General features: G+C 68.9%; 51 protein-coding genes and 4 pseudogenes. 23 read left to right on the top strand and 32 right to left on the bottom strand.

The genetic code is table 11. The features are described from left to right. Positions 1-122 precede the first annotated feature (122 nt). The 6 genes and pseudogenes from IG98_RS0127275 to IG98_RS53540 form a co-directional block, all read right to left on the bottom strand. Positions 123-1,136 carry an alpha/beta hydrolase gene (locus IG98_RS0127275; protein WP_051752997.1) on the bottom strand — a complete coding sequence of 338 codons (1,014 nt, stop codon included), beginning with the start codon at positions 1,134-1,136 and terminating at the stop codon, positions 123-125. Then, positions 1,133-1,840, bottom strand: coding sequence for a ferritin-like protein (locus IG98_RS45350; RefSeq protein WP_245651737.1), 708 nt, complete (start codon positions 1,838-1,840; stop codon positions 1,133-1,135). The genes IG98_RS0127275 and IG98_RS45350 overlap by 4 nt, the downstream gene beginning before the upstream one ends. Positions 1,841-1,877: 37 nt before the next feature. After that, a pseudogene (locus tag IG98_RS54910) lies at positions 1,878-2,009 on the bottom strand (hypothetical protein); the annotation flags it as partial. Between the two features lie 106 nt (positions 2,010-2,115). Then, on the bottom strand, positions 2,116-2,526 hold the full coding sequence (locus IG98_RS0127285; protein ID WP_030918110.1) for a cupin domain-containing protein: 411 nt from the start codon (positions 2,524-2,526) through the stop codon (positions 2,116-2,118). 9 nt (positions 2,527-2,535) lie between these two features. Beyond that, positions 2,536-3,288: an SDR family oxidoreductase gene (locus tag IG98_RS0127290; RefSeq protein ID WP_030918113.1), complete on the bottom strand. Its 753-nt coding sequence runs from the start codon at positions 3,286-3,288 to the stop codon at positions 2,536-2,538. Positions 3,289-3,356: 68 nt separating this feature from the next. Then, positions 3,357-3,575, bottom strand: a complete 219-nt coding sequence (locus tag IG98_RS53540; RefSeq protein ID WP_030918115.1) for a response regulator transcription factor — start codon at positions 3,573-3,575, stop codon at positions 3,357-3,359. A 394-nt stretch (positions 3,576-3,969) separates the two neighbouring features. On the opposite strand from IG98_RS53540, the gene IG98_RS52015 reads away from it, so the two are divergent. Next, a complete protein-coding gene (locus IG98_RS52015; RefSeq protein WP_169750188.1) occupies positions 3,970-4,185 on the top strand; it encodes a hypothetical protein in 216 nt (71 codons plus the stop codon). Positions 4,186-4,340: 155 nt separating this feature from the next. Here the strand turns inward: IG98_RS52015 and IG98_RS48120 are convergent, their stop codons facing one another. The 9 genes from IG98_RS48120 to IG98_RS0127350 all read right to left on the bottom strand — a co-directional run bounded on the left by IG98_RS48120 (position 4,341) and on the right by IG98_RS0127350 (position 12,226). Next, on the bottom strand, positions 4,341-5,024 hold the full coding sequence (locus IG98_RS48120; protein ID WP_063766299.1) for a sigma-70 family RNA polymerase sigma factor family protein: 684 nt from the start codon (positions 5,022-5,024) through the stop codon (positions 4,341-4,343). Positions 5,025-5,070: 46 nt separating this feature from the next. Then, positions 5,071-5,985 carry an RNA polymerase sigma-70 factor gene (locus tag IG98_RS0127315; protein ID WP_030918124.1) on the bottom strand — a complete coding sequence of 305 codons (915 nt, stop codon included), beginning with the start codon at positions 5,983-5,985 and terminating at the stop codon, positions 5,071-5,073. Between the two features lie 41 nt (positions 5,986-6,026). Next, entirely contained in the window at positions 6,027-6,743 is a 717-nt protein-coding gene (locus tag IG98_RS0127320; protein ID WP_037971438.1) for an alpha/beta fold hydrolase, read from the bottom strand. Positions 6,744-6,763: 20 nt separating this feature from the next. Then, positions 6,764-6,943: a CDGSH iron-sulfur domain-containing protein gene (locus IG98_RS52020; RefSeq protein ID WP_051752999.1), complete on the bottom strand. Its 180-nt coding sequence runs from the start codon at positions 6,941-6,943 to the stop codon at positions 6,764-6,766. Beyond that, the gene (locus tag IG98_RS49090; protein WP_084195684.1) at positions 6,901-8,094 is read right to left on the bottom strand and encodes a ferritin-like domain-containing protein; all 1,194 of its coding nucleotides are present in this window, start codon (positions 8,092-8,094) and stop codon (positions 6,901-6,903) included. The genes IG98_RS52020 and IG98_RS49090 overlap by 43 nt, the downstream gene beginning before the upstream one ends. Continuing rightward, the gene (locus tag IG98_RS0127335) at positions 8,087-8,317 is read right to left on the bottom strand and encodes a hypothetical protein (RefSeq protein ID WP_030918130.1); all 231 of its coding nucleotides are present in this window, start codon (positions 8,315-8,317) and stop codon (positions 8,087-8,089) included. The genes IG98_RS49090 and IG98_RS0127335 overlap by 8 nt, the downstream gene beginning before the upstream one ends. A 162-nt stretch (positions 8,318-8,479) precedes the next feature. Then, positions 8,480-10,210 (bottom strand): L-aspartate oxidase, encoded by a 1,731-nt coding sequence (locus tag IG98_RS0127340; protein WP_030918133.1) that lies wholly within the window; start codon positions 10,208-10,210, stop codon positions 8,480-8,482. 9 nt (positions 10,211-10,219) lie between these two features. Beyond that, the gene (locus tag IG98_RS0127345) at positions 10,220-11,404 is read right to left on the bottom strand and encodes a low temperature requirement protein A (protein WP_051753001.1); all 1,185 of its coding nucleotides are present in this window, start codon (positions 11,402-11,404) and stop codon (positions 10,220-10,222) included. Between the two features lie 93 nt (positions 11,405-11,497). After that, positions 11,498-12,226: a sigma-70 family RNA polymerase sigma factor gene (locus IG98_RS0127350; protein ID WP_051753004.1), complete on the bottom strand. Its 729-nt coding sequence runs from the start codon at positions 12,224-12,226 to the stop codon at positions 11,498-11,500. A 256-nt stretch (positions 12,227-12,482) separates the two neighbouring features. Between IG98_RS0127350 and IG98_RS0127355 the strand changes: the two genes are divergently transcribed. The 3 genes from IG98_RS0127355 (at position 12,483) to IG98_RS50875 (ending at position 20,407) form a co-directional block, all read left to right on the top strand. Continuing rightward, positions 12,483-15,254, top strand: coding sequence for an ATP-binding protein (locus tag IG98_RS0127355; RefSeq protein WP_030918141.1), 2,772 nt, complete (start codon positions 12,483-12,485; stop codon positions 15,252-15,254). Between the two features lie 147 nt (positions 15,255-15,401). Then, complete coding sequence (locus IG98_RS0127360) at positions 15,402-16,499, top strand: hypothetical protein (RefSeq protein ID WP_157594542.1); 1,098 nt, start codon at positions 15,402-15,404, stop codon at positions 16,497-16,499. 86 nt (positions 16,500-16,585) lie between these two features. Continuing rightward, the gene (locus IG98_RS50875; RefSeq protein WP_157594543.1) at positions 16,586-20,407 is read left to right on the top strand and encodes an RICIN domain-containing protein; all 3,822 of its coding nucleotides are present in this window, start codon (positions 16,586-16,588) and stop codon (positions 20,405-20,407) included. A gap of 174 nt (positions 20,408-20,581) precedes the next feature. Here the strand turns inward: IG98_RS50875 and IG98_RS0127370 are convergent, their stop codons facing one another. Then, a complete protein-coding gene (locus IG98_RS0127370; protein WP_030918150.1) occupies positions 20,582-21,055 on the bottom strand; it encodes a MarR family winged helix-turn-helix transcriptional regulator in 474 nt (157 codons plus the stop codon). A gap of 94 nt (positions 21,056-21,149) precedes the next feature. Here IG98_RS0127370 and IG98_RS0127375 point away from each other — a divergent pair, with 94 nt between their 5' ends. From IG98_RS0127375 to IG98_RS50880, 9 genes and pseudogenes are all read left to right on the top strand, one after another. Beyond that, positions 21,150-22,118: an NmrA/HSCARG family protein gene (locus IG98_RS0127375; RefSeq protein WP_030918154.1), complete on the top strand. Its 969-nt coding sequence runs from the start codon at positions 21,150-21,152 to the stop codon at positions 22,116-22,118. 54 nt (positions 22,119-22,172) lie between these two features. Then, complete coding sequence (locus IG98_RS54375) at positions 22,173-22,304, top strand: hypothetical protein (protein ID WP_281178534.1); 132 nt, start codon at positions 22,173-22,175, stop codon at positions 22,302-22,304. Between the two features lie 1,147 nt (positions 22,305-23,451). Then, positions 23,452-23,847, top strand: a complete 396-nt coding sequence (locus tag IG98_RS45360; protein WP_281178536.1) for a transposase family protein — start codon at positions 23,452-23,454, stop codon at positions 23,845-23,847. A gap of 89 nt (positions 23,848-23,936) precedes the next feature. Continuing rightward, positions 23,937-24,779: pseudogene (locus IG98_RS0127390) on the top strand (IS5 family transposase). A 271-nt stretch (positions 24,780-25,050) separates the two neighbouring features. Then, positions 25,051-27,858: a class IV lanthionine synthetase LanL gene (gene lanL / locus IG98_RS0127395; protein ID WP_157594544.1), complete on the top strand. Its 2,808-nt coding sequence runs from the start codon at positions 25,051-25,053 to the stop codon at positions 27,856-27,858. Next, positions 27,855-29,729 carry a S9 family peptidase gene (locus tag IG98_RS0127400; protein WP_030918171.1) on the top strand — a complete coding sequence of 625 codons (1,875 nt, stop codon included), beginning with the start codon at positions 27,855-27,857 and terminating at the stop codon, positions 29,727-29,729. Before lanL ends, IG98_RS0127400 begins: the two co-directional genes overlap by 4 nt. Positions 29,730-29,855: 126 nt before the next feature. Beyond that, positions 29,856-29,972, top strand: coding sequence for an ALQxL family class IV lanthipeptide (locus tag IG98_RS52650; RefSeq protein ID WP_211264112.1), 117 nt, complete (start codon positions 29,856-29,858; stop codon positions 29,970-29,972). 161 nt (positions 29,973-30,133) lie between these two features. Further along, positions 30,134-31,225: a radical SAM protein gene (locus IG98_RS0127410; protein ID WP_084195687.1), complete on the top strand. Its 1,092-nt coding sequence runs from the start codon at positions 30,134-30,136 to the stop codon at positions 31,223-31,225. 167 nt (positions 31,226-31,392) lie between these two features. Further along, positions 31,393-31,623 (top strand): hypothetical protein, encoded by a 231-nt coding sequence (locus tag IG98_RS50880; protein WP_157594545.1) that lies wholly within the window; start codon positions 31,393-31,395, stop codon positions 31,621-31,623. 56 nt (positions 31,624-31,679) lie between these two features. On the opposite strand, the gene IG98_RS0127420 is transcribed toward IG98_RS50880, so the two are convergent. Next, positions 31,680-32,726 (bottom strand): transposase domain-containing protein, encoded by a 1,047-nt coding sequence (locus IG98_RS0127420; protein ID WP_084195688.1) that lies wholly within the window; start codon positions 32,724-32,726, stop codon positions 31,680-31,682. 87 nt (positions 32,727-32,813) lie between these two features. On the opposite strand from IG98_RS0127420, the gene IG98_RS0127425 reads away from it, so the two are divergent. From IG98_RS0127425 to IG98_RS0127440, 4 genes are all read left to right on the top strand, one after another. Next, entirely contained in the window at positions 32,814-33,908 is a 1,095-nt protein-coding gene (locus IG98_RS0127425; protein ID WP_030918183.1) for a sensor histidine kinase, read from the top strand. After that, on the top strand, positions 33,905-34,558 hold the full coding sequence (locus IG98_RS0127430) for a response regulator (RefSeq protein ID WP_030918186.1): 654 nt from the start codon (positions 33,905-33,907) through the stop codon (positions 34,556-34,558). The genes IG98_RS0127425 and IG98_RS0127430 overlap by 4 nt, the downstream gene beginning before the upstream one ends. A 120-nt stretch (positions 34,559-34,678) precedes the next feature. Next, on the top strand, positions 34,679-35,068 hold the full coding sequence (locus IG98_RS0127435; protein ID WP_030918190.1) for a hypothetical protein: 390 nt from the start codon (positions 34,679-34,681) through the stop codon (positions 35,066-35,068). Further along, entirely contained in the window at positions 35,049-36,392 is a 1,344-nt protein-coding gene (locus IG98_RS0127440) for a DJ-1/PfpI family protein (RefSeq protein ID WP_157594546.1), read from the top strand. The genes IG98_RS0127435 and IG98_RS0127440 overlap by 20 nt, the downstream gene beginning before the upstream one ends. 36 nt (positions 36,393-36,428) lie before the next feature. On the opposite strand, the gene IG98_RS54380 is transcribed toward IG98_RS0127440, so the two are convergent. The 4 genes from IG98_RS54380 to IG98_RS0127460 form a co-directional block, all read right to left on the bottom strand. Continuing rightward, positions 36,429-36,563: a hypothetical protein gene (locus IG98_RS54380; protein WP_281178535.1), complete on the bottom strand. Its 135-nt coding sequence runs from the start codon at positions 36,561-36,563 to the stop codon at positions 36,429-36,431. A gap of 121 nt (positions 36,564-36,684) precedes the next feature. Further along, the gene (locus IG98_RS0127450; RefSeq protein ID WP_037971440.1) at positions 36,685-39,033 is read right to left on the bottom strand and encodes a polysaccharide lyase 8 family protein; all 2,349 of its coding nucleotides are present in this window, start codon (positions 39,031-39,033) and stop codon (positions 36,685-36,687) included. Positions 39,034-39,341: 308 nt separating this feature from the next. After that, positions 39,342-39,821 (bottom strand): DUF2231 domain-containing protein, encoded by a 480-nt coding sequence (locus IG98_RS0127455; protein WP_030918200.1) that lies wholly within the window; start codon positions 39,819-39,821, stop codon positions 39,342-39,344. A gap of 123 nt (positions 39,822-39,944) precedes the next feature. Then, a complete protein-coding gene (locus tag IG98_RS0127460; RefSeq protein ID WP_211264113.1) occupies positions 39,945-40,904 on the bottom strand; it encodes a rubrerythrin family protein in 960 nt (319 codons plus the stop codon). 605 nt (positions 40,905-41,509) lie between these two features. On the opposite strand from IG98_RS0127460, the gene IG98_RS52025 reads away from it, so the two are divergent. Beyond that, on the top strand, positions 41,510-42,043 hold the full coding sequence (locus IG98_RS52025) for a DUF305 domain-containing protein (protein ID WP_169750191.1): 534 nt from the start codon (positions 41,510-41,512) through the stop codon (positions 42,041-42,043). On the opposite strand, the gene IG98_RS0127470 is transcribed toward IG98_RS52025, so the two are convergent. The 8 genes and pseudogenes from IG98_RS0127470 to IG98_RS47390 all read right to left on the bottom strand — a co-directional run bounded on the left by IG98_RS0127470 (position 41,989) and on the right by IG98_RS47390 (position 47,609). Beyond that, on the bottom strand, positions 41,989-42,387 hold the full coding sequence (locus tag IG98_RS0127470; RefSeq protein ID WP_030918210.1) for an IS110 family transposase: 399 nt from the start codon (positions 42,385-42,387) through the stop codon (positions 41,989-41,991). The two genes, IG98_RS52025 and IG98_RS0127470, sit on opposite strands and share 55 nt — an antisense overlap. Positions 42,388-42,513: 126 nt before the next feature. Continuing rightward, on the bottom strand, positions 42,514-42,744 hold the full coding sequence (locus IG98_RS53545; protein ID WP_051753017.1) for a hypothetical protein: 231 nt from the start codon (positions 42,742-42,744) through the stop codon (positions 42,514-42,516). Further along, positions 42,744-43,010: a hypothetical protein gene (locus IG98_RS53550; RefSeq protein ID WP_051753019.1), complete on the bottom strand. Its 267-nt coding sequence runs from the start codon at positions 43,008-43,010 to the stop codon at positions 42,744-42,746. Before IG98_RS53550 ends, IG98_RS53545 begins: the two co-directional genes overlap by 1 nt. 58 nt (positions 43,011-43,068) lie before the next feature. Further along, positions 43,069-43,293, bottom strand: a pseudogene (locus tag IG98_RS54915) (transposase); the annotation flags it as partial. 405 nt (positions 43,294-43,698) lie between these two features. After that, positions 43,699-44,382 carry a hypothetical protein gene (locus IG98_RS0127485; RefSeq protein WP_030918214.1) on the bottom strand — a complete coding sequence of 228 codons (684 nt, stop codon included), beginning with the start codon at positions 44,380-44,382 and terminating at the stop codon, positions 43,699-43,701. Positions 44,383-44,918: 536 nt separating this feature from the next. Beyond that, on the bottom strand, positions 44,919-45,674 hold the full coding sequence (locus IG98_RS0127490) for an SDR family NAD(P)-dependent oxidoreductase (RefSeq protein ID WP_030918217.1): 756 nt from the start codon (positions 45,672-45,674) through the stop codon (positions 44,919-44,921). A 105-nt stretch (positions 45,675-45,779) separates the two neighbouring features. Continuing rightward, entirely contained in the window at positions 45,780-46,412 is a 633-nt protein-coding gene (locus tag IG98_RS0127495) for a TetR/AcrR family transcriptional regulator (protein WP_030918220.1), read from the bottom strand. 414 nt (positions 46,413-46,826) lie between these two features. Then, entirely contained in the window at positions 46,827-47,609 is a 783-nt protein-coding gene (locus IG98_RS47390; protein WP_157594547.1) for a neutral zinc metallopeptidase, read from the bottom strand. Between the two features lie 305 nt (positions 47,610-47,914). Here IG98_RS47390 and IG98_RS0127505 point away from each other — a divergent pair, with 305 nt between their 5' ends. Continuing rightward, positions 47,915-48,391 (top strand): hypothetical protein, encoded by a 477-nt coding sequence (locus IG98_RS0127505; RefSeq protein WP_157594548.1) that lies wholly within the window; start codon positions 47,915-47,917, stop codon positions 48,389-48,391. A gap of 126 nt (positions 48,392-48,517) precedes the next feature. Then, positions 48,518-49,018: a hypothetical protein gene (locus tag IG98_RS0127510; protein ID WP_051753021.1), complete on the top strand. Its 501-nt coding sequence runs from the start codon at positions 48,518-48,520 to the stop codon at positions 49,016-49,018. Between the two features lie 154 nt (positions 49,019-49,172). Here the strand turns inward: IG98_RS0127510 and IG98_RS0127515 are convergent. Continuing rightward, positions 49,173-49,685 (bottom strand): annotated as a pseudogene (locus IG98_RS0127515) (helix-turn-helix domain-containing protein); the annotation flags it as partial. A 260-nt stretch (positions 49,686-49,945) separates the two neighbouring features. On the opposite strand from IG98_RS0127515, the gene IG98_RS53560 reads away from it, so the two are divergent. Both IG98_RS53560 and IG98_RS0127530 read left to right on the top strand, forming a co-directional pair. Then, positions 49,946-51,328, top strand: a complete 1,383-nt coding sequence (locus IG98_RS53560; protein WP_245651740.1) for a sensor histidine kinase — start codon at positions 49,946-49,948, stop codon at positions 51,326-51,328. Beyond that, positions 51,325-52,032 carry a response regulator gene (locus tag IG98_RS0127530; protein ID WP_030918238.1) on the top strand — a complete coding sequence of 236 codons (708 nt, stop codon included), beginning with the start codon at positions 51,325-51,327 and terminating at the stop codon, positions 52,030-52,032. Before IG98_RS53560 ends, IG98_RS0127530 begins: the two co-directional genes overlap by 4 nt. Here the strand turns inward: IG98_RS0127530 and IG98_RS47395 are convergent. Both IG98_RS47395 and IG98_RS0127540 read right to left on the bottom strand, forming a co-directional pair. Further along, positions 51,980-52,792, bottom strand: coding sequence for a CPBP family intramembrane glutamic endopeptidase (locus IG98_RS47395; protein WP_030918240.1), 813 nt, complete (start codon positions 52,790-52,792; stop codon positions 51,980-51,982). The genes IG98_RS0127530 and IG98_RS47395 overlap by 53 nt on opposite strands. Before the next feature lie 210 nt (positions 52,793-53,002). Further along, entirely contained in the window at positions 53,003-53,956 is a 954-nt protein-coding gene (locus IG98_RS0127540; RefSeq protein ID WP_030918243.1) for a LysR family transcriptional regulator, read from the bottom strand. 700 nt (positions 53,957-54,656) lie between these two features. On the opposite strand from IG98_RS0127540, the gene IG98_RS0127545 reads away from it, so the two are divergent. Continuing rightward, positions 54,657-57,251, top strand: a complete 2,595-nt coding sequence (locus tag IG98_RS0127545; RefSeq protein WP_169750192.1) for a collagenase — start codon at positions 54,657-54,659, stop codon at positions 57,249-57,251. Positions 57,252-57,671 lie beyond the last annotated feature (420 nt).

Consider the following 57,671-nt stretch of genomic DNA (forward strand, 5'->3'; position numbering starts at 1 on the left):
GCGGCTTCCTCCAGGTCTGTGTCCGCAGATGCCTGAATCACGGTACTCATCAGGTGTATCTCCTTGATCAGGAGTTACACCGAAAACCGTACAGTCCCGTGCGCCCACCCCGACCAGCAGGATCACCGCGAGGTAGACCGAGATCGCCACGTGGTCGACGACACCGGCGCGGATTCTCGCCGAGACTCTCCGGCTTTCAAGGCGGTCTTGAGGACGTCGATGGCCTGGGCCATGGCGGCGCTGGTGGCCTCGGTGGCGCGGACGGGGTTGAGCATCATGAAGTCGTGCAGCGTGCCGTTGTAGCGGACGCTGGAGGTGGGCACCCCGGCCGCGATCAGCTTGCGGGCGTAGGCCTCGCCCTCGTCACGCAGCACGTCGTTCTCGTCGACGATGACGAACGCGGGCGGCAGACCCTCGAGGTCGTCCAGGGAGGCGCGCAGCGGCGACGCGGTGATCTCGGCGCGCTGAGCGGGATCTGTGGTGTAGGCGTCCCAGAACCAGGCCATCGCCTTGGCCGTCAGGTACGGCCCGTCGGCGAACTCTCGGTAGCTGTCGGTGTCCTGGCCGGCGTCGGTGACCGGGTAGTACAGGGACTGGTGCACGAAATGCACGTCACCGCGCTGCTTGGCCAGGATGGTCAGGGCCGCTGTCATGTTGCCTCCGACCGAGTCGCCCGCGACGGCCATCCGGGAGGGGTCCAGCCCCTCCTCGGCGCCGAACTTCACGATCCACTGGGCGGTGGCATAAGCCTGCTCGATGGCCACCGGGTAGCGGGCCTCGGGTGAGCGGTCGTACTCGACGAAGACGACGGCCGCACCCGCGCCGACTGCGAGCTCGCGCACGAGCCGGTCATGGGTGCCCGCGTTGCCGATGACCCAGCCGCCGCCGTGCACGTACAGGACGACGGGGAGCATGCCCGTCGAGCCGACGGGCTTGACGATCCGCACCCGCACGTTGCCGACCCCGGCGGGGACGACGATCCACTTGTCGTCCACGTCCGGCTTGGCGATCGGGGCGGCCTGGAGGTCGTCGAGGACCTTGCGGGCGCCCTCGGGGCCGAGCTCGTACGGGAACGGCGGCTTCGAGGTGGCCTGCGCCAGTTCCCAGGCGGCGGGCTCGAGGATGTGCCTGTTCATGCTGCGCCTTCTTTCGCCGTGGAGGAGCTACGTGCTTCGCGAGGCACGTAGGCGAACGTGGGACCGGCGCCGCCGGGCAGCGCCATCAGGGCCTGCGCCTGGGCCCTGAGCGTGAACATGGTACGGGTGGCGTCCGTGAGCCGCTTCGGGTCGCCGTTGAATGCCTGCTCCAGCAGGTTCAGCAGGGTGCTGTAGGTGGTGTCGAACAGATCCTGCGCCGCCCGCACGGCACTGCCCGGCTCGGCGGCCCGCGGGTTGGGTGTCATCGGCAGCACGCCGTCCGGGTCAACGCCGATCTTCTCGCCGGTCGGGCCGGTTCTCGGGGTGTCGCCCCGCTGGTAACGGCGGCCGAGCTTGAGCTCCTGAAAGCGGTAGTAGTGGGCGACCTCTTTCCGCTCGGGGCGGAGGACGTCCTGGTCACCGTCCCAGACCTCGCCGCGGGCGTTGCCTTCCCCCTGCTCGACGATCTCCTTCAGCGCGCCGAGCGCGGACTCCAGATCCTCGACGGCGAACAGCGATCCGGCAGTGTGGCGGAAGTGGCCGCCGCTGACCTGCCGGGCCGGGTCGCCGCAGAACACCTCCTTCTCGCCGAGCGTTTCGCACAGGTAGCGCAACCCCTGCTCGATCGCGGCGTAGAACTGCCACGGCACCAGCGACACCTCCAGATCGCCGTGGGGCAGCTTGCGCGGGTGCGGCGGCAGCATCCGCCGGGTTACGCTCCGGATCCAGCGAGTACAGCGCCGTCAAGTACGGCGGCAGCGTCGCGTGCTCCAGCTCGATCGCCCACTGCAGGTGCTCGCACAGGCTGCCGAGCGTGCCGATCCGGACCGGTCGTTCGTGGTTCATTCGTGTCATACCTCGGGTTGTTGGCATGGCGGATCGGACCGCCGGCCGGTGGGCCGGCGGCCTGGTTCGATCCTGGGATCAGGCAGCGACGACGGCACCCGGTGCCGTCACGCTGCGGATACTTCGCCGGGGTTCAGGACGGGCGTGGCGCGCGGCGGTCCTTGCGCTGGGCCAGCTCGGCCTCTTCCACCAGCGTGAACATCGGCTTGCCCGGCTCGCACAGCATGGTGACCGTGAACCGTACCGGGACATCGTCGCGATTGTTGCCGTCCTGGTAGTGGATGACGTCGCCACCCGGCTCCCAGAACGCCTCGCCGGCGCGGATCACCCGCTCCGGCTCTCCTTCCAGCTCCATCAGCATCTCGCCCTCAAGGACGACACCGAAGGCGGGACCCGGGTGGCGATGCGGCGGCGCGCCAGGGTCTCCGGGCGGGTACTCGATGACCACGGTCATCGCGTGCGCGCCCTCTGGTATGAACGGAGGCTGCGCCTCCTGGAGCACGGTCAACGCCGTCTGCCACGCGGTCGATCGCGGCCTGTCCATCGCCCCGCCCTACTTCGCGTTGGACTGGTCGAGCCAGTCTTTGTAGGTGATGGTGCCGAGCTGCGCGCCGTCAGCGGGCACCAGCGACCGCTCGCCGAGCACGCTGCCGAAGTAGCGCGCCTGCGGGTCGACGACGACCTCGCGGGTGTCGCCCCAGGCGGCCAAAGCCTTGCGGAAGAACTCGTCCATCTTGTACTGGGTCGGTCCGGCGATCTCGATCCGGCCGTTCAGCGGCGTCCCCACCGCGGTCCTGCCGACCGCCTGGGCCACGTCGTCGCCCGCGATCGGCTGGAACAGCACCGGCGCGATGTGCACCTTGCCGTCGACCGTGCCCTCGTTGGCGATGCCGCGGGCGAACTCGAAGAACTGGGTGGAGTGCACCAGCGAGAACGGGATGCCCGACTTCTCGATCAGCTTCTCCTGGGCGATCTTCGCCGCGAAGTAGCCGTTCTCCGGCATCCGCTCGGTCCCCACGATCGACACCGCCACGTGATGGCCCACGCCCGCGGCCGCCTCGGCCGCCAGCAGGTTGCCGGTGGAGGTCTGGAAGAACTTCATGACGGCCTCGCGCTCGAACGAGGGCGAGTTCGACACGTCGATCACGACCTGAGCGCCCTTCAGCACCTCGGCCAGGCCCTCCCCGGTCAGCGTGTCGACGCCGGTGTTCGGCGACGCGGCCACGGCCTCGTGACCGTGCTCGCCCAGCTTCTTCACCAGCTTCGACCCGATGAGCCCGGTCCCGCCGATCACCACGATTTTCATTGTTGGCACCCTTCTGGCTTTCTGGACGCTGTGGTGCGCCCGTCATCAGCTAAGACAAGGCAGCCCCCTCAGCTGTGACAGGCGGCCTCGTGTTCGAGGAGGAGCCTGGTGAGCTCGACGCGCGAGCTGATCCCGAGCTTGGTGAAGGCGTGCCAGAGGTGCGTGCTGACCGTGTGCGGCGACAGGTAGAGCTGATCGGCAACCTGCTTGGTGGTGGCGCCGCCGGCGAGGAGCCTGATGGTCTGCGTCTCTAGGACGGTCAGGCTGTTCGCGCGCCGCCTGCTCACGGTGGGGACTCGTCCACGGCGCCTTCGCCGACGCCGGCAGCTGGACGGGGCCGTCGCCAGGCGTGGCGGCGTTCCTGCTGGACAAGGGCGAGAGCACGCAGACCATGCTCGCCCCGAAGAAGTACCCGGCAGTCTGCTCGGCCCAGCCACGCTGGACCAGCATCCATACACCGACATCGCGGGCCACCTGGAGGGCCGGCCTGTCTGGCACGCCGCGCTCGCCCGGCGGATCCGCCAGGGCTGCCCGGTGCGCGTGCAGTGCCTGACCTGGGCCGTCGAAAGCCGACGAGGCGGAGGGGATGGATGTGGGGCGGCACCATCCCTGACGAGCGCCGCCGCATCCGCGCCCCCCGTGAACGGCGGGCCGGGTGAGGCAGGGTCAGAAGGCGAACTGATGCCGGCGGGGATGCCCTGCCGGGTCATCTTCGCGTACGGGCACAGCGCGGCCGCCTGCTCCAGCAGGGGCCGGCCGCAGCCGTGTCCACCCCAGGCCAGTCAACGACGAGGTCGGCGCAGCTACCCGCCGTCGGCGGGATCCCTTCCGAAGGCCACGGTGCCCTCCACCGAGATCGCGGCCGCCGCCGAGCTCGTCGGGCATCCGCAGCTCTAAGGAGAGTGCCGTCGGAGGACCTGGCCTGGCCGCTGGCCCGCCCGTGGGAGGAGCTGCCGCCGGTCACGGCGACGCGCGTGGAGTAGAGCGGACTGAATACCGCCCCGTTGCAGTCGTGTCAGTGGAGAGGATCTGGTCGTGCACCGGCATGCCCTTCAGTGCCAACGCTGGAGTTTGTCGGGGTTCAGGATGATCCACACCGCCGTGACCTCGGCTCCGGCCACGCTCACGCTGACCACCGCCACGGCCTTGCCCGCCCGCCGCAGCACGAGCCCCGTCCTGCCGTTCACCGATCCGATGGCCGGCTCGGTTCCTGGCTGGTCGATCAGCAACGCCGTGACGACCCGCGCGACCGCGTCCGCACCGTAAGTCGGCCGTACGGCGACGCGCACCTTGCCGCCGCCATCGCTGACGACGATCGCGTCGGCGGCCAGGACTTCCCGCAGCGCCTCGGTGTCGCCCGCCTGGCAGGCCACGGCGAACCGGCGGGCCACCCGCTCGTGCCTGGCGAGCATCTCCGGGCCGTACCCGGCCTGGTGCGAGGCCGGGTACGGCGCGGGCTGGGGCCGGGTCACCCGGCCGCCGGGCACGTGGTCGGGGTCGGGGTCGGGGTCGGCGAGGAGCTCCAGGCAGATGCTTCCCACTGTCCGCGTCAGCCAGGCGCGCGGCACCGCGATGGCGGCGCGCTCCTCCTCGTCGAGGGCGTACCAGCGGCGATAGGTCTCCTGGACGACGTGGTCGGCTGTGGTGTCCGAGCCGAACATGCACAGAGCGATCCCGAGCAGGTGCTGCCGTTCGTCGAGCATCTCCGCCAGCGACTCGGCGCCCGCCTCGGTCATGGTCTGCCGCCTCCTTCATTGTTGGCAGATAAGACCGGACAGCCCGTTACGTTGTGACAATGCGGCTGCGAGACCGCTCGAAGGCCTCGATCTTGGCCGGATTGAGGATCCACAACAGGTGGTGGATCCCCTCCTTGGAGGCCTCGATGGCGAGCAGGGCGACGCCGCTGCCGTCCCGGGTGACGAGCACGCCTGGCAGCCCGTTCATCTCGACCCACGTGATGGCGGTGCCCGGCCAGAACCGCGGTGAGAACGCGGCCACGAACCTGGCCACCCGCTCATTGCCCAGCACGGGGAACTTGGCCGATCCCCTGATGCCGTCGCCGTCGGAGGAGCTGACGACGTCGGCGGCGAAAAGCTTCTCCAGGGCGCCGACATTTCCCGTCTGGGCGGCGTCGAGGAACGTCTCCAGGAGGCGCCGGTGCTGGAGCCTGTCGATGGGCTCGTGGCGGACGGCGGTCACGCGCCTGCGGGCACGGCTCACGATCTGCCTGACATTGACCGGGGTGAGCCGCAGGATCTCCGCTATTTGCGGATAGGGGTAGTCGAAGGCCTCGCGCAGGACGTAAGCGGCGCGCTCGGTGGGGTTGAGCCTCTCCAGCAGGAGCAGAAAGGCCAGCTCCAGCGCTTCGCCGCGTTCGGCGCCGACAGTGGGGTCAAGACTGGTGTCCACGGGTTCCGGCAGCCAGGGGCCGATGTAGGACTCCCGCCGCACGCGCGCCGACTGCGCCAGGTTGATGGCCAGCCGGGTGGTGACCAGCGCCAGGAAGGCCGGCGGGTTCTCGATGGTCTCGCGGTCGGTGTCCTGCCAGCGCAGCCACACCTCCTGGACGATGTCCTCGGCCTCGGCCGCGCTGCCCAGCATCCGGTAGGCGATGCCGAACAGCCGCGGGCGCAGCTCGATGAAGGCGGTCGCCGCCCGATCGAGAGCGTCCGCCTGTTCCAGGGATTCCGTGTTCATGTGCCCCACATCGATTCGCCCGTTGGCCTGGCAGGGGTTCGTCAGCCTCGCGCGTGGTCTGCGGCGTCGAGGATAGTGGCTGTCACGGCGTCGGGCTGGGAGGCCGCGAGCGCGTGGGAGGCGCCGGCGACCTCGCGGGTGCCGCGCGAGTCCGCGCGCTCGGCCATGAAGCGCACTGCGGCGGCCGGGATGTTGAGGTCCTTGTCGCCGTGGACGAACCAGGACGGGACGGTGCGCCAGGGCGCCTCGTCGACGGCGAGCCCGTCGGACAGGGCGCGCTCGGTCACCGGCCGCTGGGTCGCGGCCATCAGCGCGGCCTCCTCGGTGTCGAGGTCGGCGCAGAACTGGCGGTGGAACTTGGCGGGGTCGATGCGGAACTCGTTGCCGCCGGAAGCCACCGGGTATGCCTGCAGCGCCTGGCCGAGCGTGCTGCCCTCGAACTTGCTCGACAGCAGCAGCGCGCTCTCACCCGGCTCAGGGGCGAAGGCGGCGACGTAGACCAGGGCACGCACGGCCGAGTTACCCGCCGCCGCCTGGCTGATCACCATGCCGCCGTAGGAATGGCCGACCAGGACGACAGGGCCGCCGATGCCGTCGATCACATCCCGCAGGTAGGTGGCGTCGCCCTCCACGCTGCGCAGTGGGTTGGCGACGGCGACCGTGGTGAGCTGGTTGCCGCGCAGGCGCTGGATGACGCGGTTCCAGCTGGCCGACTCGGCGAAGGCGCCGTGGACGAGGAGGACGACTGGCTGGTTCATGGGATTGCCTTTCTGGTTGTTCACTCGTGAAAGCCGATCTCGCGATGGGTGCCGTCGCAGAGCGGTTTGTTGCCGGAGTGGCCGCAACGGCACAGCGTCATCCGGTTCCTGGTCTCCAGCGGTAGGCCGTCCGATCGGGTGACGGGGATTCCACCGGTCACCCACAGCGCGCCGGCCAGCCCGTCCTCCTCCTCCAGCACCGAGACGGCGCGCGGGAGGTCGGCATCGATCGTCTCGCCGCCGCGTTCGAGGGCATAGCTGTAGGAGCCGGAGGGGCAGTGATCGATGCGGCCCATGACGTCGGAGCGCACGTCGCTGTCGGCGGTGTCGTCGAGCATCTTGGCGATGGGCCTGGTCCGGCCGATGCAGAAGCGGCGTGCACGCACAGCTCGCCCACCCGCTGCGCGGAGATGCCGACGCCGTCGTGCACGTGCTGCAATTCCTGGTAGGGCCGCATCGGCGCGGCCTCCGTGCCGTCGAAATCGATCACGGCGTGAGTCCCGTCGCAGAACGGCTTGGCGCCCGAATGGCCGCAGCGGCACAGCGCATAGGTTTCCTCGGTCTCCAGCGGCTCGCCGGTCTTCCAGGTGAGCGCGTTCCTCTGCTCGGCGGAGACGATCTTCCGCTTGCGCCGCAGGGGGACGCGACCATACACGACGTACGGCCCGTCCCGGAGCACGACGATCCGCTGGTGGTCGCCCGCGCTCCAGCGGCGCAGCTCAGGCGGGACGTACTCGAAGGTGAGGCCGCCCCGCCGCATCAGCCCCTGTGCCTGGGCCTTGAGCGCGTACATCTCGCCGGTGGCGACGGCGAGTATCCTGGGGCTGCCGTTGAAGGCCAGCTCCAGCAGATGGAGGATGGCGCAGTAGGTGTGGTTGAACTCCTCCTGCGCGGCGCGGTCCGCAGGGTTGGGCGTCATGGGGAACACCCCGGTGAGATCCACCGAGAGCTTTTCACCGGTGGGACCGGACTCAGGGGTGTCCCCGCGCCGGTAGCGGCGGCCGAGCTTCAGCTCCATGAAGCGGTAGTAATGGGCGACCTCGTCCTGGTCACCGTCCCAGACCTCGCCGCGAGCGGTACCCTCCCCCTGCTCGACGATCTCCTCAAGCGCGTCCAGCGCGGAGGCGAGGTCGGTGACGGCGACGAGCCTGCCGCCGGTGTGGCGGAAGTGGCCGTCGCTGACCTGCCGGGCCGGGTCGCCGCAGAACACCTCCTTCTCGCCGAGCGTTTCGCACAGGTAGCGCAACCCCTGCTCGATCGCGGCGTAGAACTGCCTCGCGTGCTCCAGCTCGATCGCCCACTGCAGGTGCTCGCACAGGCTGCCGAGCGTGCCGATCCGCGGCTCAGGCAATGTCGTCACCCGGCCGCGAGCCGTCCTCCAGCACCTCGACCGCGTCGCGCAGCCCCCGCAGAGCGATCTTCTCGCGCTCGACGTCCGTCGGGTCGTACAGCCACTCGGTGACCGGCTGCCCCACCTCCTCCTCCGGGTGGCTGGCCTCGGCGATGATCAGCTCCTCCTCGATGTCGACGTGGAGCTCGTACAGGAACTCGTTCTCACTGTTCGAGGTGCTCATGTCTCCTCCAAGGGATGTACAGTCGGCCGGCGGCCGGCATCGACTCGATCAGGATTGGCCGGCCCCCGAACCGCTCAGCCCGCCGGCCCGCCGACTCCCGCGCCCATGTGGTCCAATCGCCAGCTAAGACAGGACGGCCTCGGCATTTGTGACAAGATCCGGCTATTCGACGAGCTTTCCCATGGTTGAGACCTCGCGCATGAGGGCCGCGATCTCGGCGGGAATCGGCGGGATGCTCTCCCGCTCCACCGATCCGGGGCCTGACCACACGAGGTTTACCTGCAGTGCGGGGTCGAGTTCCGGGTAGTCGGAGCGGTTGTGGCAGCCACGGGTCTCGCGGCGCTCGATCGCGGTTTCGATGGTCGCGCGCGCGGCGAGCGCCGCGGACTTCAGGTCGAAGGCGTGGGCCAGGTCCTGGAAGCCGGCGATGTCCGGGTGCACGCCCATCCCGCTGATGCGCGCCTCGACCGCGGCCAGCTCGGTAAGGCCTTTTCGCAGGCCGCCCTCGTCGCGTACCACTCCGGCGTGCTCCGTCATGATGTCGCGGAGCGCTCGCTGCAGCGAGCGCACGTTCTCCGGGCCGTCGGCGGACAGGAGTTCGTCCACTTCCTCCCGCGCTGCGGCGAGCGCCTCAGCGGAGCGGCGCTGCGCGTCGAGACCCGCGGAATACTCCGCCGCCGCCTGACCGACGATGCGGCCGAAGACGAGGAGCTCGATGAGGGAGTTGCCGCCCAGGCGGTTGGCGCCGTGCAGGCCGCTGGCCGCCTCCCCGATCGCGTACAGGCCGTCGACGCCCGTGCCGTGGTCCTCGGGACGTACCCAGACGCCGCCCATCGAGTAGTGCGCGGTCGGCGCGACCTCGATCGGCTCCTTGGTGATGTCGAGCATCTGCAGTTCCAGGAGCGTCTGGTAGACGCGAGGCAGCCGCGTCATGATCGTCTCGCGCGGCAGATGCGACACGTCCAGCCACACGCCGCCGTCCGGGGTGCCGCGACCTTCCTTGATCTCTGTGTATGCGGCCAGCGCGACCCGATCGCGCGTGGACAACTCCATCCGCTCTGGGTCATACCGGGACATGAACCGCTCGCCGAGCCGGTTGCGCAGGACCCCGCCCTCGCCCCGCGCCGCCTCGGAGACGAGCGTGCCCGCCGCGTTCTCCGGCGCGGTGAGACCAGAGGGGTGGAACTGCACCAGCTCGGGGTCGCGGATGCGGCAGCCGGCCAGGACGGCCAGGCGGAAGGAGTCGCCGGTGTTCTCATCACGCCGGGAGGAGGTGCGCCGCCAGATCCGGGTGTGGCCACCCGCGGCCAGGATCACCGCATCGGCATGGATGACGTAGTGGCTGCCGTCGGTCAGGTCGAACCCGTACGCGCCGAAGACCGCGTTGTCGCGCACGAGAATCCGCGTGATGTACACCGTGTCGAGGACGCGGACGTCGAGCTGGGCCGCCCGGTTGATCAGCGTGCGCTGGATCTCGAGTCCGGTGTAGTCCCCCGCGTACGAGGTGCGCCGGAAGGTGTGGGCGCCGAAGAAGCGCTGGGAGATCCGCCCGTCCTGCTCGCGTGCGAACGGCATGCCGTACCGCACGAGGTCCTCGATGCCACGCGCAGCCCCCTCGGTGACGATGCGCACCGTCTCGGGGTTGGCCAGCAGGTAACTCTCCTTGAGAGTGTCGGCCGCGTGCTGCTGCCAGGTGTCCTCGGGGTCCATCGTGGCGAGGGCCGCGTTGATGCCGCCTGCCGCGAGCGAGGTGTGTGCGTCCGCCTTCGGTCGTTTGCCGACCGCGAGGACATCCACCCCGCGCTCGGCGAGTTCGATGGCCGCCCGCAGCCCGGCCCCTCCGGTCCCGATGACCAGGACGGACGTGGCGATTCTGTTCTCTGACGCGTACATGATGCTCCTTCAGTTACGTGCCGCCCAGATGGCGACGGCGACCAGCGCGACGCAGGCGGCCGCGATCAGCGCGACCACGGCGGCCACCCCGATCCACGGCGCCGCGAGCGGCGACAACACGACGGCGCCGACGCACCCTGCCACGGCAGTGCGGGGGATGACGGAGTCCGCGTCGACCAGCGCATGCACCGCCCGGAGCAGGATGAGATACACCCCGACCGGAACGGCGACCGCGTAGCCGATCGCCATCGGCGATGCCGCCACCTGGCGCCCGCTCTGCTCCACCGCAACCTCGAGCCCGGCGCCGAGAGCCGCCAGCGCGGCGAAGATGCCGAAGTGGCCGTACCCCCACCAGTACGACCGGTGACGCCGCTCGCTGAGCCCCTCCCCTGCCTCGACCAGGAAGTACAGCCACCACAGGGCGAACAGCAGGACAAGACCGGATCCGGCGATGACGACGAGGGGAGCCGCTTCGAGCGCCCCTTCAACCCCTCTGCTCGCGGCCAAGACACTCTCGCCCAGCAAAATGATCGTGAACAGGCCGTAGCGCTCGGCGATGTGCTGCGGGTGCCAGGTGGTTGCCCTTACCCGCTCCGCCCACCACGGCACCGCCAGCTCCAGGACGACCAGGCAGGCGAAGAACGGCAGCTGGAGTGAGGCCGGCAGGAGGCCGGCGTCCATGAGAGCGAGCCGGAGCAACCAGCCCAACTCGACCAGACCTATGCCCGCGGCGTAGCGGAGCCCCGTACGGCGGCTCGCCGGGTCTTCGAATGCGGCCCTCAGCCATTGGGCGACGAGCCCGATCCTCATGATGAGGTAGCCCAGGGTGATGATCCCGTAGTCGGAGTGGCCGGCCGCGGCGGGCACGCCGACGGCGAGGACCAGCACCCCCGCCATCTGCACCATGGTCAGCAGCCGGTAGGGAAGGTCGTCGGTGTCGTAGGACGAGGCGAACCAGGTGAAGTTCATCCACGCCCACCAGATGGCGAAGAACACCTGGAGGAACGGGACCAGCCCGGTCAGGCCATGACCTTCAGCGATGACGTGCGCGAACTGCGCCGTGACGGCCGCGACCGCGACCACGAAGGTGAGATCGAAGAGGAGCTCGAGCTGGCTCGACGCGCGATGCGGCTCGTCGACGGGCCGTGAGCTCATCCTGACCCGGATCCGGATGGTGGTCATGGTCGAGGGCACGCTCACGCTCCTGTCGCTCTTTCGGCGTCCGATTCACCCGAAAGACCGGACGGCGTCGTGATCTGTGACAGATCGCCGCAACAGCGATCGAACTCAGCGGGCGATGTCGGCGGCGAGCACTTCTTCCAGCTCGGCGAGGTCGCCGGACTGGGCGGCGGCGACGAACGTCCGTACGAGGCGCCGGTGCGCGGTGGTGCTCACCTGGTGGCGTCGCTCGGTGGCGAGGTGGTTGCGCGCGCGTCGCAGGAGTTGCCGCGCATGGTCTTCGCCAAGGTGGAGGAGCTCGGAGATCTGGCGGTAGGGGTAGTCGAAGGCCGTGCGCAGGAGATAGACGGCTCGTTCGGCGGGTGTCAGCCTCTCCAGCAGCAGCCGGATCGCAGTGTCGACCGCCTCTCGTCGTTCGGCTGCCGTCTCGGGCCCAGCGGAGAGGTCCACCGTCTCGGGGAGCCAGGTGCCGGCGGAGGTCTCTCGGCGCCTGCGGGCGGACTGGGCGACATTGATGGCGAGCCTCGTGGTGGTCAGCGCGAGGAACGCCGGCGGGCTGATGACGACCGACCGATCGGCACGGGCCCAACGCAGCCACGTCTCCTGCACCACGTCCTCGGCTTCGCCCACGTCCTGCAGGACGCGCAGACCGATCGTGAGAAGCCGGGGCGCGGCGCTGACGAACGCCGAATCGTCTCCGTCCCCATGTGTGATCGACCGGTCATGGGTCTGCTCTGCGTGGTCTTCGTACGACTCCAACAGGCTCATGGTCACGATGGCGGCTCCGTTCGACAGCTGACATCCGGTGATGCCACTGCGATCACGGTCGCTGCCCATGCTGCTCCATCGCGCCCTGGGAACACCGTGGTGGGTACCCTGGCCCGCACCGTGGCGGGCGTCGGGGCAGCGGAGGCGCTTCGGACAGTGGAATGCTCCGCGACCACCCGGCTCACCCTGCGGCCGGTGTCACCAGCAGATTGCTGGGCTTAATGGCAGAACGGTAGGTTACGTGTCCATCTAGGATTTAGCGCCGGTTTCTCCCCATGTTCAGCAGTCAAGGGGCAACGAACAGATGATCGTCGGGAGCATTGCCATGGCAAGCAGAGGTCCCGGGTCGCAACTTCGCGGGCGGCAGCTCGAGTGCGAGACGCTGGATCAGCTCGTGGCGACGGTGCAGGACGGCCACAGCTCGGTCCTGGTTCTGCGCGGCGAGGCCGGCATCGGCAAGACGGCGCTGCTGGAGTACGCGCGGGACAGCGCGTCCGGCTGCCGGATCATCAGAGCGACCGGCGTGGAATCCGAGATGGAGCTGGCCTTCGGCGGGCTGCACCAGCTGTGCTCCCCGTTCCTGGAGCATCTGGGTCGCCTGCCGGGCCCGCAACGCGACGCGCTCGGGACGGCGTTCGGCCTGAGCACGGGAACTCCTCCGGACCGCTTCCTGGTCGGGCTCGCGGTGCTCAGCCTGCTCGCCGACGTGGCCGAGAAAGGGCCGCTGGTCTGCCTCGTCGACGACGCGCAGTGGCTCGACCAGGTCTCCGCGCAGACCCTCGCCTTCGTCGCGCGACGCCTGCTCGCGGAGCCGATCGGGCTGGTGTTCGCGGTGCGCGAGCACCACCTCGGACAGGAGCTGAAAGGGCTGCCCCAGCTCGACGTGGGACGGTTGAGCGACAGCGACGCCCGCGCCCTGCTGGACTCCGTGACTCCTGGACGACTCGACGAGCAGGTCCGGGACCGGATCGTCGTCGAGACGCAGGGAAACCCGCTGGCCCTGCTCGAACTGCCCCGGGGGCTGGCGCCGGCGGAGCTGGCGGGTGGATTCGGGCGGCCCGACGCGCGACCGCTGGCCAGTCAGATCGAGCAGGGCTTCCTGCGGCGAGTCCGGTCGTTGCCGGCCGAGACACAGCGGCTGCTGCTCATCGCGGCGGCCGAGCCGGTCGGGGATGTGACTCTGCTGACTCGCGCGGCGGAGTTGCTGGGCATCGAAGTGTCCGCCGCGTCGCCGGCCGAGGCGGCGGGGCTGATCGCCATCGGTACGCGGGTGCGTTTCCGCCATCCCCTCATGCGATCGGCGGCCTACCGCGTCGCGTCCCCGCAGGACCGGCAGGACGTCCATCACGCGCTGGCCGACGCGACCGATCCCCGGGCGGACCCCGATCGCCGGGCGTGGCACCTCGCCAACGCGACGGCCGGCCCCGACGAGACGGTGGCCGCCGAGTTGGAGCGCTCGGCCGATCGGGCGCAAGCGCGCGGCGGAGTCGCCGCGGCGGCGGCGTTCCACGAGCGGGCAGCCGAGTTGACCCCCGATCCCGCGCGCCGCGGCGCCAGGGCCTTGGCGGCGGCACGGGCCAAATACCAGGCCGGCGGGTACGACGCCGCGCTCGAACTGCTGGACGCGGCCGAACTCAGCGTTCTGGACGAACGCGAACTCGCCCAGGCCGGCCTGCTGCGCGGTCAGATCGCGTTCGCCTCCAGGAGCGCCGGTTCCGCCTTCCCGCTGCTGCTCAGAGCCGGTGAGCGCCTGGCGCAGCTGGACGCCGGGCTGGCCCGCGAGACCTACCGCGACACGTTGAACGCGGCCATGAACGCGGGCCGGCTGCCGAGCGGCGCCCAGGTGGTGGACATCGCCGAGGCGCTGCTCGCCGCACCGCCGGGGCCGCCGCCGGCGCACAACGACCTGCTCCTGAACGGCGTGGGCGTGGCGCTCACAGAGGGTTCCGCCGCGGGCGTGCCGATGGTGCTGCGGGCCCTGGAGTCCTTCCGCGCCGAAGGGGTCTCCAGGGAACAGGGCCTTGGCTGGCTGCCGTTCGCGTCCCGGATGGCCCATAACGTCTGGGACTTCGACAGTTGGTCGGTGCTCTCCGCCAGACTGGTCGGCCTGGCACGCGAGGCGGGCGCGCTGTCAGTGCTGCCCTCAGCCCTCCACATGCTCGTGTCGAACAGGGTCCTCGCCGGTGAGTTCGCCCTGGCCGACGCGCTGGTCGCCGAGGCGGTGACGATCGGCGAGGTGACGGGCAGCCGCTACCTGGCCCAGTACGCGGCCCTGGTACTCGAACCGTGGAGAGGACGAGAAGCCGCGACACGTCAGGTGAGCGCAGCGATCATGCGGGACCCGGCCATCCAGGGGGAAGGCAAGGTGGTGACCGCCACCCAATGGGCGAGCGCGGTGCTCTGCAACGGCCTCGGCCGGTACGAGGAGGCGTACGTCGCCGCCGAGCGAGCCTTCGAGCACCCGCAGGAGCTCGGCGGCACGGCCATCAGGTCCACGGTCGAACTCGTCGAGGCCGCCGTCCGGAGCGGGAGGCCCGCTCGGGCCGCCGAAGTCGCCTGGCGGCTCGACGAGATGGCCCGAGCCAGCGGCACCGACTGGGCCCTCGGCACCTCGGCGTGCGTACGGGCCCAGGTGAGCGACGGAGCGGACGCCGACGTTCTCTACCGCGAGGCGATCGAGCGGCTCGGCCGCACCGAGGTCCGGACGACGCTCGCCCGCACCCGGCTGCTCTACGGCGAGTGGCTGCGCCGGGAGAACCGCCGCCTCGACGCACGCGAGCAACTGGGCATCGCATACGAGCTGCTCGGCGACATGGGGGCCGAGGCGTTCGCGGAACGCGCCCGGCGCGAGCTCCAGGCCACCGGTGAGACGGTACGCAAGCGCACCGTCGAGGCACGCGCGACTCTCACCGCCCAGGAGGCGCAGATAGCGCGCCTGGCCGGCGACGGGCTGACGAACCCCGAGATCGGCGCTCAGCTCTTCATCAGCCCGCACACCGTCGAATGGCACCTGCGCAAGGTCTTCGCGAAGCTCGGCATCACCTCACGCAAGCAGATCCGCACCACGCTGCTCGAAGGCGCGGCACTCACGGCCTGAGCATCCGTCCGCGAGCGGGATGGTGATGTGACGAGCGTCATGTCACGAGCGGCCTCCCGCACTTTGTCTCTGTAACGACGGTCCATGAGTCACCGCCGGGCCAACGGCGCGATGGTCGTCGATTCGAGAGACGATGCGGGAGAAGAGATGTTCATCAAGAAGAGGTTGTTCATCGCGGCCGTGTCGCTGATGGCCTCTGCCGGTGGAATGACGGCGCCGGCCTCGGCCGACGACGGCGGCGCCTCGATCAGCTCCTGGGGCTTCCCCGGTGAGGGATCCGACTGGCAGCCTGTGACCTACGCCGGCGGGCAGATCACCAGCAGGTCCACTCCGGGAGAGGCACGCGACAACCGCGGCAACATCTTGCACGCCTGGCGCGGCGCGGACAACGACTCCATCTGGATCTCGTTGAACAGCGGGCCCGCGTACTCGCTGCCCAACGCGCAGACATGGACGCCTCCGCGGGTGATCTGGACGGACGACGGGGGTCGCGGCAACTTCCGGATCTTCCACACCGGCACCGAGGGCCACGTCTACCAGCACCGCGTCCAGCTCAGCCCGAGCTACCAGCTACCCGCCACCCTGCCCAGCTGGACCAGGATCCCCAACGACACGCGCACCACCGACACCGAGCCCGTGGCGGCCGCCGCGCTCCCCGGCAACTCCTTCATGCTCGCCTGGAACAGCCAGTCCACCGACGACATCTGGACGATGTACTACAACGGCGACACCGGCACCTACAGCTCACCCAGCGTCGTGCCGGGCGCGCGGAGCAAGGACGCGCCGGGACTGGCCGCCCAGGTGGGCACCAACGCCGACCCCGCTCCCTGGAACCAGGTCGTGCTCGCCTTCACGGGCACCGACAACTACGTGTACATGTCGCGGCAGCGGTACGGGACCGGCAACTGGACGAATCCGTTCCGGGTCTATGCGACAGGCACCCCGGGCTACACGAGGAACGGCCCGTCCGTCGCGCTCTCCCGAAGCGGCTACGGCGTCATCACCCTCACCGAGGACCGTGACAACACCATTGGCAGTTACATGATCTCGCGCGACGGCGGGTGGAGCGGCTACTACGAGGAGAACAGCTTCGCGCTCTCGCCCGGCAGAACCCCGCTGGCCGTGGTGGCCGGCACCGATCTCTACTACGTCATCAACGGTTCGGCCGGCGGCAAGAGCGGCGTGCTGTGGAAGAAGGTCTACGACTTCGCGGCGATGCCCACGCCGTCGGCCCCGCAGTGGTGAAGCCGGCGAACGCTCAGCCGGACGACGTCATCGTCACCGACGCCCGATCCCGGCGTCTGCGTCCTTCTCGGAGAGATCACGTGAGAATGGTCCGACCAGTGGCGGCCATGCTGTCCGTCCTGCTGCTCTCGTTATCGTCGCCGGGCATCACCCCGGCGGCGTGGGGGGCGTCCGCCTCCCCGACGTCCGTGACCGCACCTGCCACGGCGGAGGACCCGCCGTGGGCCGGGCCTGGAGCGTCCGGCCCTGACCTGAGTCACAGCAACCGCACAGCCCCGCCGGCCGGACTGCCGGACTGGTCACGCGCCGGGTACCGAGGCGGCCAGGAGCTGCCTGAGGGCGATACGGATCTGACCGACGACGCCTCCTGCCGTATCTCGCCGGAAGAGCTCGCCTCCTCCTACAGGGTGACGGCGGACGACGGGACCGACGACACCGCCGGACTGCAGAAGGCGATCGACCACATCAAGAGCGACTGCTCGCCGAACGCCAACTTCAACCGGCTCTCGCTCATCGAGCTACCGGCAGGCCGGATCGACATCACCCGGCAGATCTACGTAGATGCCGGATTTCTGATCGTACGGGGCAAGGGCTCCGGCGACGGCGGCACCCGGCTGGTGTTCAGGCCCGGCCTCCAGACCCGCTACGACCAGGTGATCAACGGCCGGTGGGACCAGGAGAGCATGATTGCCGGCACCGCCCCCGACATCGGCAACGGTGGCTGGATCTGGCCCGGGCGTGGCATGTTCCGCGTCCAGACCCGGGAGGTGGCGACCCGGTACAAGGACGACTGGGAGCTGGCCTCCAGCCTGCCCATGCGCAAGGACCTCTACGAGGGCAGCGTCAACCAGCACTGGGCCTCCGGCTTCAAGGTGGCCGCCGCGGCCGATGACCCGGGCTTCTCGGCACGAGCGGGAGGCACGGTCGTGCGGCTGGACGCGAAGGCCGACATGACCAAGTTCAGGCCCGGCGGCTATGTCTGGGTGGGCGCGGCCAACAGCAGGAAGTTCTACGCGCAGCAGGGCATCACCGATCAGAGCATGATCGAGGCGCTCCACATGCGGCAGGAGATGTTCCGGCTCAGCCGCATGGACGCCACGGCCAAGACGATCACGCTGGACCGGCCGCTGAGGTGGGACCTACCGGTGAATTCCGAATCGGACGGCTCCGAACCGCTGAACGGCGGCGGCCCGTACGCCAGCAAGGTCACGCCGCTGAAGGTGGTCGAGGGTGTCGGGTTCGAGGACTTCTCCTTCACCCAGGACATGAACGGCCTGCCGAAGATCGGCGGCCAGGAGACGTACTCGCTCACTCCCGAGCAGGCCGTGCACAACTACGGCAACCTGGCGCCCGAGTACGCCATGCACGGCATCGTGTTCAAGTGGGCGGCGAACAGCTGGGCGCGCGGGCTCAAGGCCACGATGACCGGCTCACACCCGATCGTCACCGAGGTGGCGCGCAACCTGCAGATCGAGCGCAACAGCTTCGACGGCGCCTGGAACAAGGGCAAGGGCGGCAACGGCTACGTGCGTGGCAGCCGCGTGTGGGACTCGTTGTGGGCGCACAACCTCAGCCGCAACCTGCGCCACTTCACCTTCCAGTGGTCGGCGGGCGGCAACGTCGCCTTCCGCAACGACCTCGACTCCGACCTGAACCTGCACGGCGGCTGGGAGCACGACAACCTGTTCGAGCAGAACACGGTGCGAGTCCCCTACGAGCACCGCTCGGCCAGTTGCTCCGCCAACTGCGGTGGCGAGGGCGGCGAGATCGACGCGGGCACCTGGTATCCGATCTGGTGGGCGGCCGGGCCCAAGGCGGGCAAGTGGGCCGGCTCCTCCGGGCCGCAGAACGTCTTCTACGACAACACGCTGAGCAAGCAGACCACCGCCGGCGGCCCGTTCGAGCCGTACAGGCCGTACGGCGCCCAGGCCGGCACCGCCTTCCAGTTCGGATCGGACGACTCCGACCCACGCGCGTTCCTGCCCCTGAGCCAGAATGGGCAGGCGATCACGGACTGGACCGGACGGGAGACCCTGAACTACCAGGGCAACGGAGTGGCCGCCCTCGATGTGGGACACCGGCACTCGCTGTTCCTCCGCGACACCGGCGGCGAGCTTCCCCCACGTGACCCGAAGCTCGTCGAGATCAAGGCGGCCACCTGGAACATGGCCGGCGCGTCCTCGCCGCAACAGGGCGACAGGTACGCGACCGCGCTGCCCGCTTTGCACACCCGGGAGAGTCCTCCCAGGGAGAACGACATCCTGGCCCTGCAGGAGACCGGCTATCCCGCCGACCGGCACTATTGGGGCAAAGACACGATCGCGCAGGCCGACTACGTCAAAAGGATGCGCGACGGCAGCACGAACGCGCCTCCCGTCGAGGAGATCTGGCTCAGCCGAACCAGTGGAGGCCGCGGCGGAGGTTACCTCTACTGGCTGAACACGAACGTCGACACCGGTTCCGGCAACCCGGAGAAGATCAATCTGGCCGTCTGGACGCGGAGAAGTGTCCAGAGGGACGAGATATTCGTCGTCCCCGGAGCGACCCGGAACGGCGTTCACGAGGGCAAGTCCCGTCCCGCGCTCGGCGTCAACTATTGCGGGGTCGTCTACTTCACCTGGCACGGGGCCGCAGCAGGCGGCACGGACAACGTCACGATGCTGAGAAACATCAGGAGTCATATGCAGACCGCCGGCCCGAACGGGCAACCGCTGCCCTGGGTGGTCCTCGGCGACTTCAATATGGAGGCTTATGGGCAGACAGGATTGTTGACCGCCCTCGGCGACGACTCCCGTCAGTTCGACGTACTGCCCTCCAGCGGACCCACCCGGCCCGTCACGGGACGCACCATCGACTACGCCGTCACCCAGAACGGCGTCACCCCGGCGCTCTACAGGGGGTACGGGTTCGGGACGCCGATGACCGACTTCGAAATGTCGGACCACCTTCCCGTCGAATACGACTTCTCCTATCTCACCGAGGACCAGCGGTGCACGACGTCCCAACCAGCACGGCAGGCGAAGGCCGTTCCGCGAACAACGCAGAACCTCAGAAGCGCCTCCAGCACCCGCTCTCCCTACCCTTCCGGTTCGGGGACGCGGCCCGGCAGCAGCCGCCTCAAGACCAAGACGTTCGCCCGGTCCGAGCAGAGCGCGCACAATTTCCGGTTCCTGGCCGCCGGTGACGACCCGGGACACTATCGCGTACTGCACAGCTTCACGCGTACCTACCTGGGCCAGGAATCCGGACTCGCCGACGCGCCGGTGATTCTCCAGGGCTCCGACGACGGCGACTCCCAGCTGTGGCGATTGCTCGACATGGGAGACGGCACCTGGATATTGCTGAACAAGGCCACCGGCCAGGCGTTGACCGCCCTGGATCGCGCTGACGGCGAAGAACTGGTGGGTCGTGACCTCGCCGACGAATTCGATCCCGACCAACGCTGGTTCCTCCAGGACGCCGAGAACGAGGCGCTGGACGTCGATGAGATCGTCACCGGCGCGGGATCAGCCATGACCGTACAGGACTCCGATCCGGAACCCGGCACGCCGGTGGCGCTCGAACCCGACAGCGACGATTCCGAAGAAGAATTCATTCCCATATACGCCGACAAGACCGAGGATTATTACTGCTACTACCTCGTCCACAAGGGACTGTATGTCAATTCAACGGCCACCAACCCCGCGGTCGGCGACGGCAACCTGCTCACGCTGAACGAATTCCGTCCCAATGACGGCGGCTACATGTTCTGCACCCCGCCGGCCGACAGGCACGCCTTACAACTGACGGCGGTGGGCCAGTACGACGCGCAGGGCCGCTTCCTCAAGCTCGGCACTGTCGGCCCGGGTCTGCTGGCGCTGAGCGCGTCCTACGGGCTCAGCTGGACCTGGAAAGCCGTCGCAAGCTGACCGCCGGCGGCGTTCTACCGGCGGCATCGCGCCTGCCGATCACCACAACAGATCACGACCCATGACGGACGCCTTCGCCGGGCCGCGGAAACGGCCCACGCCAGTGCCGTACGCGCGCCCCGGCGAAGGCCCGGCATTCTCGTTTCTCGCCCATGCCCTGGCGCGGGAGCGTGATCACAACGAGCAGTCCCGCTCCCGGTGCTCGTCGAGCGCGCGGAGCACGTCGGCGCATGCCTGTGCGAATCCGGCCAGCCGCTCGGGGCCCAGCACGTCGATGAACAGGGCGTGCACCAGCTCGGTGTGCTCGGGGACGGCCTTGTCGATCGCCGCGTAGCCCTTGTCGGTGAGACGCACGTCGGGATAGCGGCGGTCGTCGGAGTCCACCCGCTCGACCAGCCCGCGCTGCGCCATCCGGGTGAGCTGGTGGGACAGGCGGCTCTTCTCCCACTGGGTCGCGACGGCCACCTCCGCGACGGGCATCTCCCGCCGCTCCGACTCCGTGAGCCGGACCAGGACCTCGAAGTCGGCCGCGGACAGGTCGCACTCGCGCTGCAGGTGCTGCTGCAGGTGCGAGCCGAGGTGCTTGGCCATTTCGATGTACGTGCGCCACATCCGGTCGGCCTCGCCGATGTCCTGCTCCCATCCCATGACGCCCACCCTACCGGTTGCTTGACGTATCAACCTGGCGCTGTATGGTGGCCGGGTTGATACATCAACCTGAACACATGAGGGGACCGTTTCTGTGAGCGAGCGGCAGATCATCGCCGTGGTGGGCGCGACCGGAGCGCAAGGAGGCGGGCTGGTCCGCGCGATCCTCGACGACCGCGGCGGGCGGTTCGCCGCGCGAGCCCTGACCCGGGACCCGGGTTCGGCGCGGGCCAGGGAACTGGCCGCTCTGGGGGTCGAGGTCGTGGGGGCCGATCTCGACGACGCGGGCAGCCTGCGCAGGGCGTTCGACGGCGCACACGGCGCCTTTGTGGTGACCAACTTCTGGGAGCCGCGCACGCCCGAGGAGGAGCGGGCACGGCCCGCTACCACCAAGGAGCGGGAGCAGGCCGGCAACGCCGCGCGGGCGGGCCGGGAGGCCGGCGTCCGGCATTTCGTCTGGTCCACGCTGTCCGACACCCGCGGCTACTTCCGGCCGGGCGACGGGACGCCGAGCTTCGAGGGCTCGTACAAGGTGCCGCACGCCGATGGCAAGGCCGAGGCCGACCGGTTCTTCCTGGAGTCGGGCGTGCCCACCACCTTCCTGCAGGCGAACGTCTACTACGAGGCTTTCCAGGACATGTTCGCGCCCCGGCGTGACGAGACGGGCGCGCTGGTGCTGCCGCTCGGGTTCGGCGAGGCGGGGGTGGCCGCACAGGCCGCGGAGGACGTCGGCAGGACCGCGCTGGGGATCTTCCGCCAGGGGAACGGGATGGCCGGCAGGCGGGTGAGCGTCGCCGGGGCCGTGCTCACCGGCGCGCAGTACGCCGCCGCGCTGAGCCTGGCGCTCGGCGAGCCCGTCACGTACCAGGCGGTCAGCCCCGACATGATCCGGGCCGCGGGGTTCCCGGGCGCGGGCGAGGTCGGCAACATGCTCCAGTACCTGATCGCGGCCGCCCCCGACATCGCCGAGCTCATCGACTTCGAGCTGCTGCGCGAGCTCAACCCGCGGCTGCAGTCGTTCGACGCGTGGCTGGCCGTCCACCGCGACACCATCCCGCGCTGACCGGCACCCGTCCCTTCCCCGCGCGTGGTCACCCCCGGGTAAACGTCGCGGGAGATGAACGAGCTCCGTCGCATGGGACTCGCGGCGACCGCCGCCGCCGATGGCCTCGCCCTGATTCCCGGCACGGCGAACGCCCCCGAGCAGCGGCGCCAACGCCACGGTCCTCTTCCACAGGACGGTGGGTGACCAGGACTACGTCCGGCGCGAGATCACGGACGAGCCGGGCGGCGGCACCGGCCAGCACGCTGGGCTCGACGATGGTCTGCCCGGCCTTGTACACCCGGCACTCTCAGGTCGAGTACAACGCGATCGAGGGTGAAGCACCCAGGTTCCGCCGCCCAGAGTGAGCGTTGACTCCCACAGCCCCGGTTCGCAATTCAGCCAGGACAAACACTATGTCCTTACAAACTCTCCGGCGGAGGAGTGGCATGGCGGCTAGGGTGGCCGACATCGTGCGCACGCGGGTCCACAACCCAGAGGCGATTGTCGAGGCGGCGAAGCGCCGCGTGCCGGCGTCTTCTGTGGTGGGGGAGCACGGCCGTGATGTGCCAGCACATTCAGGACGGCGTCCTGCACCGGCGCTCGCCGCCGGAAGCCTGCTGCACCCCACGGCGTGACGCCAGAAGCCATCCACCCCTAATCAACTCGGCCCCCTACAGGGGCAAATGCACGGGCACAAGTGGACACGCACAGAGGGGCAACGGGTGACCATTCCCAATGCCTTCCCAACAGGGACCGTCTACGCCAGACACGGCTAGATAACCGCAGGTGGAAAGCATAGTTCCGCTGCTTCGCTCTCCCGACTCCTAAAGCGGGTGTCGCATGTTCGAATCATGCCGGGGGCACCATCTTGACCAGCGATCACACCCTTGACCTGGGCGTTCGCGCCTTCCCTCTATCTGGCCCTACGCAGCCGTGCGCCACTGTGGGCAGCCGTATGTCAGCGGCTGTGGGATATGCGTGGGATGGATCTTGGAGCGTTTCCGCAGGTCGCCTTTCCTCTGAGTGGTCCGTGGTCACCGATCCCACAGCACCGGCCAGCGGCCGGAGCATGGGCCTGCAGGCAGGGCCCCGGCGTTCCCGGGTTCTGATGCGGTATGGCGACGTTGAGCGTTTGGCCTGGTGGAGTACGAAAGAGCGCGACTTCTGGTGATCTTTCAGGTGTCTAAATCCGAAGATCGTCACAGGAGTCGCGCTCGTGTCCCCATCTTCCCCGACTGCATCCCCTACCGTCTCCTGTCTTGACCAACTCGCCGATCTGGCGTTGTGGGAAGCCGAGCTGGCAGCCGACCCGGTTGTGGCGGAATCGGCGTTGATATGCCGGTTGGCGACGGTGCCCGATCGGCGCTCGGCCTGCGGGCTACGCCATCCGCTGGTGGTCATCTTGACATTGACCGCGTGCGCGACGCTGGTGGTCGGCAGTGACAGCGTCGCGGCGATCTGGCAGTGGGCCGCCCGGACCTCTCAGCAGGCGCTCCAGTGGCTGGGCGCCTGCCGTGATCCGTTCACCGGCCGGTTCACCGTGCCCAGCGAACGGACCTTCCGCCGGGTCCCGGCCGACCTGGACGCCGACGCGCTGGACGCGGCGATCAGCGGCTACGTCACCGAAAACAGCGGAAGGCTGCGGGGTGGAACGTCTGGGGAACCCGGTATCCACGGTGCGCGTGGGGTGGATGCGACAGCGATCTGCGGCCTTTCTCCTGTCTGGTTCCACGATGACCTGAGGTGAGCTCTTTGTAGCTGGCGGCGGCGCTGCAGTTCGCTGCCGTGACCTGCGGGCCTCTGGGCTCGACGGCCTGTGGGCGGTAGGCCATTTCCATGGCTGGACCTCCCCCCTATCCCAGCGATCTGTCCGATGCCCGCTGGCAGCTGATCGAACCCGTCCTGATCGCCTGGCGCGCCCGCCGCCAGGCCGGCGCCCCAGGCTTCGGACGGCCTGCCGAGCACGATCTGCGCACCATCATGAACGCGATCGTGTACGTGGACCGCACCGGCATCGCTTGGCGCTACCTGCCGCATGACTACCCGCCCTGAGCCACCGTGTACTGGTACTTCGCCGCCTGGCGCGACGAAAAAGTGTTCACCGAGCTGAACGGGCTGCTGCGCCGTCTGGTGCGCCAGGCCGAAGGCCGCACCCCCGAGGCATCGGCGTGCGTGATCGACGCACAAAGCGTCAAGACCTCCGCCAACGTCCCCGCCGCCGACCAGGGCACGGACGCGGCCAAGAAGATCGTCGGCCGCAAACGCAGCATCGCGGTCGACACGCTCGGTCTGCTGCTCGCCGTCTTGGTCACCGCCGCCGGCGTGCAGGACTCGGCCGCCGGTATCTCTCTGCTTGACCAGCTCGCCACCGGCCATCCCACCGTCAGCAAGGCCTGGGTCGATGGCGGCTACCATCGCGCACACTTCATCGACCATGCCGCCGCCCTCGGCATCGATGCCCAGGTCGTGCCCCGAGATCCCGCCACCCGCGGGTTCACCGTCCTGCCTCGCCGATGGGTCGTCGAACGCACCTTCGGCTGGCTCATGCAGCATCGCCGCCTGGCCCGTGACTACGAGGCCCTGCCCGCCACCTCCGAAGCCATGATCCACGTCGCCATGATCGACACCATGACCCGCCGCCTCACCGGAGAAAACACCCCAAACTGGCGCGGAACCTGAGTACCCGAACCAGACAGAACTCACAGGATCAAACGCTCACTGACCGTCCTTGTCGGTGTTTACCCAGCTGAATGACACTTGCAACTGACTGAGAACAGCCGCCATTCAGTTCCAAGGCAACTCCAAGTCGCCGTACCTATACCTGAAGCCGATCAGACATCGGGGGCGTTCCTGTCGATATCTGCGGTGGGGCGGCATATTCACGCTGATCTCCGTCCCCTGCTGATCGTCCGGCGGTTCCGCTAGAGGTTGACGCATGCGGGGGTACGGCATGAACGAGCGCAAGGTGCGTGAGAACGAGGTCGACATCGATCGACACGTGCTGGAGGACATCGCCAGAGCGGCCTTGGCGCGAGCGGACCTCGCGGCGGTGGACGGTGAGGACGGCGCCGCCACTTGGGAGTTCCATAGCCGCAGGCCGTGGATGTACGTGACACCGGTGGGCGTGGCGCGCCAGGCGCAGGGCTGGAAGCTGCACGTCTCGGCGACGCCGCTGTCGGCTCCCGTGGTGCTCGCCCGCGTGGTGGAGGTACTGGCGCGGCGCCGCTGCCCCTTCAAGTTCGCGGCGACGCTGGCCGAACTGTCCAACCTGGTGTCCAGGGAGCAGGACCGCGGAGCGGTGGGCAAGTTCGTCACCGTCTATCCGTCCGACGACCGGGCGGCGACCGCGATCGCCGAGGAACTGCACGAGGCCACCATGGGCCTGCCCGGGCCGCGCATCCTGTCCGATCGCGTCTACAAGCCGGGCAGCCTGGTCCACTACCGCTATGGGGTGTTCTCCGCACCCCTCGTGCTGGACAACGACGGCTCCTACGCCTCCCGGCTGACAGCCCCCGACGGCACGCTGGTGACCGACAAGCGCAACGCCTGGTACTCACCACCGCCGTGGGCGTCCTGCCCCTTCGAGTCGGGCGAAGCTCCGGTCCGGTCGGCCGCGCCGGAGGCCGTACTGCTCGCCGACCGGTTCGTGGTGCGTCAGGCCGTCCGGCACAGCGCCAAGGGCGGGGTCTTCCTGGCCGAGGACCGTGACACCGGCGGGACCGTGGTCGTCAAGCAGGCCCGGCCGCATATGGGCGCCAAAATGAGCGGACGTGACGAGCGTGACAACTTACGTCACGAGTGGCGGATGCTCGGCCTGTTCGGGCCTCTCGGCATCACTGCGCGCAGGGTGGCGCTTTTCGACAAGGACGACAGCCTGTTCCTGGTGCAGGAGCGCGTCGAGGGGACCGTGCTCACCGCCTGGGCGGGCGAGCGCAACGCCGAGCGCCGGCGCGAAACAGTGCTGCGCCTGGTGGGGCGGCTCGTCGACTTGGTCGCGACGGTCCACGAGCAGGGCTATGTCGTGCGCGACCTGACCCCGAACAACGTCATCGTCACCGAGGACGGCGACGGTCGGCTGATCGACCTGGAAACCGCGGCGATGCCCGGCACACCGGTCGGGCGGGCCCGCACCCGCGGGTACGCGCCCCCGGAGCAGGAACGGGCCCCCGCCCATGGGCCCTGCCCCGGCGTCGAAGTTGACCTGTACGCGCTGGGCGCGACCGTGTTCTACCTGGTGACCGCATGCCAGCCGATGTTGCCGCCCGACGAGGGAGAGCAGGCCAGATCGTGGGACTCCCGGGTCCGGACGCTGGTCGAGGTAGCCACCTCAGGCAATCCCCTGGCCGCTGAGCTGGCTCCCATGATCTTGGGTCTGATGGTGGAGGATCCCGCCCGGCGGTGGGATCTCGCCAGAGTCCGCGCGTTCCTGTTCGGCCTGGACACCGGTCCGCAGGCGCCTGCCGTGGCAGGCGGCGGCCGCCGGCTCGGCACCGCCGAGCAGGACCGGTTGCTGTACGACGGACTGGCGTACACCTGGCGCAGCATGTCCGCAGAGTCCCCGGACGGCGGGACGGGACCGGAAGCGCGGCTGTGGCCCGTCGGCGCCGGGTACGGCGTCAGCGCCGATCCGTGTGGCGTCCAGTATGGCGCGGCCGGCGTGCTCCACCTGATGGCCTCCGTGGTGGGGCCCGATGCCGCGCCCCTGCCGCAGGAGCTGCGCGCCCGGCTGACGACGGGTCTGCGCGACGGCGCCGACTGGATGATCGGCCGTCTCGCGGGTGAGCATCGCCCGTCACCGGGGCTGTATTTCGGCCGGGCCGGCATGGCCTGGGCCCTGCATGAGGTGGGCAGGGCGCTCGACGACCACGATGTACGCTCGGCGGGGCTCGGCCTCGCCCTCGAACTGCCGGTCAGCTGGCCGAACCCCGACATCTGCCATGGCCTGGCCGGAACAGGGATGGCGCTGTTGCACCTGTGGAACACCACCGGTGACACGAGGTTCCGCGACCGGGCGAGCGGATGCGCTGACGAACTGCTCAAGGTCGCCCAACGTACCCCCGACACGGTGCTGTGGCCCATCCCGCGGGATTTCGACTCCGCGCTGGCGGGAGTGGTGCACTACGGATTCGCCCACGGCGTCGCCGGCATCGCCGCGTACCTGCTGGCGGCCGGCATCGCGCTCGGACGCGAGGACTGCCTGGAAATGGCCGCCGCCGCCGGTCGTACCCTGATGGACGCGGCCGACTACCAAGGCGCGGCGGCCTTGTGGGCGGAGGGCTCGCGCGGCGGGGCGAAGCTGCCCCACTGGTGCAACGGATCCTCGGGGATAGGGACGTTCCTGGTACGCCTGCACGCGGCCACCGGTGACCGGCGCGTGCTGGAGGTGGCGCGGGCCGCCGCCGTCGCCGTGCACGGCCACCGGCTGCGCTCCGGCACCGCGGCCTGTCACGGACTGGCCGGGGACGGGCAGTTCTTGCTGGACATGGCGGATCTGACCGGCGAGCCGGTCTACCGCGAGCAGGCCGAGGAACTCGCGGCCATGTTGTGGGCGCGCGCCACCATGCGCGACGGGCTGCTCGTGGTGCCCGACGAGAACGGCCTCGAGGTGACGTTCGGCTGGAACACCGGTCTGGCCGGCGTTCTCGCCTTCCTGTGGCGGCTGCGCCACGGTGGGCCCCGCCCGTGGATGGCCGACGCCGCGATCGGTACGGCCTCCGCTCACGAGGCATTCGCGGCCGCCGCTGGGAGGGCGTCATGAGCCCCCTGCCGACGACCCCGGCGCCCGCGACGACCCAGATGGCCGCCGGCCTGCCCGCGGAGCTCCGACGGATCAACTTCAGGTTCTCCGCCACCGGGGAGTATGCCGCCTGCCTGGCCGCCCATGGCCGCGCCCGGCTCATGCCGGAACTGTGGGACCTCACCGGTCCCGCGCCACGGCCACGTCTGGTGCCCACCAGGGACGGTGAGGACTCCTGGACCTTCCCGCTTCCGTTCCCGCTTCCGTCCGGCGACGTCGGTGTGCTGCTCTGCCGCCACGGCAAGCAGTCCGCGCGGCTGCTGCTCGCCGTCCCCGGAACGGACGGCGCGCCGGCCGAGGAGCACGAACTGTTCGCCTCTCGCGGCCCGGGACTCGGGCTCATCGGCGGCATCACGTCGGGCACCGCCGCCCTGCTGTTCGAGAACGGCGAAGGCCGCCGCACCAAGGTGTGGCAGGTGTCAGGGCATGCCGAACCTCTTGAGCCGGTCGCCGAGCTGACCGGCGCGGTCGGCGGCAGGGTCTGGCTCGACGCGAACGGCCGGCGTCTCGCGCTGGCCCGTCCCGAGCCGGGAGCAGGTGGCACGTTCGTCCTCGACCTCGCCACAGGTCTCTTGGCACCGCTCGAAGGAATGGCGGACGGCGAGCACCTGCTCATGGCCGCGCCGCGCACCGGAGTGCTCCTCACTGCGGCACGGCGGGACGGCACGTTCCGTCTCGGCCTCCGGCACCGCGACGACCCGGCGCCGACGGTGTTCCCCGAGCGGCTGAACCACATCGAGGGCACCGTCACACCACTGGCCCTGGATCCCGGCGGACGGCACCTGGCCCTGTCGGTCACCCGCCGCAGCCGCTCCCACCTGCTGCTGCACGATCTCGTGGCGGACACCACCGTCGAGGCAGAAATGCCGGCCGGGACGTTGCAGCACACGGCCCGCTGGACCGCCGGCGGACTGCACCTGCTGCACACCACGCCGGACCGCCCACTCGGCGTGGTCACCCTGCCCGATCCGCTCCGGTCCCGGGTACGGGCCACCGCCGAGGAGCACCCGGGACGCTGGACATCCGCGCGAACGGTGGACTACCCAGGCCCGGCCGGGCCCGTGGAGGCCATCGTGTACGGCGATCCGGTGGCGAGCGAGCGGGTGGTCCTGGCGTTGCACGGTGGCCCGGAGGCCTCCTGGCACTTCGGTTTCGAGCCGTTGTTCCAGCGGATGGCCGCAGCGGGCATGGCGGTGGTCGCACCCAATCAGCGAGGGAGCACCGGCTACGGCGCCGCGCACCGCGACGCCATCCGTGGCGCGTGGGGCGGCCCGGACCTTGCCGACACCCTTCATCTGGGACGCACGCTGGCCGACGCCCGTGGCCCAGGCCGGCAGCGGCCCATGCTGTACGGCATCAGCTACGGGGCCTACCTGGCTCTGCTGGCCGTCGCCGCGGAGCCGGACCTGTGGGCCCGAGCCGCCGTCATCGCACCCTTCCTGTCCGGCCGGGAGCTGTACCAGGACGGGCCGCCCAGCGTCCGCACGCTGCTCGATCGTCTCGGCGGCCGGGTGGAGCTCGAAGACGCGCTCGGCCCGCGCGACCTGGCCCGGCTGGCGGATCGCATGCGGCAGCCGATCATGATCGTGCACGGTGAGCAGGACCCGATCATCCCGGTCGCCCACTCCCGGCGGCTGCACCGCCGACTGCTGACGGCCGCCCACCCGGTGGCACCGGTCTACCTGGAAATCCCCGGATCCGACCACGACCCGCTGGTCTCCAGCGAGGGACACCTGGTCGCCGACCGTCTCATCGACTTCCTGAGCGAAAGGGCCGCACCGACCGCCGGCCCACTCGAACTCCTGCAAGAGGGGACGTCCGTGCCCGCCTAGCAGGAGCCCCGCGGCGCCGCCCTCCGCGGCGCGCGGGCCCACAGGCTCCGGCCTCATCGTTGTGATGGGGCCGGTGGACAGGCCGTCTCGAAACGAGCGGCACAACGGTTAACGAAAGGAATCACCATGGAGCTCAACATCGACGCCCTCGACATGCTGCCCGCCGCCCAGGAGTCGGAGCTGTACCCCTGTGTCAGCACCTGGCTCTGCGACTGGACCTGCTACGCCACCTTCACCTCCTGACGACGCGGCGGTCGTGACCAGCGTGCTCGGCCCTGATCGGGGCTGAGCACCGGAGGTGGTCCCGTTCCTGGACGTTTCGTCGTCCCGGAACGGGACCACCGTTGATCAAACCCTCGCGAAGAGAGAAACGCCGCGTCAGCCAACGAGGAAAGGACCATGCCATGAGCACCCCACAGGGGCCCAGCGACGTCATCTGGGACATCACCTACGCCTGCCCGCTGCGCTGCGTGCACTGCTACTCCGAGTCCGGCAGACGCCCGGCCCGGCAGCTGAACCATGACGAGATGCTCACGGCCGCCGACGCGATCATTTCTCTGCGCCCACAGGCGGTGGAGTTCGCCGGTGGCGAGCCGCTGCTGGTCAGAAACCTCCTGGAGGTCGCCGAGCGGATCAGCGGAGCGGGGGTCGCGGTCAACCTCTACACCGGCGGATGGACATTCGACCGCCAGTGGGCCGAAGAGGCGTCCCAGGTCTTCTCCCGGATCACCGTGAGCGTCGACGGGGCGAGCGCCGGGGTGCACGACCGGATCCGCGGACGGGCCGGTTCGTTCGAGCGGGCGATGCGCACGCTGGCCATTTTGGACGACGTCTCCGGGGAGCGCGTGGCGCGCGGTGCCGACCCGGTCGGGTTCGGGGTCGACTACGCGGTTGTGCGGTCCAACCTCCATGAGCTGGAGGAGTTCTGCCGCGCGGTCGCGCCCCGGTTCCCGAACCTGCGCTTCCTCACCTTCGCCGCCGCGGTGCCGTCCGGTCTCGCAAGCAGAAAGGGATTCGCCGAACACGAGCTGCTGGACTTCGACCAACTGCGCACGCTGGTGAGCCGCGAGCACGTCGAACGGCTGCGTTCCCTCTCGCCCCGCTCGGTGCAGCTCATGACGTCGAACAACATGGTCTTGATGATGCATCCGGACCTCGTCAAGCGACACGGCTTCCCCATGCTGCAGGTGGAGCCGGACGGCGAGGTCCGCGCGATGCCGATTTACGAGGGCACCGTCGGCAACCTCATCACCGATGATGCCGGCACACTGTGGGAGCGCGTCAAGGAAAGATGGAGCGACCCGTTCGTCGTGGAGGCCCTGTCAGCGGTCCGCTCGATGGAGGACTGGGCCGTGGCGACCCGACGCATCGACTACCACTTCGGCACTGACGAGGTTCGTCGCCGCATCGACCGCCGCCCGCCCTACACCCTGGACGAACGGACGAGTGGCCAAAGGCACATCGTGTCAATGGTCGGCCCTGCCTCTGGTCATTAGCTTTGAACGGCCAAGATGGACGCGATCTACCTGTGGGAGGTGAAGCGCACCACGGTCGCCGGCCCAAGGCAAGAACGAACTCGCGATCTACATCAAGGCGCTCAAGGCGCTGCCGAAGCAGACCGGCGGACGCAATGTCCTGCCCGGCTTCGACCTCCTGCTCCCCCGTGCCCAACTACGTCAAGGAGACCAACGAGATCGTCATCGCTCACTCCAACGCCGCGAAGTGGGGCAAGAACTCGGGAGTGATCGAATACTGGGTGACCAAGAGCCGCGGATCGCAGCAGGTGCCCGTGGTATCGCCCAAAACCCAGCCGCAGCCTGTGCCGTTCCCGACGCCGCATTTGATGCCGCACGTCGGGCGATTCGGGCTACACGCTGGAGGACCTGCGTCGTAACGCGGAGAACAGGCCCAAGGGCTTGCCTGCCCTGCCGCCGCAGTTGCAGGGCACGCTCACGGGGGCAGCCATCCTCGGAGGCATCGCCCTGTCCATCCTGAGCTTCGGCCTCTACCAGCCGCCGGGACTGGCTTACCGAGATGGCGCGGCCCGCCGGAACCCCGGCGGGCCGCCAGGCTGGTTGACTCCGGAGGGACAGTGACGCTCGGTTCCAACAGGTTGTCGGCCGAACTTGTCGTCCGCGCGAAGTCGGACGACCACCGTGCCGGCCTGGCATCTGACCGGCTGTCGGGCGCGCTGGCGAATTTCGCCCCGGACCTGGCGTCGCTGCTGGCCCGCAGCCCCCGATTGAAGGTGCTGCCGTCGGCGCAGGTGACTCGTACGTCGGCCTCGAGGATGCGCACGGCGACTCCGCCGACGACCGAGAGGTAGGAGGAATCCATGAGGGTCTTGAGGACCGGCGGGCGGCGGCGCTGTCGGATGCGGCCCACGACGCGGGCGCCGGTGGCGTGCACGGCGGCGAGGAAGTCGTTGCTGTCGAAGCCCCGGTCCCACAGCAGCAGCAGCTCGGGACCGAGATGGGACAACAGGCGGGTGGCATAGGAGGTTTCGCTCTCTCGGGTGGGGCCGAACACCGCGCCGATCACGGAGCGGGTGCCGGTCTCGACCGGCGTCATCAACTCGACCTGCGGGTAGCCGCCGTGCGGGCATCGCCTCAGCCAGCCGCGGTTACGCTCACTGTCCGGGGTCTTGATCGAGCTGCGGCCGTTGAAGGAGACCGTGCGGTACGGGCCGAAGCGCACGCCCGGCGTCCGCGGTGTAGCCAGTACGCCTGCCACCACTTCGAACAGCGCCTTCACCGGGGCGCAGCCCACGCGGCGACGTAGGTCACGCAGTCCCTTCGCGCCGGGGCCCGGCAGACAGCCGCCGATGCCGGCGGTCAGCTTGTCCCACACCAGCAGGTATCCGACCTGCGGGAAGAGACACATCGCCACCAGGAAGCACACCCCGACCCGGGACGGCAGATCTCTCAGCCGCCGCTGGACCGCCCGGGTCTCCTCCAGAACAGCGTCCACCAACTCGAAGGGCAGAAACGGAGTCAGGCCACCGAGCTGCCCGGCAGCGACAAGTCACACCCGCGAGATCACCGTGAGTTGACCGTACGCCGCCGGACGGCCCACAGTGAGCGCATGAACAGGGCTCTGGTCGCGCTGACCTTCGGTGCGCTGCTCACACTGGTGATCGGGGTCGTCGCATCTGGAGAGTCCCTGTCGTCGCTCGTGCTCGGCGCGGTGTTCACCGCATTGGCCGCCGCTGGCTTCTCGTGGGTACGTGCGCGCGATCAGCTGGCCTGGTCGCTCGGGTACGTGGTCGTGCAGCTGCCGGTCGCGTTCGTCGTGTTCTCGCTGAACTCGGGGGTCGCCGCGACGCTTCTGCTCGTCGTGCTGGTCAGCCAGTGCGTGCTGCTGCGGTTGCCGATCGCCATGACGGTGATCGTGGTCGGGCTGGTCCCGTTCGTCCATCTCGGCATGTCGTGGGGCGAAGGGCTGCGGGAAGGGCTTGGAATACTTGTCACCGCGGTGTTCGCCGCGATCGTGACGGAGTTGCTGCAACGCGAACAACGCGCCCGTGTCGAACTGGCCGAGGCGCACGAGAAGTTGCGTGACTACGCCGCGCAGGCGGAGCGGCTCGCGACCGTGCAGGAACGCAACCGGGTCGCACGCGACATCCACGATGGACTCGGGCACTCGCTCACCGTCGTCCAGATGCAGGTCAAGGCCGCCCGTGCGGTCCTGCCGACCGACACCGCCAAGGCCGACGAGATACTCGCCAAGGCCCAGGACCAGTCCGAGGCCGCGCTCGCCGAGGTCCGCCGCTCGGTCCGCACATTGCGCGAACCACGCGAAACCCCTCCCCTGCCCGACGTCTTGCAGGCGTTGGCCGAACTGACATCCGCCGCGGGCGTGACCACCCGCGTAGCGATATCCGGCGAGCAACGACCGTTGCCTGACGAGACGCGCGAGGCCTTGTTCCGTGCGGCGCAAGAGGGTCTGACCAACGTCCGAAAGCACGCCCGGGCAACCCGCGCCGACTTGGTCCTGGACTACGCTGACACCGCCGTCCGGCTGGCCGTCCGCGACGACGGTGCCGGCTCCGCTTCGGCACCCGCGTCCGGTTTCGGCCTGGTCGGGCTCCGGGAACGCGCCGAACACCTGGGCGGCCGGTTGAGCGTCGAGTCGCCACCGGGGGCGGGCTACACATTGAGCATGGAGGTTCCCGGATGAGCCCGGTTCGCGTCCTGTTGGTCGACGACCAGGCTCTGTTCCGCGAGGCCCTGGCCACCCTCCTGGCCACGCACGACGCCATCGAGGTCGTCGGCGAGGCAGGCAACGGCGACGAAGCGATCCGTCGGGCCGCCGAGCTCACCCCGGACGTCGTCCTGATGGATCTGCGCATGCCCGTCCTGGACGGCGTCGCCGCGACCCGCCGCCTGCGTGCCGACCACCCCGGCATCGGCATCGTCGCGCTGACGACGTTCGACGACGACGAGGACGTGTTCGCCGCCCTTCGCGCTGGAGCTTTGGGCTACCTGCTCAAGGACGTCTCCTCGGCTCAGCTGATCGAGGCCGTTCTGGCCGCCGCCCGCGGCGAGTCGGTGTTGCAGCCGTCCGTCGCCGCGAAGGTGGTCGCCCAATTCGTCCGCCTGCCCTCGACCAGCGCCCCGGAACCGCAGCCGTTGGTCGTGCCGCTGTCCGACCGCGAACTCGAAGTCCTCTGCCTCCTCGCCACCGGCCACAGCAACCGCGAAATCGCCGCAACGCTTTACCTGGCCGAGGGCACCGTGAAAAACCACGTCACCAACGTCCTGTCAAAACTGAACGCCCGCGACCGCACCCAAGCCGCGTTACGCGCACGGTCACTCGGTTTGCTCTGACCGTTTCCGCTCGGGTCATGGCCACCTCATGACCTCGGGCATGACCTTCGGCACATGGCAGGACGGCGGCGGACGGCGACTCTTGCCGGTATCAGTCGATGCCGAATCCGAGGGGACGTCATGACGACCGTGAGAACCACCCGAAGTACGAGTCGCAAGCTGGGCCGGTTCGTCCGGCACTACGCCGAGATGGTGATCGCCATGCTCGCCGGGATGTTCGTGCTGGCGCCGCTGTGGCCGGACGCCTGGCTGGCGCGGCCGGAGGTCGACGCGCTCGTCATGGCGACCGACATGACCATCGGAATGACCATGGCGATGGCCTTGCACAGGCACTCGTGGGCGCGGATCGGTGAGATGGCGGCCGCGATGTACCTGCCGTTCCTCGTCTTGCTGGTGCCGTTCTGGCTTGGGGCGTTGTCCGCCATGGGGTTGATGACGGCCGGGCACGTGATCATGTTCCCGCTCATGCTGGCCGCCATGGTGTGGCGCCGTGACCACTACTGGCACTGAGGTTTCGGTGCGCACCTTCCTGCGCCGCACGCTCGCGGTGATCGCGGTTTTCCTGATTCCGGTGGCGGGCGGGGCGGTCTCCGCTCTCGCCGCGCTCGCCGCCCGGTCCGCACCCGGGCCGGACCGGCCCACTCCCGCCGCCACCTCCCCGGCTTTCGACTCCGCCAAACCGACCGCGGTCGTGGTGATCGGCGACAACGGGGCCGTTGTGTCGGATGCCCTTGCCCCGTACGAGATCCTGGTCGCCTCGGGCCGGTTCAACGTCTACACCGTCGCGTCGCAAAGGCGTCCGCTGCCGTTGACCGGTGGTCTGGACCTGGTGCCGGACCTGAGCTTCGCGGATCTCGCCAAACTCACCGGCGGGGCCGCGCCTGCGCTCGCGGTCATCCCGGCGATTCCAGACGTCGGCGAGCCGAGTACCGGTCCGGTCACGACGTGGCTGCGTGATCAGGTGAGCCGCGGCACGCTGTTGCTGGGCGTGTGCAACGGCGCCGGTGTCCTCGCCTCGGCGGGTCTGCTCGACGGCCGGCCCGCGACCGCGCACTGGATGCGGATCGGCTCGTTCGAGTCGGACTATCCCGCGGTGAACTGGGTGCACGGCAAGCGTTTCGTCGACAGCGGTACCGTCGTCACGACCGCGGGCGTGTTGTCCGGCATCGACGGAACCCTGCACATGATCGAGCGCTTGGCCGGTTCGACGGTGGCGGCGAACGCGGCCAAGGCCGTGGGCTGGCGGTACTACGGCAACACGCCACCGGTCGTGACCGGCATCGCCATGCCCGCCCCGGCCGCGATCGTCAACGCGGGTTGGACGTGGGCGCCGCCGACCGTCGGCGTGATGCTGACGCCGGGCGTCGGCGAAATCGACCTGGCGTCGGTGTTCGACACGCACGCCCAGTCGCTCGCGGACCGGACGTTGGCCGTGAGCGCGGACGGCGGCCCGATCCGGTCACGGCATGGTCTGACGTTCCTGCCCCGCGCCGATCTCGCCGGCGCGGCCCCGGACCTGGATCGCTTGCTCGTGCCCGGAGCCGGCGTTCGCTTGGGCCGGGTCCCCGACGGCCTGGAGCCGGTGTACGTCCACTCCGGACAGGACTTCGCCTACAACGACGCCGTGCGGGACCTGGCCCGGACAACGGATGTGGCCACCGCCCGCTGGACCGCTGAGACCATGGAACTGCCGACCGACGGCCTGCGACTGGACGGCCCGGCGTGGCCGTGGCAGCAGACGGCGTTGCCGATCTTGTTGATCCTTTTGGGTGTTGCCGCGGTGATCTGCCTTACGCGCCTTCGGACCACTGTGGACACTCTCGTCCGGGCCTGATCGCGGCGGCTCCCTCGTGACGCGAGGGAGCCGCCGTCAGAACCGGCCCTCGATCCGCGAGTACGGCACCTTGATGTTGTTCTCGGCCGAGGCGGTCTTATCGGCGAAGCCGCTGCACGGGTTGAGCGTGACCTGACTGCCGTCCGCCCGCGTGCCACCGTAGGAAGCCATGTGTCAGCCGCTGTGAGACCCACGTGGGATGCGTCTTGGCGTGTTTCCGCCGAGCTCGTCACGGTGCTCTTTCTCGTGATCCTGTACGTGGTTCGCTCGTCGATCTCGTACCCGTTCGAAGTCAGACGCGCACCTCCGCCGTATGGGCGTGCCCGCGACTCCCCCCCACCTCCACCTTGAGCGCGGTTCTGGCCTTGCGTACGCTGCGGTCGCTTTCCCTGACCGATTTTACCGGCCAGGGCAGGGTGATCTTCACCTCGTCAACGGTCCTGGACGGGTCGGAGACCGCGAGCCGCACCCGCTCGCCGACGCGGTGGACCAGCAGTGTGCAGGGGGCGTCGACGGTGAGCGGTCCATCTGGGGTTTCGACGGTCCCCGCGCGCCAGAAGACGGCCGCGATTACCCCGTCGCGTGAGATGGCCTGCACCGCTCCAGAATTGGCGAGGATCTCGATCCGCCCGTCGTAGGCCTCCATCTGCGTGATGGAGGCGTCGGGCAGTACGGCGTAGGCGTAGCGCGCCTTGCGGGGGTCGACGCCGTGGTCGATGAGGATCGTCGTGTAGTGCCTGGTGACAGGGGAGGTGTCGCCTCCGGTGGTGGCGCCCTTGTCGATGTCGCGCCAGCGGCCGGTGCGCTTGGCGCGGATCACCTTCGCGTCGGCGCCGTCGAGCAGCGCGTAGCCGGCCACGCCGGGCAGGTGGATCCAGCCGTCGCCCCGGGTCAGCGGCGGGTGCCGGTCATGGGTGTTGCGGTTCTCCACGATGGTCTCGACACGGCGGCCGTCGGAGGCGGTGATGCCCGCGCCGAGGGCGATCACCGCGTCGTCGAGCAGGAACCACGCCTTCTTGGCCCGCAGCGAGGAGCCACCGGCGACGAGTCTCATGGCGGCCACGCCGTACTCGCCGTCGAGCGCCACGCCGCCCGCCCACGGGGTGGGAGGCAGGCGACGGTGGTCGTGCGGGAGATCGGCGCGTCTGCGGGTGTCGACCGTCGTGCCCGGCAGCCGGTACGGGTCGATCGTGGGCCACAGGTCGTCGTTCCAGTGGGTGAGGTCGCCGGTGTAGAGGTAGGTCATGCCGTCGCCGGTGTACCAGCCGTGCAGATTCTCCCGGTTGATGGCCTCGGCGGCGCCGATGCGCTGCGAGCTCATCGCGATCGCGTACGCCCAGGTGGGACGGCGGTGCACGACCCGGTCCATGTCGGCGAAGACGTACGTGCCCGTCATGCGCGGGCCGACCGGTACCGACGGGTCGGCAAGCAGGGCCGTGGCCCTCGCGATGCTCGCCGGCGGTGCGAGCGTGCCGTAGGGGGTGGCCTGGTTACGGGTGAGCCAGCCTTTGACCAGCGGTCGCCACCGCCGGGCATGGCGCTCGGGTGCCGTCTCCAGCAGGGTGAGGACGGCCTCGACCGCCTTCTGTCCCGAGTGGTGGTCACGGTGGCCCTGCACCGAGATCTGCCGGCCGCGTACGCAGTCCATCATCAGCCCGTCGAAGACGAACGGCACGAACGAGCGATCCACGAGATCGTAGACGTTGCCGATTCCGGTGATCTCCCACGGTGACCCGGAGAGCATGGCGATCAACTTGGCCACGCTCTCCAGGTAGTCCACGCCGTAGCTGCCGGTGTAGGGGTACACGTCGTGCTGGATGAACGATCCGTCCCGGTAGAAGCCGTCGCCCGGGCCCCTGGTCGGCCGCAGCAGGTCGGAGACCGCGTTCCCGGCCCGCTTGACGAGGCGGGCGTCGTGGGTGAGCACTCCGCGCATCGCCACCGCCATGGCCTTGCCCGCGCGGTTGGCGCCGGTCTCGACGACGCCGGGGTGGCTGACGCGGCGCTCCGGGTCGGGACACCAGCGGCGCAAGGGGCGCAACCAGCGCTCGAGGCGGTCTGAGGGCAGGCCGTCGTACAGCAGGGCGCAGGTGTCGGTCAGCGCGCGGGGGACGCCGATCTCCCACCAGAACCAGTTGCTGCCCCGCCGGTCGAGCCCCTCGTGGTACGCGTGCTCGTACAGGAAGTCCAGCGCCCTGACAGCGGTCTGGGCGACCTGGCCGTCGTGGTGCATGGCGGTGCCCGATGTGGCCCAGGCCAGCGCCAGTGTGCGCATGCGGTTGTAGGAGCGGTTGAAATTGCCCGTCCGGGGGTCCGACAGCGGCAGGTCGGGCCACAGGCTCGGGCGACCGGGAGCGGGCTTCAGCTTGCGCAGCACCGCGTTGGCCGAGCCCTCAAGCGCCCGCGTCCTGTCGGTATAAGTTCTGTCGGTGTAAGACCTGTCGGTATGAGTCCTGTTGGTATGAGTGGAGTCGCGCGACCCGCCGGCCAGCAGGCTCACCCACCGCTCACGCGCGGCGTCGAACGCCGCAGCATCGACCGCGGCGGCGCCGACCGCCTCGGCCGGTCTCTCCCACAGGGCGAGACCGGCCACTGCCGCGGCGCTCAGCAGGGCGGACCGCCGACTGAGGAGGTGGGTCATGAAGGCTCTTCCGGCAATAGGGCAAATATCAGATGAAAAGATCATAAGTCGACATGCGGATGGACCATCCGGCTCCTCTGACGGTGAGCGGGCGTACGAACGCCGCCGGGAACACCCGCTACCCGGCTCGGGCGGTGACAGGCCGGGCCGATCAGGCGATCATCGGTGTGTCGCTCGCGATGGGGGCGACGACGGCGAGTGCCCTCGCGCGAGCACCGAGGTTGAGCGTCCTCGTCTCCGGCGGAAAACGGAGCCGGGCCGTGCGACCGGGCTCTCGACAGGAACGCCCCCTCTTTCCTCCGCGGAACTCACTTGGTCCAGACGCTCTGGGCGCCGCTATGGCCCGCCCGCACTATGGCGACGGTGCCTCCCACACCGCCGATCAGGGCCAGGATCACCAGGACGATCATCGCGCCGGCGTGCCATCGCGGTCGCGTACCGATGCCTTCGTGGGGTGGGTGCCCGCCGTGTCCCATGAACCGGGTCGCCAGGGAGAGGCCCAGCGCGGCCAGCCAGAGCACGATGACGAACGGCAACACCTGCTCGCTCTGCTCCTCGTGGGCCTCGATGAGCGCGTTCTCCCCGATCGTGTCCGCCAACGTCTCGCCGCTGTTGATCGACAGCGGCACGGCGATCAGCGCGATGGTGGCGACGAACAGCACCGCCGGCCACAGCCGACGCGCCGCTGCGGGCCAGAACGCCATCAAGATGGTGCCGAGCGCCGCGAGCGGCAGGCACACGACGGCGGCGTGCACGACCAGCGGGTGCAGGGGCAGGCCGAAGAACATGTCCGTCTCCTGTCTCGCGCGACGCCGGGCGCCGGATCGCGACTGGTGAGAAGCGCCGATGGCCGCGGACGGTGCCGACGGCCATGGCCTCTGGCATCGATCGGCCGGAGCCTTGTCATCTCCTCACGGCGAGTCCGCCGCCGGAGGCTGCTCGGGAAGCCGATCCAGCGCCCGCTGGAAGGCGCGGGCGTGTCCGGCCTCGTCCTCGGCGTTGTTCGAGAAACGTTCGGCCGCCTGGCTGTCGCCCGCCGTCTCGGCGCGCTTGGCGAAGGTCGGGTACATGGTCCGGGACTCGTACCGTTCGCCGGCGATGGCCTTGGTCAGGTTGGCGTGCGTGCTGCCGACCAGCCCGGCCAGCTTGGCCTCACCAGCGAAGTGCTCGTGCAGCTCCACGTCGGAGGTGCCACGGAACAGTTTCGCCAGGGCCGGGTCCTTGGCGTGCTCGGCGTACTGCTGGTACTTGGCGTACGCGAGCGCCTCACCATGCATGGCCGTGTCCAGATCGGCCCTGGTCTGCCGTGCACGGACCTCGGGCGGCCCTTGCGGGACCCGAACCTCATCGGCCTTCGGCGGCTTCGGCACCGTGCCCCGGCTGGACTCGACGGCGCGCAGCGCGGTGCCGAACGCCCGCGCGTGCTTGCCTTCGTCACGGGCGATCTCCGAGAAGCGGGCGGCCGCCCGGCTGTCGCCTCCGGCCTTGGCCTGCTGCGCGAAGCCGGGATACATCTGCCGGGACTCGTAGGTCTCCCCGGCCGTCGCGGCACGCAGGTTCTCGGCGTCGCTGCCGACCAGGCCGCTCAGCGCGGCCGCCTCCTTGAAGTGTTCGCCCAATTCGACGTCGGCGGTGTGTTCGAACAGGCGGGCCACCGACGGCAGCCTCTCCCGCTGGGCCTGAGCTGCGTACAGGCGGTAGGAGGCGTTGGCGAACGCTTCACCGCGCATCGACTGTTCGAGGTCCTTCTGGGTTTGCGGGCTCGATGGGTCCACCGGTGAGGCGGAAGCGGCGAACGCGCCGCCGATGGGTGCGCTCAGTGCGATGGTGAACGCGCCGGTGGCGAGTGCGCGTGCGAACAAGGTGATCATTTCGACCTCCCCGCCTGGTGCGGCTGTCTCCTGCTCATCACGGGAGGACTTACCTAGACCAGATGGTTGATAACGGTCGTTCTGGCAAAAACAGGTGAAGCATGCGGGTCGGATGCAAAGCATGACCCATGCGCAGGGCGAAGCACCCCCGGAGAGTCGCATGTCGGAGACTCTCCGTGACATGGCTTGGGCGAGTCACCTCCGGGAAGACGAGTCACCTCTGGGAAACCGAAAGCCGAGTGCCGAGCATCCGGCCGCCGCGAAAGTCGACCCGAGCGGCGCCAGAGGGTTCGGCCCGCGGTTGGGGCCCACGTGAAGGGCGCGCGGCTTCGGATGGACGCTCCGGTCGGGGCCGACGGACCTGCCTGTCGGTTGATCAAAACGGCGAGGTTACCGTGGAAGAACGGGAGGCTCCCGTAGAAGTAGGTGTCGAATCGGCGTTGGGGGGACGCATGAAGCGACGCTCCATGAAGACCGCGATGGCCGCTGGGGCATTCCTTGCCGCCATCACTACGGGTTCGGGGTCCACTGCTGTGGCCATGACATCTCCACCGATGCCGTCCCCGATTCCTTCCTCTAAGGGCCCGCAGCCAACATGCCCGGGCATGGGGCAGATGCATCTCGTTACCAGCGAGTACGACTACCTGTCACAGATGGTGCCGCACCATGAGGACGCCATCATCGCAGCCCGGCAACTGCGGCGTTCCAACAGGCCCGAGATGCGGCAGCTCGGGCAGTCCATCGTCACGACGCAGACTGCCGAGGTCGGCAAGATGAAGGATTGGCTGGAGCAGTGGTACCGGCAGAGCCCCGCGCCGAGCCCGAGCGGGACCACGATGCCGGACCTGTCGGGGCTTTCGGGAGATCAGCTCGACAAGACGTTCCTGCAGTACATGATCCCGCACCACATGATGGCGATCATGATGTCGCAGCAGCTCCTCATGCACGGTGAGGCGCAGCATGCCGAAGTCGCCGCCTTCGCCCGCAGGGTGCGCGACGACCAGTGGGCGGAGGTCCGCACGATGCGGGAGAACCTGGCCCGGTGGTTCGGGAAGCAGAACATGCCCTGCATCTCTGGAGCACTTCAGACCGCCTTCACGCCTCGGGCGAGATCGGTGTCAGCGGGCAACCGCCGGTGACGATGACGGTCGGTGCGCAAGATGTCGGCCAGGACCGCGGCATCACCCGGATCGGACTTACCGCCGGCCTGCCCGTGCCGTTCCCGATACCGGACCACCGCCCTGGGGTTGATTGCAAACAGGGTGAACCCGGCCGCGACCAGCAGGCCCTTGTCCGTCTCAATGGCGATCTCGATGGAGGTCGGCCCGTCAGACCCAGCGTGCTCGGCGAGTAGTTCGGTCAACCGCCGAAAGCCGGCCAGGTCGTCACCGATCCTGGCCCGGGTCACGATCGCAGCGTCGACGTTGATCAACGCGATGTCATGGTGTCGTTCCGACCAGTCGATCCCGCAGGTGATGCGCACCAGGCCCTCCTTGAGTGATGTGACGGATGTTCGAGCACAGGGCCTGCGCAGCGCGCTCGCGGCGCGACACCTCACCAGCTGGCTGCAGACCCAGCAGCCGGCGGGGCCACCGTCTACATGAAGACCTCAAACGAAGTCGGTGATATCTGAGTGGTCACCCGCCGACAGCTCGACCTGCACCCTGCCCGATCCCCTGTGGCTCTCCCATGAGGTGATATCGCCCACCAGCTTGGTGCCCGGCCGCTCGGCGGTGAAGTCGCGGCCGAGCAGGTCGGGGATGCCGCGAAAGTCGCCCTGCACGGTGGTGGTGAGCCGAAACGCCCGCACCTGGGCCGGGACCAGGCCCTGCTCACGCATTAACGCGCGGACCAGTTCGGCCGAGCAGTGCTCGCCCCGGCGCAGCAGGCGGCGTGGACCCGCAGGTAGCCATAGGTTTCGTGCGAGTCGGCGAAGACCTCGGCGACCAACTGGGTGAGCAACGCGCGGCGTTGCGCGGTGGCCGAGGTCGGCCGTTCGCGCCATTCGTAGTAGCCCGAGCGGGACACGTTCAGCCAGGTGCACATCCGGGCGATGGCGTGGCAGGCCTTCTCCGCATCGATCAGCTCGTACTTGGCGAACGTCATCGACTCTCGGCCGCGAAGAAGGCCGCTTTTTCAGGAACGCCGGCTTCTCGCGCAGCTCGGCGTTCTCTCGCTCCAACTCCCGGATCCGGGCCCGCGCCGGCCCGGAGACCGGCTGCTCATCCGGGCTGTGCACGACCCGATGCCGAGTCACCCAACTGCCCAAGGTGCCGGCGTTGATGCCGAACTCCCGGGCCACCGCCGCGACCGTGCGATCGCCCTCCAGCACCATGCGGACGGCTTCTTCCTTGAACTCGAGCGAGAACTGCCTGCGATGCCTCGTCACGTACCTACCTCTCCCAGACTTCTATCAGCTTATGTAGCCGACTGTCCGGAATCCGCTAGGCACCTCATGCTGACCCTCCATGCATTTGGCGTACACCCGGTGGAGGACCTCCACGCTGTGCCCGGCTCGTTTGGCCACCTCGGTAGCCGGTACACCCGCGTTGAGCCAGAGGGACAGGGCAGCATGTCGCAGGTCGTAGGGCCGGGCGGCGAGCGGTGACCTCACCTGCTCATCGGTGAAGGCGAGCGCTCGCGCTTCCTGCCAGACGTAGGAACCTCCCCTGGTCGTCCGGAAGAGCCGGCCGTCGTCCTCGGTGCCATAGGCGTCGATGTCTCACCTGACCCTGCCAAAGAGGGAACCGCCGGCATGCCAGAGCCTCCCGATTCCGCAGCCGTCTCAGAGCTCCTACGGAATGATCTCCATGAGGGTCGTGCCTGTCACCTGGATGAACCGGTCAGCGGGCCGGAAGTTCGTGTGAATGAGCCCCAGGCTACGGACGGGGCTGGAAGCGCTCTCCAACTCGGTGATGTATGTGACATCGGTGTCCGAGGGCAGGCCGAAGACCTCGCGGGCCTCTTCTTCGACCACATCGTGCATGCCCGAACCGGTGGCCACCAGTTCCAACGCCCGCGGTGCACCCCGGGGAGAGAACATCTCACGTACCGAAGGGATGTTCAGGTCCCCGTCCAGAGGCTCCTCCACCTGCCGTACGGTCAAGCGTCCATCGACCGACTCGACGGTCAGCAGAAGCACGGTCCGGTAACCGCTGCCGCCAACAAGCAAGGGCCCGGAACGGGCGAGTTCCTGACAGGCGGCCACGATCCCGAGCAATAGTTGACGGTTTTTCCGGCGCACCTCTACGAATTCCTCATGACAGAACACGCGCGGACTCAGATCCGGCCTGTCACTGGCCAGGACATAGTTTCCGACACGATCGGGATCTGTCTCCAAGAAACGGTCGGCAGCCTCAAGGAACGCCGCGCGCGTCGAGGAATCGACCGAGACGATCTCCTCTTTGGCTGTTCCTGCGACATCGGGCCAGCGCGGCTGCAGGACGGACCAGGCAACGACCGCGACCACAAGCGCCACAGCGGCGCTCCCCCATACAGCCAACCGCCGCCCTGAAGCCGCCATTCGTCCCCCATGCGATTTTGACATCGCCGCTCCCGTGGTTTCAGCCGAGTTGCTTCCTGTTCTTCTCGCCACCGCCACCGCCACAACGAGGGATCAAAGCACAACGTAGATCATTTTGTTGTGAATTCTCAGGTCCGTAGGGCCGGCGGGGAACTCACCGAGTTGTCCGGGGTGTTCGGGAGGTACACCCACGGCCCACGGGTCCGGCCCTCGGCTACGTCTTCAGGCTGCCGACTCGGGTGCTTGGGGCAGGTGGGGCTTCGACACTTTTCCGAGGCGAGGACTCAGGTGTACTTGCGGAAGGTCGCCCGGCCTCTGTCCTTCGCCAGGTCGTTCTTGTGGGGGACAGCACAGGCCCGCCCACTTGCTGCTGAAGGCGAGGGCCGGCCGACGGTGGGATCCCCGTGGCAACGGCGCCCGGGCTCGGAACGAATCGGAAGGACCCGGTCCGATGGGGCGCGGGCGGTCCGCGTCCTACCGCGGGGCGTGTCTCAGCGGAGCTTGATCGCACCGCCGTCGGCCATGACGGTCTGCCCGGTCATGTACTGGGCATCGTCGCTCGCGAGGAAGGCGACGATGGGTGCGACGTCCCGGTCGGGGTCGCCGAAGCGGCCTAAGGGCACCTTGGCCGCGGACTCCGCGTACTGTTCGGGGCGCGCCTCGGCCCATTGGGCCACGCCGGCGGTCAGTGCCATGGGGCAGACCACGTTGACGCGGATGTTGAGCGGGGCCCACTCGTTGGCCACGACTCGGCTGAGACCGCGGATGGCCTCCTTCGCCGCCGCGTAGGAGGCCTGGTTGGGCTGGCCGTCGAGTCCGGCGCCGGAGCCGAAGTTGATGACCGACGCGTTGCCGGTCTTCCTCAGTTCCGGCAGGGCGGCGAGCATGAAGTTGCGGGTGGCGTACAGGCCGGTGCTCATCGCGAGGTCCCAGTCGTCGTCGGTCTGCTCCTCGAACGGCCGCTGCCGCGACGCACTCGCGTTGTTCACCAGGACGTCGAGCTTTCCGAAGCGCTCGGCGGCCGTCGCGACGGCCGCGCGCGCGACGGCCGGGTCGGATACGTCGCCCTGCAGGAAGACCACGGAGTCTCCCAGTTCGCGGACGAGGACCTCCCCCGCCTCCTGCTGCAGGTCGACGACGACGACCCGGGCGCCACGTGCGACGAACAGCTTCGTGATGGCGCCGCCGATGCCGGAGGCACCGCCGGTGACGACGGCCGACTTTCCTTGCAGACCGAGGTTGTTCATGGTGCTTCCTTTCGTGAGCGTCTGCGGGGCTTCGCCAATCGGTGGAAGTGGCTACGCGCATCTCCGCAAACTCCTGCGACCAGGTGCATGTGCAGCAACGGGGAATCACCGTGAGCAGAGCTGGGAGCTCAGGGTGTGGTAGGCCCAGCTCTCCCACTGGTCGGGCGACCAGCCTCGGTCGCGGACGAACAGCAGATAGAGTTCCGGGCTGAGCAGGCCGAACAGCAGGTCGGCGGCGCGCTCGGCCGTCACTCCCCGGCAGATCCCCGGCTTGGTCACCAGGGACCGGGCAGCCGTCGCGTGGACGGTGAACCTCGGGTCGGTGCCCTGGCCGAAGAGCTCGGTGATCCCCGGGTCGGCCAAGGCGGCGGCGCGCAGCATCTCGATGATCGGAGCCACTCGCTCCAGGATCCCTGTGGTGCCGTGGACATGGAGCCACAACTGGGCGTCGGCGGTCTCGGCGGCGAGGGCCTCGTGGAACCACGGCCGATCCATCGTCGCGATCGGCTCGTCGTCGCCCGCGATCGACACGTCGGCCAGCTCTTTGAGCAGCGCGCGCTTGTTGCCGAACGTGAAATAGATCGTCTGCACGGCGACGCCGGCCCGGTCGGCGATCTCCTGAAGCGCCGTCGCGCCGTATCCACGCTGGACGAACAGCTCGCGGGCGGCCTCCAGCATGCGCCTGCGCGTCTCCTTGGGCTTTCGAGTCCGCCTGTCCTCGCTGTTGACCTGACTCATTTCTGTAGCTTACATCTAGAGTTCAACTCTAGTACTGGCGGCCACGAGGTGCTCAGTGCGGCCGGGTTCGCCGACGTGGGCGTCGCCCCGGTCGAAGCGCTGATGGACTACGGCTGCGACGCCGCCGACACGGCGGAGTTCATCCTCAGCCAGGGGCCGGTCCGTTTCAATCTGGAAGGGGTCGACCGGACGCGGGAGGAACTGCGGGCGGGGCTCAGGGCGTACGAGACCTCGGAGGGGGTTCGCATCCCCGGCGCCGTCTGGCTGGTGAGCGCCACCCGCCCTTGGGCCTTGGACACGGCCCCCTGCCACCCGGCGGCGCGATCGACCTGGGCGAGCCGGCACGGCGCCCGCGAAGTGAGAGCCGTGCCGTCGAACGGGAAAACGGCGGCGACAGGACTCCGCCGCGACGGGCTACGCGACCTTGCCGGCCGGGGCGGTCCAGGTGTTGCACGACTTGGGATTGCCGGTGGAGTGGCCCCGATTGAACCAGTAGGCCAGGTTGGCACCCTTACCGAATATGTTGAACTTGCTCTTGTCCGCCTCGGCCTTCGCCAGGCCCGCCAGGCGTTTGGCGTCCTTGGCGGGGTAGCCGAGAGCGGGCCACAGGCTCTTGGCCGTCACTCCGCTGATGCACTGCGCCTGCAGGCTGTAGCGGCGAAGCTGTTCGGATATCTCAGTGCCGTCGTCGGCGTGCAGCGCGTTGTAGGCCTCGGCGATGTCGACCATGTTCAGCACGTGCTCGCCGTACGCCGAGCTCAGCCGCGCAAAAATCTGAACATCGTCGGATGCTTTGATCCAGTCAGCACGGATCTGCACGATGAAGTTGGCGAGTCTTCCGCAGTAGAAGACCGCTGATTTCTTCGGGCTCAGCGTCCGCCCTCGGCAGTCGGTCCTGTACTTGCCCTCCATCTCCACCAGGGTCGGGACGAACGGCAGGTTGGCTTCCTTGAGGTAGGAACCCCAGGTGTTGTTCAGGCAGGAGATGATCGCGTTGACGTGTTTCGTGACCGAGGCCAGGGTCTTTCCCTTGGCGGGTTTCTTCGCGCATGCCGCGTCGGGGAGCTTACCGGCGGCGTAAAGAGAGTTGTTGGTCAAGTCCGGGGCATCGTTGACCGGATATGCGTAGGCACTGGTCGTACCGGAGAAGAGCAGGACGGACGCCCCGGCAGCCACCATGATCGCACGAGTCTTCATGGCGATGAACGTTAGGGCATATGTCCAAAATTGGCAGGCGTTTCACCTACGCCCCCTCCTTCTTTTATTGCATAATTTGGCAACTTGGGCGGCGTCATTCCCGGGCCGCTCACTGATTCCACGGCAAGACGTTGTGGCCTGTGCACGTCACATACGTATCTCTTGGTGAAGATGGTTTCCAGTGCTGCTTCAAGGCGGCCTGTACGGCGCCCGCGACCGGCTGACCAAGTGCTCGGGGCCGTACCGGGAGCAGGTCTCCGCCAGACGTATCCCGGCCTCGACCGGCACGGCTACCATTCATGATCGTGTCGATGCGGTTGAACCTGGCGAAGATCGACGTTGAGCTACTGGAGTCCGTACGGGCGAACCCCGCCCTGATCGGCACGATCCTCTTCAACGGCGGGCAAGCGCCCGCCGGCTTCCAGCGGGAAACCGACATGTTCGGAGATGACTACCGAACCCTCGGCGCTATCGCGGAGGGCAGGGCCGAGGCCGAGCATGAGACCGCACAGTGGCGGAAGTGCTGTCCCTGGCTCGCGGCGGCGACCGGTGAGGACGGCGAGAACGACGTGGAGGGGTACGAGTTCGGCTACGGCCCGGCGTTCGTCCTCGATCCCGGCCAGGTGACGGCCGTCGCGCAAGGCCTGATGAGCGAGGGATGGGGATTCGGCGCCGTTCGGCGGGACACGGCAAACGGCGCTTATGAGGGGTTTGCGGACCTCGGGCCGTTCTACGCGGCGGCGGCACGAGAGGGCAAGGCCGTCGTGGGCGGGGTGAGCTGACCCGCTGCCATGGTCACCGCACCGCCTCCGACGGGCTTCGCGCCAGAGCCAAAACCGGTGGCCGTGCCTTGTTCGAGCCCATAAGGTGCCGATCATGGTGGAGAAGACATCCGGAGGGCGTGCCCGATGACCCTGTTCACGCACCTCACCTCGGTCGATGACGCCCGCTCGATACGGCGGGCCGGCGTTCGGGCCCGCAGTCGCGACTACGAGGGAACGGCCGGGGTGTTCTGCCTGCCGATCCTGCCCTCCTACCAGCTCACCCACCAGTGGGGCAGGGAACTGCGGCGTGGTGGACGGCGCACGATGGTCGCCGTCGACTTCCGGCTGCCCGACGACGAGCCGGTCCGCGTCGGCCACTACGGCCACGAGCCCGTCGAGCTCGCAAGCGCCGAGGCCGCCTCCCTGATCGCCGGATGCGAGGACGCCCGAGGGTATGAGGTCTTCGTCCCTCGGGCGATCGGTGCCGGGGAGATCCATCGGGTCCGCGGCGTCAACCGGGTCACCGGCTGGCGGTTCATGCCCAACGCCCACGGCAGGGTCCCCTGCCCGTGTCCGGGGTGCCTGCGACGTGGGGAGTACGGCAGCGCGAAGATCCGCCGGAAGGCCGAAAGCCGCGGCTACTGACCGTTCCCTCGTGGCCTCCCCGCCGACCCGTCCCGTCGGCTTCGGAGCCGCCCAGCCGCACCGCGACCCGACGTGCACCGCGTACCGGCCCATATCCAGCAGGTTGGGGAGCTCGGGGACTAAAGATCGTTCCTGGGCGTGGCGGGCCGCGGCCTCACGGTCGGAACGTGCGGCGGTAGGTGTCCGGCGGTACGCCGATCGTGCGGTGGAAGTGGCGGCGCAGTGTCGTCGCCGTGCCCATGCCCGCGGCCGAGGCGATGACGTCGACGCTGTCGTCCGTGGTCTCCAGCAGCTCCTGCGCACGGCGGATCCGCTGAGTCAGCAGCCACTGCAGTGGGGTGGTGCCGGTCACCGAGCGTAAGTGGCGGGCCAGGTGGCGCGAGCTCATGTTCGCCTGGCGGGCCAGGTCCTCCACGGTGAGCGGCTGGTCCAGCCGCCGCATCACCCAGGGGAGCAGCCCGGCCAGGGGATGGCCGTCCTGGGCGGGCACCGGTGTGGTGACGAACTGGGCCTGGCCACCGGCCCGGTGCGGCGGCACGACCAGGCGGCGGGCGACCACATTGGCGATCGCCGAGCCGTGGTCGCGGCGGACCAGATGCAGGAACAGGTCCATCGCCGCGGCCTTGCCCGCGGACGTGAGCACGCTGCCGTTGTCGAGGAGATCGGCTGCTGAAGGGTCATGTGCCCGCCGGTCGTATGGTCCAGGTCCCACCAGGCCGCGAACCGGCGGGGACCACCGAGGCAGTCTCGGCTGTTGACCCCGAGAGATGATCTGGATCGCTCCGCCGTCGAGGTCGGCGTTGCGCTGTTCGAGCTCGGCGAGGCGTCGATGTAGGGGCTGCTTCGTGTAGCGGGGAGCAGGCAGTTCCAGTCGTAGGCCTTGATGGTGATGAGAACGACTCGCCGGTGGTGTGACGGTAGACCGGCGTGGACCGCGTGCTGGAGCGCACCAGGTGTCCGAGCGTCGATGGTCAGCCCCTATCCTGGGGCTCCGCTTCGGCCAAACGGTCACGAAAGATCGAGAGACCCTTGAAACAGCGGACTTTCCTCGCCGCCCGCATCGACCAGTGGTCCCGAGAGCATCCCAGGCTGCTGGATCTGACACTGGCCGGCTTGCTGTGGCTGGTTTTCGGCCTGTTGAGTGCTGTTGCGGGGCTGCACGCCTTTTTCATCGCCACTGCGGCCATCCTCCCTCTCGCCGTACGGCGACGCTTCCCGACCGCGGTCCTCGCCTGGTCGGCCGCGGCCTTCGCCGTCCAGCTCATGGTGGTGCCGGTTCCGTTGCCGGCCAACATCGCGCAGGCGATCGTCGTCTATACCGTTGCCGCACACGTCGCGTCTCTGCCGATCCGCCTGCTCGCCCTCGGTGCCGCGCTCACCGGCAGCGTGCTCGCCGGCTTCCGATGGAGCACCCCGCCTGAATACATGGCGAACGTGCTCACGAACGCTGTGTTCCTGGGGATCCTGTCTGTACTGGTCTGGGTCATCGGCGATCTCGTCCGCGGCCGCCAGGCCAACATGAGTGCACTGCGTGAGGCGAGTGCCCGACTTGAGGAAAGCCGGTTGCAGCGCGAGCGGTTCGTCGCACAACAACAACGTGTTGTCGCGGCACGGGAGATTCACGACATCGTGGCCCACTCTCTCACTGTCATGATCGTGCAGGCTGACGGCGCCGAGTACGCCGCCGAGCACGCGCAGCCCTGGGATCGCGCGGACGCGAGAAAGATCTTCGCCACGATCGGGCGTACCGCGCGTTCGGCCCTCACCGAGGTGCGTGGCGTCATCGAGGTTCTCCGCGACGCCGACACCGACGGGCCGGAGGAACCGCGCGGGGCCGGGCTGGGAGTCGCCGAGCTGCGGCAACTCGTGGACTCGGTACGGGCGGCGGGACTTGCTGTGGATGTCGACGCCGAGCCGACCGTGTTCGACGATGTTCCCACCGCTATACGATTTGCTGTGCTCCGTGTCGTCCGGGAGTCACTGACGAACGTGTTGAAGCACGCCGGCCCGCATGCCACAGCGCACGTGGTCGCCGCGAGGAAACAGGGATGGATCATGGTTCGAGTCGAAGACGACGGCGTCGGTGTCCGCCGCGCCGACGCGACCGCGGACCACGGTTCCGAACCCGGCTACGGCCTCGACGGAATGCGGGAGCGTTTGCGCGCCCTGGGCGGAGTGCTGGAGGCAGGTCCACGCCGTGGCGGCGGATTCGTGATCGATGCCGCGACCCCCGTCACCGTTCCATCGCCTTCCGCGCGACCTGCGGGTTTTGCCACCCCGTCGGGCGGCATAGGGCGGAGCGGCGAGTGACGAGTCCCGACCGCCTCATCCGCGTCTTCCTGGTGGACGACCAGGAGCTGGTGCGGACCGGGTTCGGGATGATTCTCGACGCCACTCCGGATCTGCGGGTCGTCGGATCGGCCGCCGACGGGCAGACGGCCCTCGACACCCTGCGCAGGCCCGAGCACCGTGCGGACGTCGTCTTGATGGACATTCGCATGCCGGGTCTCGATGGCGTGGAAACCACCCGGCGGCTGCTGGCCGCACCCGACCCGCCACACGTCGTCATGCTGACGACGTTCGACGACGACGAGCTTCTCGTCGCCGCCCTTCGAGCTGGAGCGGCCGGCTTCCTGCTCAAGGACGCGGGCGCGGCGGAACTGCTGGCGGCGATCCGGGCGGCCGCTGCCGGGGAGGCGCCTGTCGCGCCGAGGCTCGTACGCCGTTTGATCGACTCGTTCGTCCTCGCGCCGCCGACGACCGAATCCGCCGAGCACCCGCCCGCCACCGCGTCCAGGTTGGAGCGTCTCACCACCCGCGAACGCGAGATCCTCGCCTCGGTCGGTCTGGGACTCACCAACGCGGAGATCGCCGCGCGGCTGCAGTTGGCGGAGTCGACCGTCAAGACGCACCTTGGCTCGGTGCTGCGCAAGCTTGAGCTACGCGACCGTGTTCAGGCGGTCATCCTCGCACGGACGCAGGGGCTGACCGGCGACCCGCGGCGGACCGACTGATCCCGATCGCGAGGGCACAGGCCGTCGTGCCGACGAGCACGAACAGCCCGGTGTCACCGGCCAGGTACTCGCGCACCATCACGGGCTGCTCAGTCGAGATCGCGTGCTCCAGCAACAGGGCGAAGGTGGCGTTGTGTGCGAAGTGGGCCAGCACGACCGGCCATACGCTCCCGGACATGACACGCAGGTACCCGAAGAGGAACGAGAATGCGATCACCGAACCACTGAACAGCAAGAGCACCAGGCTACGGTTGCCTTCGCTGTGGTAGTACGGCGTGAACAGGATGTACGGCAGATGCCAGGCGATCCAGACCAGCCCTACGACGAGCATCGCCGGGCGCTCGCCCAGGAACGCGAGCCGTGGCTGCAGGTAGCCCCGCCAACCGATCTCTTCGGCGAACGACAGGATCGGCCCGGTGATGGACAAAGCGATCACCGACTGCAGCCAGTCGCCCTGCGGCGCGGAGAACCGGGCGAAGCCGAGCGCGACGGCGCCCGCGGTGGCGAGCAGGCAGACACCGGCGGTGGTGGCGACCGCGAGCGGCCAGGTTCGCAGGCCGAGCCGCCCCATACCGAGCCGGCGCCATCCGTCTCTGGAGTACCCCTCTCGCGTGATGACGAGCAGCATCGCCATCACGACGAGCAGTGGCGATAGGGCGAGGACGAGTCCTCCGGCGATGTTGGCGGTGCCCAGCGAGATCGTGAGCGTCAGGACGATGAAAACGATCGACGTGGTGCGATCGGAGAGCCGTTCGAACACGGACAGACCTTCTTTCGGAGAACTGATCTGGCCCAGTGTTCAAGAACGTGCCGCCGCCGCCATCCACCAGCGGTCCTGACTTCGGCCGCTCTCCACCCGATCCTTCCTCCCCGGGGACTAGCACCACCGCCTCAAGAATGTGACAGCGATGGTCATTCTCCGCGGCGACCTGGCCGTCTTCCGGCGGGACGCGCGTCCCCGGGAGCGGCCTCACACCAGCGGATGCACCTCGGGGTGTGCCTCCCACCAGCGTCCGAAGAGGGGATTGTCGTGCACATGGTCGATGAACGCCGCGGCGAGGCCGCGATAGAGCGCCCCTGCGGTCGCATCGCCCAGGCGGTCCCTGTGCCACGCGACGAGCAGCCGTGCCACCTGTGGCTCTCCCATGAGCGGTCGTACGACGGTGCCCGGCGCCGCGGTCCAGCAGGGATCGACCAGCCGCACGCCGTGCCCGTCCGCCACCAGGGGGCGGCCGGCGCCGCTCGGCGCCTCGAAGCGCAACCTGGGTTCGAAACCGGCCGCCCGGCACGAGGCCCGCAGCGCGGCAAGGGAGCCGTCGTCGGCTCCCGGAGGGCTGATCCACGCCTCGTCCTTGAGGTCGGCCAGCCGGATCTCCTCGTTTCCCGCGAGCGGGTGCTCCGCCGACAGGGCGACGAAAATCGGATACCTGTATACCAGCGCCCGGCTGGCGACCGGCGGCGCCAGCGTGATTTCGAAGCCCTCGATGACGCCGAGCAGCGCCGCGTCGAGCCGCCCGTGCGTGAGCGCCTCCGCCAGCAGCGCCGCGGAGGGCTCGATCCGTAGTGAAATCTCGCGTCCGGGCAGGACGTCGCCGACCCGGTTGACGATGCTGCCGACGCAACCGACGTGGACCGAGCCCAGCCGCAGGGATCGGGCCTCCGACGGCCCATGCAGGTCGCCGAACAGCGCGTCGACCTCGGACAGGACGATCCGGGCGCGGGCGATGACCTGGCTGCCAAGCGGTGTCGGCTCCACCCCGGAGCGGCTGCGGACGAAGAGTTCGCCCCCGACGAAGGTCTCTATCCGGCGCAGCAGGTTCGTCATGGCCGGCTGGGAAAGCCCCACCCGGGCCGCCGCTCTGGTCAGGCTGCCCGACTCCGCTATCGCACAGATCATACGGAGATGACGGATATCGAGATCCATAACCTAGAATTATGCGGCAATTAATGGCCAGTGCCTGAATTTTCGGACAAAATTCATTTTTCTCCCTTAGGTATGACCGCTTTTTCCTCCTTCCCGCCCCCGGCTCCACCGGCCCGGGGATGCCCCGGCGCGCCGCGAGTCCGGCCACGGGTTCACGGCGGCACTGTCGGCGGAAGGGCGGGACGGCGGTCCCAAGTAGGGCGAGGCCGAGCGGCACGAAGAGATGGCGTCGAAGCAGCCTCCTGAGCCGGACGAGCACGTACGCGCCCGCGACCGGCGACCAGGCCACAGCCACGGTGATGCGCCCAAGGCGCACATGTCGCCGGACCGCCACTCGATTCGCCACCGGAGGGCGGGCGCCGCGCGATCAGACCGCGCGCCGTAGGTTCCGGGCCGGCCACGTGTGCCGCACGAGGCCGGACGGCACCCACTTGTTCACGCCTCCGCCGCAGCTCAGACCGGGCTGCGGCAGGGTCATAACCAAGAACTATGTGCGCCTTTATGACCGCTGGTCTGATTTCGTCAGCAAACTACGGGCGGCAACACCTCTTCGCTCTCCGAAATCCCTGAGCCACGTGGCCCGCCGGACCGACAGGACCCGGCGGAGCCCCCGCCGCGTCCTGGCCCGTTCCGGCCGCCGCGGCATCCCCGGTCACATCCAACCTCACGCTCGTTCTTCCACACCCCCCGGAGGTTGCTCGTGGGAATCACCCCACCCCTGCGCGCGCTCAGAAAATCGTCACTGGCCGCGCTCGTCCTCGTCCCGGCCCTCGGCCTGGGGCTCGCCCTGCAGCCGGCGGTCGCATCGGCCGCCACCGACCCCATCGCCAAGCCCGTCGTGACGGCATCCGCGGGTAAGACGCCGCCCCCCGCGCCGGCACTGCTCGCGACCGACGGCGTCGACCACGTCCGGCGTTCTCCGCTCCCGGTCAGCGAACGGGCGCCGATGCCCTCCTCCAACGAGCGGCTGCGCCATGACTACGATCGGCCCGAGCCCGCCCCGGCGCACCCGCGCCCGTCCATGAAGGAGAAGGCGAAGTCCGCCGCCACGACGCAGGCGGCGGCCGCGTGCACCGTGAGCGACTTCACCAGCCGGACCGGAAGCGCCCTGGTCCAGCAGATCAAGTCCTCCACGACCGACTGCATCAACACCCTGTTCGGCCTCACCGGCGGCGACGCCTACTACGCCTTCCGCGAGGCGCAGATGAGCAGCGTCGCGTACGGCCTGCGTGACAACGGGTCGTCCTACCCCGGTGACAACTCCACCGGCACCGCTCAGCTCGTGCTCTACCTGCGCGCCGGTTACTACGTGCACTGGTACAACGCGTCCACCGTGGGCACGTACGGCTCGTCGCTCAAGACCGCGATCGAGGCGGGCCTGGACGCCTTCTTCGGCAACTCCAGGTCCTCGACGGTGAGCGACGCCAACGGCGAGGTGCTGGCCGAGGCGGTCACGCTGATCGACAGCGCCGAGGAGAACGACCGCTACCTCTACGTGGTGAAGCGGCTGCTCAACGGCTACAACAGCTCCTACGACGCGAGCTGGTGGATGCTGAACGCGGTCAACAACGTCTACACGGTGCTCTTCCGCGGCCACCAGCTCCCGGCGTTCGTGACCGCCGTCCAGGCGGACCCCAGCGTGATCGACACGCTGTACGGCTTCGCCAACAACAACTGGAACCTGCTCGGCACCGACCAGAGCTACCTGGCGTCGAACGCCGGCCGGGAGATGGCCCGCTTCCTTCAGGAGACCGCCCTGCGGTCGAAGGTGCGGCCGATGGTCAAGGCCCTGCTCGACCGCGGCAACATCTCCGGGACGACCGCGCCCATGTGGGTCGGCGTCGCCGAGATGACCGACTACTACGACAAGGCCAACTGCTCCTACTACGGCACCTGCGACCTGCAGGCGCGGCTCGCGGCCGTCGTCCTGCCGATCCGGTACACCTGCAGCTCCAGCATCACGGTCCGTGCGCAGGCCTTGACCTCCGCGCAGCTCACCACCGCCTGCAACAGCCTCACGAGCCAGGACGCCTACTTCCACAACCTGGTGAACGACGGCAACCGCCCCGTGGCGAACGACAACAACACCACCATCGAAGTCGTCGTCTTCCACTCCAGTACCGACTACCAGAACTACGCCGGGACGATGTTCGGCATCGACACCAACAACGGCGGCATGTACCTGGAGGGCGACCCGGCCGCGGCCGGTAACCAGCCGCGCTTCATCGCCTACGAGGCGGAGTGGCTGCGGCCCGCGTTCGAGATCTGGAACCTCAACCACGAGTACACCCACTACCTCGACGGCCGGTTCGACATGTACGGCGACTTCACCGCCGGCATCACCACCCCGACCATCTGGTGGATCGAGGGCTTCGCCGAGTACGTGTCGTACTCCTACCGGAACGTGACCTACGACGCGGCGATCACCGAGGCGGCCAAGAAGACGCACACGCTCAGGACGCTGTTCGACACCGACTACTCGCACGACACGACCCGCGTCTACCGCTGGGGTTACCTGGCCGTGCGATACATGTTCGAGAAGCACCCGGCTGACGTCACCACCGTCCTCGGCAACTACCGGACGGGCAACTGGAGCGGCGCCCGCACCTTCCTGACCAGCACCATCGGCACCCGCTACGACAGCGACTGGTCGAGCTGGCTCACCGCCTGCGCGTCCGGCTCCTGCTCGGGCGGCGGCAGCACGAACAAGCCGCCGACCGCGAACTTCACCTTCACCGTCAGCGGCCTCAACGCGACCTTCACCGACACCTCGACCGACTCCGACGGCACGATCGCCTCGCGCTCGTGGGAATTCGGCGACGGCACGTCCTCGACCGCGGCGAACCCCACCCACGCGTACGCCGCGGCGGGCACCTACCCGGTGAAGCTGACCGTCACCGACAACGGCGGCGCCACCGCGTCGACCACCAAGCAGGTGACCGTGACGTCCGGAGGCGGCACCCTGCCCGAGTGCGCCTCGTCCGACACCAGGGAACTGGGCAAGAACTGCCAGCGCGGCAACCTGTCCGCGACCGCCGGTAACCACGCCTACTTCTACCTGTACCTCCCGGCCGGCACTACCAGGATCGCCATCACATCCTCTGGCGGCACCGGGAACGCCGACCTCTACTACAGCACCAGCACGTGGGCCACGAAGTCGGCGTACACGCAGCGGTCGGCCAACTCCGGCAACGGCGAGACCCTGACGGTGACCAACCCGGCGGCCGGCTACCACTACATCAGTCTGTACGCCACCACCGCGTTCTCCGGGGTCTCGGTGAAGGCCGAGTACTGACGCTCACCGTCGCCTCGTAGCGGCTGATCATCCATGCCGGGACCGGACCTCATGTCCGGTCCCGGCCCTCGGCACCGCGATCTGATGACGATCGTCTAAGTTGTCAGTGGTGCTTTGAAAAGTGCGATCGGCGGTGTGCGCGGTGACCTCTGGACGGCAGGCGGGTCACGGTGCCGACGGCACGGGCGTCGCTGGCAGTGTCCTCCGGAGCCGCGATCGGGTGAGGCGCCGTCCCCGCATGATGGCGGCCGCACTGCTGATGGGGGTTTGCGCCTGCGGGCCCGCCGTACCACCGTCGGCCACCGACGGACAGGCTCCGAGCGTCCCTTTCGAAGAAGGTGTTTCGCCGGCGTGGCTCGGCCCGTCGGAGACACCCCCGCCCGTGCCATCTCCCGTTCGGAAGACCGAAACACCTTTCGC

Source organism: Streptosporangium amethystogenes (assembly GCF_000721075.1).
Lineage (GTDB): Bacteria > Actinomycetota > Actinomycetes > Streptosporangiales > Streptosporangiaceae > Streptosporangium > Streptosporangium amethystogenes.

Coding starts and splice junctions, on each gene's coding strand:
- IG98_RS0127275 (WP_051752997.1), bottom strand. CDS start 1,136: ATGAACAGGCACATCCTCGAGCCCGCCGCCTGGGAACTGGCGCAGGCC.
- IG98_RS45350 (WP_245651737.1), bottom strand. CDS start 1,840: ATGCTGCCGCCGCACCCGCGCAAGCTGCCCCACGGCGATCTGGAGGTG.
- IG98_RS0127285 (WP_030918110.1), bottom strand. CDS start 2,526: ATGGACAGGCCGCGATCGACCGCGTGGCAGACGGCGTTGACCGTGCTC.
- IG98_RS0127290 (WP_030918113.1), bottom strand. CDS start 3,288: ATGAAAATCGTGGTGATCGGCGGGACCGGGCTCATCGGGTCGAAGCTG.
- IG98_RS52015 (WP_169750188.1), top strand. CDS start 3,970: ATGCCGGCGGGGATGCCCTGCCGGGTCATCTTCGCGTACGGGCACAGC.
- IG98_RS48120 (WP_063766299.1), bottom strand. CDS start 5,024: ATGACCGAGGCGGGCGCCGAGTCGCTGGCGGAGATGCTCGACGAACGG.
- IG98_RS0127315 (WP_030918124.1), bottom strand. CDS start 5,985: ATGAACACGGAATCCCTGGAACAGGCGGACGCTCTCGATCGGGCGGCG.
- IG98_RS0127320 (WP_037971438.1), bottom strand. CDS start 6,743: ATGAACCAGCCAGTCGTCCTCCTCGTCCACGGCGCCTTCGCCGAGTCG.
- IG98_RS0127335 (WP_030918130.1), bottom strand. CDS start 8,317: ATGAGCACCTCGAACAGTGAGAACGAGTTCCTGTACGAGCTCCACGTC.
- IG98_RS0127340 (WP_030918133.1), bottom strand. CDS start 10,210: ATGTACGCGTCAGAGAACAGAATCGCCACGTCCGTCCTGGTCATCGGG.
- IG98_RS0127350 (WP_051753004.1), bottom strand. CDS start 12,226: ATGGGCAGCGACCGTGATCGCAGTGGCATCACCGGATGTCAGCTGTCG.
- IG98_RS0127355 (WP_030918141.1), top strand. CDS start 12,483: ATGGCAAGCAGAGGTCCCGGGTCGCAACTTCGCGGGCGGCAGCTCGAG.
- IG98_RS0127360 (WP_157594542.1), top strand. CDS start 15,402: ATGTTCATCAAGAAGAGGTTGTTCATCGCGGCCGTGTCGCTGATGGCC.
- IG98_RS50875 (WP_157594543.1), top strand. CDS start 16,586: ATGGTCCGACCAGTGGCGGCCATGCTGTCCGTCCTGCTGCTCTCGTTA.
- IG98_RS0127370 (WP_030918150.1), bottom strand. CDS start 21,055: ATGGGATGGGAGCAGGACATCGGCGAGGCCGACCGGATGTGGCGCACG.
- IG98_RS54375 (WP_281178534.1), top strand. CDS start 22,173: ATGAACGAGCTCCGTCGCATGGGACTCGCGGCGACCGCCGCCGCCGAT.
- lanL (WP_157594544.1), top strand. CDS start 25,051: ATGAACGAGCGCAAGGTGCGTGAGAACGAGGTCGACATCGATCGACAC.
- IG98_RS0127400 (WP_030918171.1), top strand. CDS start 27,855: ATGAGCCCCCTGCCGACGACCCCGGCGCCCGCGACGACCCAGATGGCC.
- IG98_RS52650 (WP_211264112.1), top strand. CDS start 29,856: ATGGAGCTCAACATCGACGCCCTCGACATGCTGCCCGCCGCCCAGGAG.
- IG98_RS0127410 (WP_084195687.1), top strand. CDS start 30,134: ATGAGCACCCCACAGGGGCCCAGCGACGTCATCTGGGACATCACCTAC.
- IG98_RS0127425 (WP_030918183.1), top strand. CDS start 32,814: ATGAACAGGGCTCTGGTCGCGCTGACCTTCGGTGCGCTGCTCACACTG.
- IG98_RS0127430 (WP_030918186.1), top strand. CDS start 33,905: ATGAGCCCGGTTCGCGTCCTGTTGGTCGACGACCAGGCTCTGTTCCGC.
- IG98_RS0127435 (WP_030918190.1), top strand. CDS start 34,679: ATGACGACCGTGAGAACCACCCGAAGTACGAGTCGCAAGCTGGGCCGG.
- IG98_RS54380 (WP_281178535.1), bottom strand. CDS start 36,563: ATGGCTTCCTACGGTGGCACGCGGGCGGACGGCAGTCAGGTCACGCTC.
- IG98_RS0127450 (WP_037971440.1), bottom strand. CDS start 39,033: ATGACCCACCTCCTCAGTCGGCGGTCCGCCCTGCTGAGCGCCGCGGCA.
- IG98_RS0127455 (WP_030918200.1), bottom strand. CDS start 39,821: ATGTTCTTCGGCCTGCCCCTGCACCCGCTGGTCGTGCACGCCGCCGTC.
- IG98_RS0127460 (WP_211264113.1), bottom strand. CDS start 40,904: ATGATCACCTTGTTCGCACGCGCACTCGCCACCGGCGCGTTCACCATC.
- IG98_RS52025 (WP_169750191.1), top strand. CDS start 41,510: ATGGGGCAGATGCATCTCGTTACCAGCGAGTACGACTACCTGTCACAG.
- IG98_RS53545 (WP_051753017.1), bottom strand. CDS start 42,744: ATGCGTGAGCAGGGCCTGGTCCCGGCCCAGGTGCGGGCGTTTCGGCTC.
- IG98_RS53550 (WP_051753019.1), bottom strand. CDS start 43,010: ATGACGTTCGCCAAGTACGAGCTGATCGATGCGGAGAAGGCCTGCCAC.
- IG98_RS0127490 (WP_030918217.1), bottom strand. CDS start 45,674: ATGAACAACCTCGGTCTGCAAGGAAAGTCGGCCGTCGTCACCGGCGGT.
- IG98_RS0127495 (WP_030918220.1), bottom strand. CDS start 46,412: ATGAGTCAGGTCAACAGCGAGGACAGGCGGACTCGAAAGCCCAAGGAG.
- IG98_RS47390 (WP_157594547.1), bottom strand. CDS start 47,609: ATGAAGACTCGTGCGATCATGGTGGCTGCCGGGGCGTCCGTCCTGCTC.
- IG98_RS0127510 (WP_051753021.1), top strand. CDS start 48,518: ATGACCCTGTTCACGCACCTCACCTCGGTCGATGACGCCCGCTCGATA.
- IG98_RS0127540 (WP_030918243.1), bottom strand. CDS start 53,956: ATGGATCTCGATATCCGTCATCTCCGTATGATCTGTGCGATAGCGGAG.